We start from the raw sequence: 57,671 nt of genomic DNA on the forward strand, positions 1-57,671 counted from the left end.
GCCTTCCGCTGTCTGGACCACCCCGAGCATCACCTGGCGCACTGTCCCGCCCTCCTTGGCATGGCCAAAGTGCCGCAGATCTTCCGACTCGTCGGTGCTGCCTTCGGCACGGATCGTCGTCAGATCGTAGAAGACGATCGCCAACTCCTGATCGATCAACGGCCGCAGAAGACCTGTCAAGGCGTCGTCCACCCGGTCGGCACCCTCCGCCAGGGTATCCATCGTGCGGAGCAGGTGCTGGTGGTTCACCGAATCGGCGCTGACCTCGGGAACCCGGGTGCCCTCCAGCCAGCGCAGGATCCCCAGCTTGGATTCCGGATCACACAGCCGGTTGAACACCATCACCCGCAGGAGACGTTCGGCGTCGAACTGGTGGCGGTTGCGCAGCAACCGGCGAAAGGCGTCGGCAAAGCCCAGTTCCTTCCACAAGGCGGTCAGCAGCCAGGTGTCGCCGACCGACAGCGCTGGCGCAAAGGCGACCTCGCCGGTCCCTTCCTCCAGGGAGAGCTTGCCCGCCGCCCGCAGCAGACCGTTGAGCAGCGAGTCAGCCTCGCCAGATCGCACTGCTTCGATGCGCCCCAGGGTGGCGATGACCCGTTGGCGAGGCACCCCGGCGGTGTCCCGGTAGGACTCGACGAGCTTGACGTACTGGCGCGGGCCGGACGTGGTGATCTTCACGAACATGTCGCTACTGTATCCACATACTGCCATGATCGCAATAGATTTCCAGGCCAGGCGTGTCACTACAACGAATTTCTGGCTGCGCGCCAACTCCTTGTTTTCATTGCGGCTGATGCCTCGATTATGCGTCTGGCACGCGAAAAGTGTCGAACTCGGGGGGTCAGTGTTCCTTGCCGTCCACCCGTGCCTGCAGCAGGTAGGGGATGTAGCGCCAGCCAAGAATCGCAAAACAGGCGAACCAGCATGCCGCAGCGAGGCTGATCCAGCGCAGGTAGCCGGCCGGATCAATCTGCGGCACGACGATGCGCAGCACGAAGCCGGCGATCATGATCCACAGCACGCTCTTGTCGAGGCGGTCGAAGACGACCTTGCGGCCGGTATGGCCGTTGGCGATACGGATCAGCATCGCGGGGATGATCAGGCCCATGGCGCCGAAGGTGAACACGTGCATCGACAGCGAACCGAGCCAGGCCGGCTGCCCCGCCTGCTCGACGAACTGCAGCAGCAACTGCGCGACGATCGCCAGGTAGCCGAGGTACATGATGCCGATATCGAGCCGGCGCAGGGCCAGATGCGGCTGCCAGAAAGCGAAGCGGACGCCGAGCAGCAGCGCCAGCAGCAACGCGATCCAGGACGAGATCTGCGCCGGCAGCAGGCTGGCGGCGACGAGCAGCAGGGCGAGCAGCTTGATCGCCGTGTCGAGCACGCGGTTGCGCAGGATGTCGGCCTGCAGGGCGTTCTTCATGAACTGGGTGAGCGTCCGTTCGAGCATCACCAGGAAGGCGACGCGGAACAGCGCCAGGGTCATCGCGGCGCCGGTCTGGAAGTGGTCGGCACTGAGCAGCAGGTTTTTCGCGACCAGGAACAGCGGCAGGATGATCAGGAAGAAGTAGTTGTCGCGGAACGCGTCGTCGCGATGGTGGCGGATCAGCGTCCACAGCAGCATGGCGACAATGGTGGCGAGGAACAGGTTGCTGGCCAGGCGGAAGATCAATGGTGGCAATTCGCCGGCAAACCACATGCCGGCGCGTTCGAGCAGCCAGGCCGCGACGAGGACGATCAACGCCGTGCCGTGGTAGCCGCGAACCTTCACCCAGTTCTTGGTCGAGGTGAGCAGGAAGCCGCCGAGGACGGCCCAGCCGAAGCCGAAGAACATCTCGTGCGCGTGCCACTGGCTGGGTGAGAAGGGTGCCGGTGGCGGCGTCAGCGTGCCCGAGAAGATCAGCGCCCAGAGCACCGGCAGGCTGAGTCCCGACAGGCAGGCAAGGGCAAAGAAGGGTCGAAAGCCGACCAGCCACAGCGGGTGGGTTGCAAAGCGCATGCCGGCGGCGTCCTCGGTGGCTAGGGCGATTGGTGATGGGAGGCGGACAGTATAGCGGCGCGGCCGTGGCCTGTCGTCAGGCAAGCCTAGAACGGCGCCGGCGAGCTGAAGCACATCGCCCGCCCGCTGGCCGGGTGGACGAAAGCCAGATGATCGGCGTGCAGCAGCAGACGCTCAGCCTTGTCTGCCAGAGCAGCGCTGCCATAGAGTACGTCGCCGACGATCGGGTGGCCCAGCGCCTGCAGATGCACGCGCAACTGGTGCGTGCGACCGGTCTCGGGCCACAGCGCCAGGCGGGAGGTGTTGCCGGCTGGGTCATGGCTCAACACCCGGTAGCGGGTCAGCGAGGGTTTGCCGGCCTGCCGGTCTACCTTCTGGCGCGGGCGGTTCGGCCAGTCGGCAGCGACCGGCAGGTCGATTTCGCCGCAGGTCGATGGCGGTCGTCCGGCAACCACCGCCAGATAGCGTTTCTCGACCTGCCGTGTGGCGAAGGCGCTGCTCAGCCGTCGCTGCATTTCCTTGCCTCTGGCCAGCAGCAGCAGGCCGGAGGTGTGCATGTCCAGGCGATGGACGATCAGTGCTTCCGGATAGCTGGACTGGATGCGCCGGAAAAGGCAGTCCTGTTTCTCTTCGCCGCGACCGGGTACCGAGAGCAGACCGGTCGGCTTGTTCACCAGCAGCACGGCGGCGTCGAGGTAGACGATGTCCAGCCCGCCGTCGGGAGGGGCGGTATAGGCGAGGGCGGGAAGGAGTGAAGCGCTGCTTGGGCTCATGTGGCGGGGAGTCGGATCGGTCGCCGAATTGTCGCGCCTTTTGCCCGCCGGCGCAGCGCTCGGCAATTCAATTACACTTTGCAGGTATCCTGCGCCGCTGGCGCTGGCAGGAACCAATCCCTACAGGAGAAGCATCTGGCTATGGCCATTCCACAATTGACGACGATCGCCATCGAGTTGCGCGAGGGTATCGCCGAAATCCGGCTCAATCGTCCCGAACGTTCGAACGCGATGAACGAAGCGATGTGGCAGGAACTGCGTACTGCCTTCAGCTGGGCCGACGCGACGGCCGCGGTGCGCGTCGCCATGCTGAGCGGCGCCGGGCGCAATTTCTGCGCCGGCATCGATCTGGCGATGCTGGCCGGCGTCGGCCAGGCGGTCGCGCACGCCGACTCGGCGCGCAGCCGCGAGGCGCTGCGCCGGCTGATCCTCGACCTGCAGGATTGCCTGGCGAGTGTCGAGCGTTGCCGCAAGCCGGTGCTGGCGGCGATTCAGGGCGCCTGCATTGGCGGTGCGATCGACCTGGTGACCTGTTGCGACATGCGTTACGCGGCCTCCGATGCGCAGTTTTCGGTGCGCGAAATCGACGTCGGAATGACCGCCGATGTCGGCACATTGCAGCGTCTGCCGCGGCTGGTGCCCGATGGCATCGCGCGCGAGCTGGCCTATACCGGGCGCAGCGTTGATGCGGTGGAGGCAAAGCAGATCGGTCTTGCCAACCAGGTCTTCGAAACGCCTGCGGCGCTGCTCGTCGGTGTGCGCGCGATCGCGCAGAGCATCGCGGCCAAGTCGCCGCTGGCGATTCGCGGCACCAAGGAAATGCTCAACTACGGGCGCGACCACTCGGTCTCCGATGGCCTCAACTACATCGCGACCTGGAACGCGGCGATGCTGATGTCGGCCGATCTCGAGGAGTCGATGGCGGCGATGCGCGAACGGCGTCCGCCCCGCTTCCTTGACTGAGAAGGGTGCAGACGGGCGCCGGCTCGGGCAATGAACACCTTCGTTCATCACGTCGAACTGGCGGCGCCGCTGTTCGTCCTGGTCCTGGCCGGCTATCTGCTGATGCGCATCAGCGGCTGGCCGAAAGCGATGTCCGAGAACCTGTCGCGTTTCGTTTTCTCGGTCGCGCTGCCGGCGATGCTCTTTCGCCTGATGAGTGATCTTTCGCAGTTGCCGCCGGTGGACGCACGCCTGCTGCTGGCCTTCTTTGGTGGCTGCCTGATCGTTTTCGTCATTGGCCGTCTGGTTGCCTGGCGGCTGTTCGCGCTTGATGGCGTCGGCCAGTCGGTTTTTGCCCTGGGCGGGGTATTCTCGAACAACGTGCTGCTCGGCCTGCCGCTGGCCAAAGTCGCCCTGGGTGACGCGGCGCTGCCATCGGTGGCCCTGGTGCTGGTGTTCAACGCCTTGATTCTGTGGACGCTGCTGACAGTGTCGATCGAGTGGGCGCGGCACGGGAGTTTTTCACTGCGCGGCTATGCCAAGACGACGCGCGGGGTGTTGACCAATCCGATCGTCGCCGGCATTCTCGCGGGAACGCTTTTCGGCCTCACCGGGCTGCCGCTACCCGCTTTCGTGGCCTTGCCACTGGCGATGGTCGGACAGGCAGCGGCGCCGATGGCGCTGCTTGCGCTGGGCATGGGACTCGCCGAATACGGCATTCGTGCCGGCTGGCGGATCAGCCTGGCGATCAGTAGTCTGAAGCTGGTCGTTCAGCCGCTGGTGGTCTGGCTGCTGGCCCGTCTGATCGGTCTGCCGGCGATGGAGACGCAGGTGGTGGTCTTGCTCGCCTCGCTGGCCGTCGGCGCCAATGTGTATCTGATGTCGCGTCAGTTCAACACGCTCGAAGGGCCGGTGGCGAGCAGCCTGGTCCTGTCGACGGCGCTGGCGGCACTGACCACGCCTTTGGCCCTGACGCTGACCGGCCGCTGATTTGCCGGCGGCGTCTCAGTCGCCGCGGCGGCCACCGGTGGCGCGCAGGAACTCGTTGCGCAACTGCGCCGAGCGCTCGAATTCACCGCTGAAGGACTGGGTGATCACACGTTCGTCGCCGCGCCGGTCTTCACCGAGCAGCAGACACAACTGCTCGGCCTCGATGACGCAGGCGGCACCGCGTGCCTTGCCGTGCACCATCAGTGCGTCGGCGATGTCGCGCGTCATCCATTCCTGATAGGTGAAGCGATGGCCGATCGCATCGACCAGGCGTGCGATGCGGCCAAAGCCGTGCAGGCGGCCGCCGGGCAGATAGGCGACGTGGGCCAGGCCACGAAAGGGTACCAGGTGGTGCGGGCAGACGCCGTGCACGGCGATGCCGCGGACGACCACCAGGTCGCTGCGCTGATCGGCAAAGCCCTCGCCCAGCGCCGCCGCCGGGTCGAGGTCGTAGCCACCAAGCAGGCGGCGTTGCCAGAGTTCCCGCACGCGCTGCGGTGTGCGCGCCATGTGCGCGTCGTCCGGGGCAATCCCACAGGCGCTCAGCAGGTCGCCGACCGCGCGCTCGAAGGCGGCTCCGTCGAAACCGTTGTGGCGCGGGATGCCGATGTCGAAGGCGGGGTCGGTCGGTTGGTCGTGGCTGCTGCAGTCGGACATGGCGTGCTTCGATTTTCGGCGGTCGGGCTGGTCATCATACACGCGGTGGCGGGTCGCAGCAGTCGGCTGGTGGCTGCCGGTTGTGGATTCACCACGCTGTCGCCGCTGCTTGTGATTTCGCTTGACGCAGCCAGCCATGCAGGCTTGTGATGAGCGATAATGGCCCGCTTGAAAGATTTTCATGATCACCTGTCAGGCGGGCTGAGGATGCTGGCCTGGATTGGGAAGGACGTTGATGAAGAGCGTTGATGATTTCCGTCTGCGGTTTGGCAACAAGGAATTGGTGCCGATTGTGATCGGCGGCATGGGGGTCGATATTTCGACCGCCGAACTGGCACTCGAAGCGGCTCGACTGGGTGGCATCGGACACATCTCCGATGCCATGGTCAATACCGTGGCGGATCGCCGGTTCAACGCCAAGTTCGTCAAGGACAAGCTCAGACAGTACAAATTCAACGTTGCCAGTTCCGACAAGTCGATGGTTCGCTTTGATCTCGGGCAACTGACCGAGGCGACGCACATGCACGTCGGCCGGACCATGGAGGCGAAGCGTGGTGACGGTCTGATCTTCGTCAACTGCATGGAGAAGCTGACCATGAATGCGCCGCGCGAAACGCTGCGCGTGCGCATGGCGGCTGCGCTCGACGCCGGGGTCGACGGCATCACGCTGGCTGCCGGCCTACATCTTGGCTCCTTCGCCCTGATCGAGGATCATCCGCGCTTTCGTGATGCCAAGCTGGGGATCATCGTTTCCTCCTTGCGCGCCTTGCAGTTGTTCCTGCGCAAGACCGCCCGCTGCAACCGGTTGCCCGACTATGTCGTGGTCGAAGGGCCGCTGGCTGGTGGCCACCTGGGTTTCGGCATGGACTGGGCGCAATACGATCTGGCGACCATCTTTGCCGAGATTCATCGGTATCTGCAGGCCGAGCAACTGAACATCCCGCTGATTCCCGCCGGCGGCATCTTCACCGGCAGCGACGCCGTCTCCTTTCTCGATCAGGGCGCGGCTGCCGTGCAGGTGGCGACTCGCTTCACCGTGTCGAGGGAGTGCGGCCTGCCGGAAGATGTCAAACAGCGTTACTTCGAAGCCAGCGAAGAGCAGATCGAGGTCAACCAGATTTCCCCCACCGGCTACCCGATGCGCATGCTGAGCAACAGCCCGGCGATTGGCGACGGGATTCGGCCCAATTGCGAGGCGTATGGTTACCTGCTCGACAGCACTGGCAATTGCTCCTACATCAGCGCCTACAACCGCGAGGTGGAAGCGAATCCCGGCGTGAAGAGGATTTCGGTCAAGGACAAGACCTGTCTTTGCACGCAGATGCGCAACTTTGACTGCTGGACCTGCGGTCACTACGCCTACCGCCTGAAGGATACGACGACCCGCTTGCCGGACGGCAGCTACCGTTTGCTGAGCGCGGAGCATATCTTCCACGACTACCAGTTCAGTACTGACGGGAAGGTCCAGGTGCCGGAATAGTGCGCCTGCCGCGGGCTTACCCGGTAACTGCTGCCGCGAGCGCGAGGGGGCATTGACCGATGCTCAGCTATCGCCACGCTTTCCACGCCGGTAACCACGCCGATGTCCTCAAACATCTGGTACTGGTGCAGCTCACCCGCTACCTCGGCCAGAAGGACAAGGCTTTCTGGTACGTCGATACCCACGCCGGGGCAGGGTTGTATGCCCTTGATTCGGCTCAGACGGCCAAGCTTTCGGAGTACAGGGAGGGTGTCGGCCGCCTGTGGGGACGCAAGGATCTGCCATCGGCAGTGAGCGATTACCTGAATGCGGTGCGCGCGCTCAATGCCGATGGCAGCCTGAAGAAATACCCCGGTTCGCCTTCCCTTGCGCTATCGACGATGCGTGCGCAGGACCGTTTGTGGCTGTTCGAACTGCACAGCCGGGAGGTGATTCGTCTGCGGGAGAATTTCCAGGCTTTCGGCAAACGGGTGATGGTTGAGGAGGCCGACGGATTTGCCGCGCTAAAGGCGCTGTTACCGCCGCCACCGAGGCGGGCCCTGGTGCTGGTCGACCCGCCCTACGAAGAGCGGCGGGACTACGAACGGGTTGTCCATGCGCTCAAGGAGTGCCTGCCGCGTTTCCCGGGCGGCACCTACATGCTGTGGTATCCCCAGTTGACCCGGCTTGAGGCTCGCGACTTGCCGCCGCGCCTGAAGCGCCTGCCGGCCAGCAACTGGCTGCACGTCACGCTGCGCGTCCGGACACCGGCCGCCGATGGCTTCGGGATGTATGGCAGCGGGCTGTTCGTGGTCAATCCGCCATGGACGCTGCAGGCCACCCTGCAGGAGGTGATGCCCTATCTGGTCGAGGTGCTGGGACTGGATGCGGGCGCCGGGTTCACGCTCGACAGCCAGGAGGTGTAAGGCCGCGCGGGCGGCAAATCAGGGTTGTGGCGGGTCTTCCGCCACCGGTCCGTGTGAGTACTTCCGGCTTGATCCATAGCTCCGTTCGACCGGATACTTGGCAGCGTTCTTGCTCAGTTTGGCGCGTGCGGCCTGTTCAAGGTCAATGCCGGTGTGTTCGGCGATCAGAAGCAGGTAGATCAGGACGTCGGCACATTCGTCGCGCAGGGCTTCCTGCGCTGCGCTGCTGGCCGACATCGCAGCCATCTCAGCGTCACTTTTCCACTGCGTCAGCTCGAGCAGCTCGCTCGCTTCAAGGTTCAGCGAAACGATCAGGTTGCGCAGGCTGTGGAATTGCGCCCAGTTCCGATCATCGCGAAATGCGAGCACTTCCGTGGTCAGCGCTGGCAGGCTCACGGCTTCAGGCGAAGAAGCGTTGCCGGGTGGCTTCCGGCAGCTGCATGCCAGTTGCGTGTGCCCGTGCGAGCAGTTCCCAGTAGTAGCGGTAGGACGCCCGGTCGTGCAGCTGGCCGTGGTGCTGGATTGGTCCCCAGCCGCAATCCTGGGCGGCGATGAGGATGGCGGAGGCGTTTTCCACTTCCGAGAAATCAGGGCGCATGGCCTCGAAGATCGGCATGATCTGATTGGGATGAATGCTCCACATGCGCAGATAGCCGAATTCATTCCGCGCCCGCTGGGCATTGTGGCGGATCAGTGCGACATCCTTCAGTTCGGTGGTGACGTTGTGCGAAGGTACGACGCCGTTGGCCAGCGCGGCGGCCGCGATTTCGCATTTGGCGCGGACGATCAGCGGGTGCTCGAACTGTCCCGGGCTTTTCATCGCCGAGCCCGGGATGGCGCCGTGGTGGGCACTGACAAAATCCATCAGGCCGAAGTCGAGTGACTCGACTTCGGGGATTGCGGCAATCTGCCACACTTCACGCAGGGCGCCATGCGTCTCGATGAGTACGTGCACCGGGATCGGCCGCTCGAGGCCGGCGGCTGCGGCGGCGTCCTTCACGGCTCGCAGCTGGCTTCGGACGTCGTCGCTGTTGCCCGCCTTGGGCAATGTCAGGAAGGCCAGGCGACGCCCGGCACGTGCGACGATGGTCTCGATATCCTGTTGCCAGCCGGGGTGGGCGATGTCGTGGATGCGGGCGCCGACGCGGCCAAAGCGGTTGGCGCTGCTCATGATGATCTCGGCGACCATTTCGGCATGCTCGCGGTCGGCGCCGGCGCGTGCGCCATCCTCGCAATCACAGGTGACGTCGAAGATCGGTCCGAGTTCATTCTGCAACTGGAGTGCCTTGAGCAACAGCTTTTCCGACCCCGCGTAATGGTCGACGGCGGGCATCATGCGAAACGGCCTCTTGCCGGCGAAGAGAACCTGTGTGGGATGGCGCATGGGATTCTTGAAGGGGTGGTCTGCGTAGGCCGGTATTCTAGCGCGACTCGACGACGGCTGGCCGGCGAAAAAAAGCCGCGGACCTGCCGCGGCTTCCGTGTTGCCGGTCTGGAGAGGCTTACAGCATGTGCTGGACGGCGTCACGTTCGTCGGTCAGTTCCTTGAGGGTCTTGTTCAGCTTGTCGCGCGAGTAGTCGTCGATCTCGAGTCCCTGGATGATCTTGAACGAGCCGCCCTTGCATTCGCACGGGAAGCCGAAGACGATGCCGGTCGGAATGCCGTAGGACCCGTCGGAGGGGACGCCCATGGTCACCCATTCGTCGGAACCGAGGACCCAGTCACGCATGTGATCCATCGCGGCGTTGGCAGCCGACGCGGCGGACGAGAGGCCGCGGGCGTCGATGATCGCTGCGCCACGCTTGCCAACCATCGGCAGAAAGACGTCGTTGTTCCATACCGGATCATTGATCAGTGCCTTGACGTTGTCGCCACTGGAGGTGCAGTTGCGGTAATCGGCATACATCGTCGGCGAGTGATTTCCCCAGACGACGAGTTGCTTGAAGCTGGCGACCGGCCGGCCGGTCTTCGCGGCGAGTTGCGAGAGAGCGCGGTTGTGGTCGAGGCGCAACATGCCATGGTAGTTGGCCGGATTGGTTCGGCCAACCTTGCGGGCGGCGGCGCCGGCGATCAGGGCGTTGGTGTTGCAGGGGTTGCCGACAACCAGCACACGAACGTTCTCGCTGGCATTTTCGGCAATGGCCTTGCCCTGGACGGTGAAAATCGCGCCGTTGGCGGTCAGCAGGTCGGCCCTTTCCATGCCAGGGCCGCGCGGACGTGCGCCGACCAGCAGGCAGACGTCGGCGTCCTTGAAGGCAACATTCGGGTCGTCGGTGGCGAACATGCCGGCGAGCAGCGGGAAGGCGCAGTCTTCAAGCTCCATCATCACGCCTTGGCAAGCCTTTTGAGCTTGCGGCAGGTCGAGCAGTTGGAGGATGACCGGTTGATCCTTGCCGAGCATTTCGCCGGAGGCAATCCGGAAAAGCAGGCTGTAACCAATTTGACCGGCGGCGCCGGTGACCGCGACGCGCATGGGGGCTTTGGACATGATGCGGCTCCTGTCGTGAGTAATTAGCAAGAAGTGAGCAGAAATCGATCGGCGTCGCCCCCGGGAAACCCTCTTTGCGGGGGCAGCAAATCGGGGCAATCATAAGATCCAAGGCGACCGAGTGTCAAATATATCTTATGTCTTATATATGATATTAATAATAAGAACGGGATGGACGCGACGGTAAAATTATGCTGAAATTGCGCTCCATGAGCAGGTCTTTGTCATTGCATTCCCCTACCTTCAGTCCGTTGTATCGGCAGATCAAGGAATTGATCCTGCGTCACCTGGAGTCAGGCGAGTGGGGTCCTGGCGACCACATCCCGAGTGAGTCTGATCTCGCGGCGCGCTTCGGTGTCAGTCAGGGGACGGTGCGCAAGGCGATTGACGAAATGGCGGCCGAGAATCTCCTCGTGCGCCAGCAGGGGAAAGGCACTTTCGTTGCCACCCACAAGGATCCGGGATCCTATTTCCGCTTTCTCCGTCTGGTCCCCAACCAGGGCGATCTGCAGGTCTCCCAGAGCGTTCCGCTCGAATGCTGGCGGGCCAAGGCGGGTGCCGATGTCGCTCGTACCCTGGCGCTGGAAACCGGTGCGCCGATCACCATTCTTCGTCGCCTCTTGAAGCTGGGCGAGGAGCCGGTGGTCTTCGACGAAATCTACCTGCCGAGCGAGCTCTTCCCCGATCTGTCGCTGGAGGTCCTCAGGTCGGGAGAGTCGCTTTACAGCCTGTTCGAGACACGCTATGGCGTCCGCATGATTCGTGCCGACGAGCGGCTGCGCGCCGTATCGGCTGACCGGGTCAGCGCAGAACTGCTGCAGGTGGCCGAAGGGAGTCCGCTGCTGCTGGTCGAAAGGGTCACCTTCACCTATGGTCACAAGCCGGTCGAATGGCGGCGGGGTTTCTATTCAACTCGCAACTATCATTACCACAATGAGCTGGGGTGAGAGCTCCTGAGAGTCAGCGTGGGCAATTGGGGCACGCTTGGATGGTTTATAATCCAGCGTGGTATCGCAGGGGTCGGGTGGCGTCCATTCGGCCACATCACACATCAGGGATGACGTTCATGGCAGAGATGGCAATCAAGAAGAGGCGTCCAAAGAATCTGGATTTGCCTACCATCAGGCTACCCCTTCCGGGTATCCTTTCGATTATTCACCGGATCAGCGGGGCAGGGATGTTCCTGCTGCTGCCGTTCTTGTTGTGGCTGTTCCAGAGCAGTCTTGCCTCTCCGGAAACCTTCGCCAGCGCCAAGGAGGTGGTTGGCCATCCCCTGGCCCGGATCATCCTGCTCGGTTTGATCTGGTTCTACATGCACCACTTCTGTGCCGGCATCCGCTATCTCCTGCTCGATCTGCATAAGGGCGTGGAACTCGAGGCCGCTCGCCTGTCGAGCAAGATCGTTTTCGCGGTCAGCATTGCGCTGACCCTGATCATCGGAGCGAAAGTGCTATGGTAAATCGCATCCTCGTCGGGGCCCATTACGGCCTCAAGGACTGGGTCATCCAGCGTGCGACGGCCATCATCATGGCGGTTTACACGGTCATTTTCCTGGTCGTCGTCGGCGCCGTCGGACCCGACTCGTTCGAGGCCTGGCGCGGCATTTTTGCCAACGGCTTCATGAAGTTTGCCAGCTTCCTGTTCCTTGTCAGCGTCTTCTATCACGCCTGGATTGGTGTCCGGGATATCTGGATGGATTACGTCAAGCCCGATGGCTTGCGTCTGCTGATGATGATTGCAACAGCTGCGGTGCTCGTCGGCTACGCCGGCTGGGCGGTTCAGATTCTCTGGAGAATGTAAGTGAGCAAGCTAAGCATTCCGGTACGTAAATTCGATGCCGTGATCGTCGGCGCTGGTGGTTCGGGTCTGCGCGCAGCGATCCAGCTTTCCGAAGCCGGCCTTAAAACAGCCGTCCTGTCGAAGGTCTTTCCGACCCGTTCGCACACGGTCGCCGCACAGGGAGGGGTTTCCGCCTCACTCGGCAATTCCGAGGAAGATCACTGGCACTGGCACATGTACGACACGGTCAAGGGCTCCGACTGGCTCGGCGACCAGGACGCGATCGAGTACATGTGCCGCAAGGCGCCCGAGGTGGTCGTCGAACTCGAGCATTTCGGTATGCCTTTTGACCGCACCGACGAGGGAAAGATCTACCAGCGACCCTTTGGCGGGCACATGTCAAACTTCGGCGAGAAGCCGGTCCGGCGTGCCTGCGCGGCTGCCGACCGCACTGGCCACGCCATGCTGCACGCGCTCTATCAGCGCAACGTGCGCGCCAATACACAGTTCTTCGTCGAATGGATGGCGCTCGATCTGATTCGTGACGAGTCGGGTCAGGTGCTCGGGGTGATCGCCCTGGAAATGGAAACCGGCGAGGTCGTCGCGTTCCATGCCAAGGCCACCGTTTTTGCGACCGGCGGTGCCGGCCGAATCTTCTATTCGTCGACCAATGCCTTCATCAATACCGGTGACGGTCTGGGCATGGCGGCGCGCGCCGGCATTGCCCTCGAGGACATGGAGTTCTGGCAGTTCCACCCGACCGGCGTTGCCGGTGCCGGTGTGCTGATTACCGAGGGCGTGCGCGGTGAAGGCGGCATCCTGCGCAATTCGACCAACGAGCGCTTCATGGAGCGCTATGCGCCGAACGCCAAGGACCTGGCCTCGCGCGATGTCGTTTCCCGGGCGATGGTCACCGAAATCAACGAGGGCCGTGGTTGTGGGCCGAACAAGGATTTCGTCCTGCTCGACATCACTCACCTTGATCCGGCCACGATCATGAAACGCCTGCCGGGAATTCGCGAGATCTCGATCCAGTTCGCCGGGATCGACCCGATCAAGGCGCCGATACCGGTGGTGCCGACCTGCCACTACCAGATGGGCGGGGTGCCTACCAATTACAAGGGTCAGGTCGTTTCGGACAATGGCACCCCGGTTCGGGGCTTCTACGCTGCCGGCGAAGTCGCTTGCGCTTCGGTGCACGGCGCCAACCGGCTGGGAACCAATTCCCTGCTTGACCTGCTGGTGTTCGGCAAGGCTTCGGGTGATACGGTCATCGAAGATGTCCGGTCGGGTGAGTTGGGCCTCAAGGACCTGCCGGCAAACTTCGCCGATTTTACGATGACGCGCCTGAGCCGCCTCAATACACAGACCGGTGGTGCCAACGTCAATGAAACGCGCCTTGAGCTGCAGCGCACGATGCAGAAGCATTGTGGCGTGTTCCGCTTCAAGGACATGCTGGTTGAAGGGGTCGCGAAGATTCTCGATATCGAGAAGGCGGTGGCCAGGACCGAGATCAAGGACAAGTCGCAGGTCTGGAACACCGCGCGCGTCGAGGCGCTGGAACTGGACAACCTGATCGAAGTCGCCAAGGCGACGATGGTTTCGGCCGAGGCACGCAAAGAGTCGCGTGGTGCCCACGTCCGTGATGATGCGCCGGATACCGCGGCCAACCCTAACGGGCGCGACGATGTCGGTTGGCACAAGCATACCCTGTGGCACCGCGACGGCAACCAGCTCAAATACAAGCCGGTGATCATGAAGCCGCTGTCCGTCGAATCCATCGCGCTGAAGACGCGTTCCTACTGATCGAGCGCCAAGGAGTCAATGATTATGGCCACCAGTACCATGCAGTTCAAGATCTACCGCTACGATCCCGACAAGGATAACGCGCCCTACATGCAGGACATTTCAGTCGAGGTCGATTTTGCCCTCGATCGGAAGTTGCTCGATATTCTCACCCGGCTGAAGGCGAAGGACGACACCCTGTCGTATCGTCGCTCGTGTCGCGAAGGCATTTGCGGTTCGGACGCGATGAACATCAACGGCAAGAACGGTCTGGCCTGTCTGACCGAGATCAAGGATCTCAAGCAGCCCGTCGTGCTGCGACCGCTGCCGGGTCTGCCGGTGATCCGCGATCTGATCGTCGATATGAGCCAGTTTTTCAAGCAGTACCATTCGATCAAGCCCTACCTGATCAATGAAGGACCGCGGCCTGAACGTGAGCGTCTGCAGACGCCAGAGGAGCGAGAAGAGCTCAACGGTCTTTATGAGTGCATCCTGTGTGCCTGCTGTTCAACCTCGTGTCCGTCGTTCTGGTGGAATCCGGACAAGTTTGTCGGACCCGCCGGTCTGCTCAACGCTTACCGCTTCATCGCCGATACCCGCGACCTGGCAACCAATGAGCGCCTGGATGATCTAGAGGATCCCTATCGTCTGTTCCGTTGCCACAGCATCATGAACTGTGTCGATGTCTGCCCGAAGGGTCTGAACCCGACGCGGGCGATTGGCAAGATCAAGGAGATGATGGTGCGTCGCGCGATCTGATGGAGGACAGACAAAGACTCAACCGCCTGCGCTGGCGTTGCACCCGGCGTGCGATGCTGGAAATGGACCTGTTGCTCGGGGAGTTTCTCGACCGGGTCTTCCCGACGCTGACTCCGGCGCAGGCGGATTCGTTCGTCGCCTTGGCCGACATGGAGGATCTGGAGCTGTGGCCGCTGGTCAATGGTAGCCGCGAGTGCGCAGATCCGGTGCAGGCCGAAGTCCTTGCCTTGTTGCGCACCGTAAGAGTTAAGTAAGGAAGCTGCCCTAGTCTGGCGGTTTCCTGTTCGTAGCTGTGACCTCAACACCTGAACGGGGATAAAACAATGACGACCGAACGTAAAGCAACTCTGATCATCGAAGGGCGAGCTCCCGTCGAGTTCCCAATCATGACGCCAACCCACGGCAATGATTGCATCGACATTCGTACGCTGGGCGCCAAGACCGGTTTGTTCACTTACGACTCTGGCTACCTTTCGACAGCCAGCTGCCGGTCGACGGTTACGTTCATTGACGGTGACAAGGGCGAGTTGCTGTACCGCGGCTATCCGATAGAGCAACTGGCCGAGCAGTGCAACTTCCTTGAGGTGGCCTACCTGTTGTGGCATGGCGAACTGCCAAGTGCCGCACAGAAGGTCAAGTTCGAGAGGAACATCAAAGAACACACGATGGTTCACGAGCAACTGGTGAAGTTCTTCCAGGGCTTTCGGCGTGATGCGCATCCGATGGCCGTGCTGGTCGGTGTGGTCGGTGCCTTGTCGGCGTTTTACCATGAGGCGGAGGACTTCTCCGATCTCGAGCACCAGAACATCAGTTTCAACCGCATCGTGGCGAAGCTGCCGACGATCGTTGCCATGTCCTACAAGTACCATCGCGGCGAGCCGTTCATCTACCCGCGCAACGACCTCGATTACACCGCGAATTTCATGCACATGATGTTCGGCACGCCGTGCGAGGAGTACAAGCCGAATCCGGTGCTGGTGCATGCGCTCGACACGATTTTCACCCTGCATGCCGACCACGAACAGAACGCGTCGACCTCGACGGTCCGCCTGTCGGGTTCTTCCGGTGCCAATCCATACGCCTGTATCTCGGCTGGTATCGCGTGTTTGTGGGGGCCGGCGCACGGCGGCGCCAACGAGGCCTGTCTGCAGATGCTCGAAGAAATCCACGATGTGTCTCGTGTCGGCAAGTACATTGCCCGGGCCAAGGACAAGAGCGACGACTTCAAGCTGATGGGTTTCGGGCATCGCGTCTACAAGAACTTCGATCCGCGCGCGAAGCTGATGCGTACGGTTTGCAACGACGTTCTGAAGGAACTCGGTCTGGAGAACGATCGTTTGTTCAAGCTGGCGATGGAACTCGAAAAGATCGCCCTCGAAGATGATTACTTCATCGAGAAAAAGCTGTACCCGAACGTTGATTTCTACTCGGGTATCGTGCAGAAGGCGCTGGGCATTCCGACCACGATGTTCACCTGTATCTTTGCGCTGGCGCGCACCGTCGGCTGGATGACGCAATGGGAAGAGATGATCAACGATCCGGAATACAAGATCGGTCGCCCGCGTCAGCTCTATGTTGGTCCAGCCAGGCGCGATGTGATTCCGGTTGGCCAGCGTTAGGCCGACGGATTCGGAAGGGCGGCAGGCAGTAGCCGCCCTTTTTTCATGCTGTGGTCTTCCCGCCACAGGTTTTCTCAATTCGAACCAGAACGGTGACGACAGGTAACTGCCATGATGAATCAGCTTTTTGGTAACTCCCTCCTTTTTGGCGGCAACGCACCCTTTGTCGAGGAGTTGTACGAGAACTATCTCGATAATCCTGGCTCGGTGTCCGAGCAATGGCGCGAGTATTTCGACAAGCTGGCGCAACTCCCCGGTTACGTCGCCCGTGATGTGCCGCACCTGCCGGTGATCAATGCCTTTGCCGAGCAGGCAAGGAAGGGTGGGTATCGCGCTGCCGCCGTGGCACCGGTAGACGACAGGAAACAGGTTGGCATTCTGCAGATGATCACCTCGTATCGTTTCATTGGCGATCGCTGGGCCAACCTGGACCCTCTGAAGCGCACCCCCCGTCCCGAAGTGCCGCAGCTTGATCCGGCTTATTACGGTTTTTCCGATGCCGATTTGAACACGGTGTTCAACGCCGGCTCGTTCAAGGGAACGCCGGACCACGCCACTTTCGGTCAGATCTACGACGCCTTGAAGGCGACCTATTGCGGATCGATCGGCGTCGAGTACATGTACATCAGCACGACCGCCGAGAAGCGCTGGATTCAGGATCGCCTCGAGCGCATCCATTCCAAGCCGAACTACACGGCTGACGAGAAAAAGCGGATGCTTGAACGCCTGACCGCCGCCGAAACGCTCGAGCGCTACCTGCACACCCGTTATGTCGGCCAGAAGCGCTTCTCGCTTGAAGGGGGTGAGTGCACGATCGTCGCCATGGACGAACTGATTCGTGTCGCCGGCGCGGGAGGTGTCGACGAGATCGTCGTCGGTATGGCCCACCGCGGCCGACTCAACGTGCTGGTGAATACCCTGGGCAAGGCGCCAGCGATGCTCTTCGAAGAGTTCGAGGGCAAGAAAGCGCAGGACCTCACTGCAGGGGACGTCAAGTATCATATGGGCTACTCGTCCGATGTCTCCACGCCGGGCGGCCCCTGCCATTTGACTTTGTCTTTCAACCCGTCGCATCTCGAAATCGTCAACCCGGTGGTGGTCGGCTCGGTCTACTCGCGCCAGCGTCGTCGCGGCGCGGACGGCAAGGAAAAGGTTCTGGCGGTGTTGATTCACGGTGATGCTGCTGTGGCGGGCCAGGGCGTCAACCAGGAAATGCTCAACTTCGCGCAGACACGTGGCTACGGGGTTGGCGGCACGGTGCATATCGTGGTCAACAACCAGATCGGTTTCACGACCTCTGACCCGCGCGACTATCGTTCGTCGTTGTACTGTACCGACATCTTCAAGATGGCAGAGGCGCCGATCTTCCATGTCAATGGTGATGACCCGGAAGCGGTTGCACTGGTCACTGGCATTGCCGTTGAATACCGGAAGACCTTCAAGAAGGATGTGGTGGTGGACATCGTCTGCTACCGCAAGCTCGGCCACAACGAGCAGGATGAGCCGATGGTCACGCAGCCGCTGATGTACAAGAAGATCCAGGCGCATCCCGGCACGCGCAAACTCTACGCCGACAAGCTGGTTGCAGAAGGGGTTCTTCATCCCGATGGTCCGGACGAGATCATCGCCGATTACCGTGCTCATCTTGATCGTGGCGAGTTGCTGTACAACCCGGTACTGGCCGGCTACAAGCACCCGATGACCATTGACTGGACTCCCTTCCTGTCGCCGAGATACATCGAGAACTGCGATACCAAGGTCCCGCTCGGCGAGCTGCAACGCCTCGCCGAACGACTGACGACGATCCCCCAGAATTTTACGCTGCACAGCCGGGTGAAGAAGATCATCGAGGACCGTCGCCTGATGGGCGAAGGCAAGCTCCCGGTCGACTGGGGGATGGCCGAGAACTTGGCTTACGCGTCGTTGCTGGTTTCCGGTTACGGTGTCCGTATTTCCGGCGAAGATGTCGGTCGCAGCACCTTCTTCCACCGGCACGCGGCCCTGCACGACCAGAATCGTGAGCATTGGGATCATGGCACGTACTACCCGCTGTCGAGCCTGCAGGACAGGCAGGGTCGCTTTCAGTGCTTCGACTCGGTTCTTTCGGAGGAAGCGGTGCTCGCCTTCGAATATGGTTACTCGACGGCCAATCCCCATGAGCTGGTGGTTTGGGAGGCCCAGTTCGGCGACTTCGCCAATGGCGCGCAGGTGGTCATCGACCAGTTCATTGCCTCTGGCGAGGCCAAGTGGGGGCGTGCCAGCGGTCTCGTTCTGCTTTTGCCGCATGGCTACGAGGGGCAGGGTCCGGAGCACTCATCGGCGCGGATCGAGCGTTACATGCAGCTTTGTGCCGAGATGAACATGGAGGTGTGCCAGCCGTCGACCCCTGCGCAGGTTTTCCACATGCTGCGCCGGCAGGCTCTGCGTAGCCAGCGCAAGCCCTTGGTGGTCTTCTCGCCGAAATCGCTGCTGCGTCACAAGGACGCGACTTCGAGTCTGGAAGAGTTGAGCGACGGTGAATTCCAGGGCGTGATCGGCGAAGTCGAGCCGATCAACGCCAAGAAAGTGACCCGCGTGGTCTTCTGCTCCGGCAAGATCTATTACGAACTGGTTGCTGCACGGCATGAGCGGAAGATCTCGCACGTCGCGATCGCCCGTCTCGAGCAGCTCTACCCCTTCCCGCAAGAGTCCTTCCAGGAAGAACTGGCGAAGTATCCGAAGGCCACTGAGGTCGTCTGGTGCCAGGATGAGCCGCGCAACCAGGGCGCTTGGTACTGGATCGCGTCACGTCAGCATTTATCGCGTTCGCTCAGCGACAAGCAGCATCTCTTGCTGGTTTCCCGTCCAGCTTCCGCTTCCCCGGCGGTTGGCTACTCCAGCAAGCACAACGCCCAACAAAAGGCTCTGATCGACTCCGTGTTTGGTGAGATCGAGTACTACAAACTGCCCTAGAACGGAGAGAACATGATCATCGACGTCAAAGTTCCACAGCTTTCCGAGTCGGTCGCGGAAGCGACGCTGGTTTCGTGGCACAAGAAAGCCGGCGAAGCCGTAGCGCGGGATGAAAACCTGATCGACATCGAGACCGACAAGGTCGTCCTTGAACTGCCCGCGCCGGATAGCGGCGTATTGGTTGAAATTGTCAAGGGTGATGGGGATACGGTGGTCGCGGGTGAGGTGATTGCGCGCATCGACACCGCTGCACAGGCAGGTGCCATCGCCGCACCCGCAGTCAAGGTCGCCGCCGGGAAGCCTGAAGCAGCGGCAGTATCCACATCAGCCGCGGCCTCAGGCGTCGCACTGCCGGCGGCGCGCAAGATCCTTGAGGAAAAGGGGGTGGCTGCGGCTGAGGTGGCGGGTACGGGTCGTGGTGGTCGGGTTACCAAGTCCGATGCACTGGCGACGCAGGCGCCGGCGCCGAAAGCGCCCTCGATTCCAATCGCTGCGCCAACCACCAGTGCTGCTCCGGCATTGGTGCCGGCCCCAAGCGTCATGGTTCCTCTGGGCGACCGGCCTGAGCAGCGTGTACCGATGTCGCGCCTGCGCGCCCGCGTCGCCGAGCGCCTGCTGCAGTCGCAGGCCAGCAATGCCATCCTGACCACGTTCAACGAAGTCAACATGGGTCCGGTCATGGCGCTGCGCAAGCAATATGGCGACCGATTCGAGAAGGCACATGGCGTTCGCCTGGGCTTCATGGGCTTCTTCGTCAAGGCCGCCGTTGCCGCGCTGCAGAAGTTCCCGGTGATCAACGCCTCGGTCGATGGCAACGACATCGTCTACCATGGCTATATCGACATCGGCATTGCCGTTGGCAGCCCGCGCGGTCTGGTTGTGCCGATTCTGCGCGATGCTGACCAGATGACCATCGCCGACATCGAGAAAAAGATTGGCGAGTTCGGTAACAAGGCCAAGGACGGCAAGTTGTCGATGGAAGATCTGACCGGCGGCACCTTCTCGATCTCCAACGGCGGTGTCTTTGGTTCGATGTTGTCGACGCCGATCATCAACCCGCCGCAATCGGCGATCCTCGGCATTCACGCCACCAAGGACCGTCCGGTCGTCGAGAATGGCCAGGTGGTGATTCGACCGATCAACTATCTGGCGATGTCCTACGACCACCGGATCATCGACGGTCGCGAGGCGGTGCTCGGTCTGGTGACCATGAAGGAGGCGCTGGAAGATCCGGCTCGCCTGCTGCTCGGCGTTTAACCACTCACCACCAAGGCACGGAGACCAGAGGAGTCCCTCTGTGACGATTCCGTGCCTTGGTGTCTCTGCGGTTGGAAGGGGAATCTATCATGTCCAAGCAATTTGACGTTCTTGTTGTCGGTGGCGGTCCCGGTGGCTACGTGGCCGCCATCCGCGCCGCGCAGCTCGGCTTTAGTGTCGCCTGCTGTGAATCGAATGCCTATGCTGATCCAAAGGGTGAGCCGCGCCTAGGCGGCACCTGCCTGAACGTTGGTTGCATTCCTTCCAAGGCGCTGCTGCACACCTCACACCTTTTCGAGGAAGCGAGCCACAGTTTTGCCGATCAGGGCATCTGCGTCGGCGACCCGGCGATCGACGTGGCCAGGATGCTCGCGCGCAAGAACGGCATCGTCAAGCAACTGACCAGCGGCATCAAGGGGCTGTTCAAGAAGAACAAGGTCACCCTGCTCAGTGGGCATGGCGCGTTCGTTGGCCGCAAGGGGTCGGCGGGCAGCGAGGTCTGGCAGCTCAAGGTGGATGACGATCTGGTCGAGGCCAAACAGGTGATTGTCGCCACGGGGTCCAAGGCGCGTCACCTGGCGGGAGTTCCGGTCGATAACGAGATCGTTTGCGACAACGTCGGTGCGCTGGACATCGATGCCGTCCCTAAGAAGCTCGCAGTCATCGGCGCCGGCGTGATTGGCCTCGAAATGGGCAGCGTCTGGCGTCGCCTGGGGTCCGAAGTAACCATCCTTGAGGCCCTGCCGGACTTTCTTTCGGTCACCGATGTCGATGTCGCCAAGGAAGCTGCCAAGATTTTCGAGAAGCAGGGTCTTAAGATCATCACCGGTATCGACATCGGCGACGTCAAGGTCTCCCAGAAAGGCGTCTCGATCGACTATACCGACAAGGAGGGCAACGAGCAAAAACTCGACGCTGATCGCCTCATCGTCTCCATTGGCCGCATTCCGAACACCGATGGCCTGGCTGCCGACAAGGTTGGCTTGAAACTCACCGATCGTGGCCAGATCGAAGTCGATTCGCATTGTCGGACCAATCTCCCCGGCGTCTGGGCGGTCGGCGACGTTGTTGCTGGTCCGATGCTGGCGCACAAGGCGATGGAAGAGGGCGTGATGGTTGCCGAGATCATGGCCGGTCAGGCCGGGCACTGCAATTTCGAGACGATTCCCTGGGTCATCTACACCAGTCCAGAGATCGCCTGGGTCGGCAAGACCGAGCAGCAGTTGAAGGCTGAAGGCGTTGCTTACAGGGCCGGAAAGATTCCCTTCGCTGCCAATGGTCGGGCGCTCGGCATGGGTGATCCCAGCGGCTTTGTCAAGATGCTTGCCTGCGCCACCACCGACCGCATTCTCGGCGTCCATATCATCGGCGCGAATGCGTCCGAGCTGATCGCCGAGGGGGTTGTGGCGATGGAGTTCGGCGCTGCGTCGGAAGACCTGGCGCGTATCTGCCACGCGCATCCGACGCTGTCCGAAGTGGTCCACGAAGCGGCGCTGGCCTGCGACAAGCGGCCGCTGCACTTCTAACCGAGGTCAAGGAAAAAAAGCGAGGTGCCAGGGCACCTCGCTTATTGTGACGTCTAGTTATCGGTCGCCGGGTCACTTGGTGACAACGGTTCGAACCTGGGTGAGGCCAGCTAATCGCCGCAAAAGGGGTTGCTGCGGCGTTCGGCACCGAAAGTCGACATGGGACCGTGGCCGGGAATGAATGCCACGTCGTTGCCGAGCGGCCACAGCCGGTTGCGAATCGACGAAATCAAGGTATCGAAATCCCCTTTCGGGAAGTCGGTGCGGCCGATCGAGCCCTGGAAGATCACGTCGCCAACGATTGCCAGGCGGCCAGACCGGTCAAAGAAGACGATGTGCCCGGGCGTATGTCCAGGGCAATGGGAAACCTCCAGCTCGACATTGCCGAACCGCACCGTGTCGCCCTGCTCGAGCCAGCGGTCTGGGGTAAAGGCTTGCACATTGGCGAAACCGAACATCTTGCTCTGCGCCGGCATGCCGTCAATCCAGAACTGATCGTCGCGCTGCGGTCCTTCGATCGGCAGGGACAGGCGGGTTGCCAACTCGGCCACGGCACCGGCGTGATCGATATGCCCGTGCGTGACCAGAATTTTCTCCAGCGCGACTCCATTGGCGTCGACTGCGCGCAGGATGCGCGAGACATCGCCGCCCGGATCGACCACGGCGCCGCGCCGGGTTTGTTCGCACCACAGGAGGCTGCAGTTCTGCTGAAAAGGGGTTACCGGGATGATCTGGTACTTCATGGTTGACGGTCGTTCGGCTGACGGTGGCGGAGAGCAAGAAGTATAGCAGAGCAGTCGGCGGCCACCATCGTGCCCGATCAGTCGGTGTTATGGGTGCTGGTCGTTCAGGCGAAAGTCACTGGCCGCTGGGTGCTGCAAGTGATATACACTCTATATCTTTTGGCTCGCCTGCCTCGGGCAGATGCTGCGATGGGGGCGGCGGAAAGCGACGGCTTTCTCCGGACGAAACCATTTCGACGACCCGACGCTGGTCAGTCGCACCTTCGGGCAACTGCCGTGAACGACGTTCAGGCCGGCTCCAGCAAAGGATCAGTCATTAAGCTCAGAGTTGCCACCTACAATATCCACAAGGGGGTCACCGGCATTCGTGGGCGGCCGCGCATCCATGATGTACGGATGGCGCTCGACGCCATTGATGCGGATATTGTCTTCCTGCAGGAAGTGCAGGACCGCAACGAACGCCTGGCCAGCCATCCCGGCTATCCAACCTCGGGCACACAGCTCGACTTTCTTGCCACAGGCGCCTATGAGCACCGCGCCTATGGCATGAACGCTGCCTATCCCCACGGGCATCACGGCAACGCGATCCTCTCGCGCCACCGGATTGTGACCCACACCAACCACGACATTTCTGATCATGTACTGGAAAAGCGTGGCCTGCTCCACGCGGTTACCCGGTTTGGTCGGGGCAAGGGTAGGGAGGTGCATCTGATCTGTGTGCACTTCGGGCTGATCAAGCGCAGCCGTCTCCGCCAGGCGACCTTCCTGGCCGATTTTGTCCAACGCGAAGTGCCTGTCAGGGCGCCGCTGATCATCGCCGGGGACTTCAACGATTGGCAACAGCGTGTTGACAGGGTGCTGCGCGACCGTCTTGGCGTCGAGGAAGTGGCGGTGGCATCGACCTCGGAAACTCCCGACCGCGGCGTCCTTGACTGGCTGCTCCCCTGGCGTACCGCCAGCGATACGCAGGCCGGTGTGGCGCGCACCTTCCCGAGTTTTGCCCCGTGGCTGACGCTCGACCGAATCTACGTTCGCGGCTTCCAGGTGCTCGACATGCACGTCCCGAAGGGCATGGCCTGGGCCCGCTGTTCGGACCATGCACCGCTGATCGCCGAACTCGAGCTGCGGCCGGCGCGTGCCTGATGGATGAGAGCCGAGGTGGTGGGCGCCGAGACAGCTCCTGCGCGGTGACACTGGATTTTGCGCAGCCTCTGTGAGTCAAGAGAGCGCGAAATTTCTCCGCTGCCGATTGCTTCGCGTGCTTGCGTGGACTAGCCTTTCAAACGTGCTGTGGGCTCACGACACGTCAACAGGGGAGGGCAATATGAGACTCGATTGGACGAAGCTGGCGGCGGCGGCGCTGTTGGCAGGGTTTGGTAGTGCTGGTGCTGCCGAGCGGATCGATTTGGGGAAGTCCGAGTATGAGGCGAACTGCATTCTCTGCCACGGGAAGGACTTGCGCGGCGGTGCCTATGTCGATTTTCTCAAAGTGACTCCGACGGATCTCACGCAGTTGTCCCGGAAGAACGGCGGCGTGTTTCCGGTTGCGCGCGTGTTTAATGTCATCGACGGTCGCCAGGAAGTGAAGTCACACGGAACCCGCGACATGCCGATCTGGGGCAGGGACTATCAGATCAAGGCCGCCGAATACTATGTTGACATGCCTTACGATGGCGAAGCCTACGTGCGTGGCCGCATTCTGGCTTTGATCGAATATCTCAACCGCATGCAAGCCAAGTAGGCCGGTGGTAGGAGTGGGCACCCATGGTGTCAGTCTTTTAGGGGGCTGACATTTTGGCGACTTAGCCCGGCATGCTGCAGCCACAGGGAGGCTGAAGATGCTGCACGCATGGCGAATAGTGCATCCCGCTTGACGGCAGGAACGTTGGGGCGGCTGCCAATCCGGAGGGGCCGCGAGAAAAAGGCGCTGGCCTGACGATGGTCGTCAGCGATGTCAATCCGATCCTTCGTGGCTGGCTGGACAGCGGGCCTGATCCCGAATACAGTCTGGCCATTGTTACGGATGGCGCAGCCTAAGATGATCAATGCCGACCACAGCGAACTCGAGAAATTCAGCCAGCTTGCGCATCGCTGGTGGGATCCGGGCAGCGATTTCAAGCCGCTGCACGACATCAATCCCTTGCGCCTGGACTGGATCGACGGCCAGTGCCAGTTGGCCGGCAAGAGCGTGCTTGATATCGGCTGCGGCGGCGGCCTGCTTTCCGAAGGGATGTGCGATCGAGGTGCGACGGTCACCGGTATCGATCTTTCCGACAAGGCGCTGAGTGTTGCCCGTCTGCACCTCCTGGAAAGCGGGCGAACGGTCGATTACCGCAAGGTCGCGGCTGAAGAGCTGGCTGCTCAGCAGGGTGGCAGCTACGATGTGGTGACCTGTATGGAAATGCTCGAACACGTTCCCGATCCGGCCAGTACGGTTGCTGCCTGCGCTGCGCTGGTCAAGCCCGGCGGGCATGTTTTCTTCTCAACCATCAACCGCAACCCGAAAGCCTACCTGTTGGCGGTCATCGGCGCCGAATACGTGTTGCAGATGTTGCCTCGAGGTACGCACGACTACGCCAGGTTCATCAAGCCTTCGGAACTCCTGCGTTGGGCCAGGGGGGCCGGCCTTGATCCGGCTGACCTGCGGGGGATGAGCTACAATCCCTTGAGCGGACGGTACGCGCTCGGGCGTGACACCGACGTGAATTACCTCCTGCACACGGTGAAGAATGTTTGAAGCGGTTCTCTTCGACCTCGATGGGACCTTTGCCGATACCGCCCCGGATCTTGCCGCCGCGCTCAACCGCCTGCGTGCCGATCTCGACCTGGCGCCGGTTTCGGCTCGGCGGTTGCGTCCCTATACCTCGCAGGGCGTGCGTGGCATGCTCAAGGCCGGGCTCGACATGCTCCCGGCGGATTCGCGCTATCCGGAGTTCTACGACCGCTTCCTGCATTATTACAGCCAGGACATCTGTGTCGAGACAACGGTCTTTCCCGGCATTGACGAACTCCTTGGCCGTTGCGAGCGTCGCGGTTCGCCATGGGGAATCATCACCAACAAGGCGCAACGCTTCACCCTGCCCCTGCTCAACCATCTCGGGTATGCCAAGCGCGCCGCCTGCGTCGTCAGTGGCGACTCGGCGCGGCGCGCCAAGCCGGCGCCGCAGCCGATGCATCTGGCCTGCAAGCTGATTGCCCGGGACCCCGCGCGTTGTCTTTACGTGGGAGATGACCTGCGCGACATCCAGGCCGGGCGTGCGGTTGGCATGGTCACCGTGGCGGTACGCTACGGCTATCTTGGCGATGGCGATCCGATCGAGGCCTGGGGCGCCGACCACATCGTCGACCATGCCCGAGAAATCGCCGGTGTGGCCGGTCTTCACTGAACGTCAGCGAGTCGGTCCTTGACCGCGGAAGTGGCTGCTGTCACCGCCGCTTTCTCGGCAATCGCAGCCCATTCCGGGGGCGGCAGGTTTTCGCATCCTCCGGGCGGTGTCGGCGGGCGCATCATGCGGTAGAGTGAACGGATGTCAACAGAAGCCCTGATCCTTTTTGCCCATGGCGCGCGTGACCCGGAATGGGCCGAGCCGATGCGCCGCGTCTGCGCGGCGGTGTGCGAACAGGCGCCCCAGATGCGCGTCGAACTTGCCTTTCTCGAGTTCATGCAGCCGGATTTGCGCGCCTGTGCCGAATCACTCGTCGCCGATGGTGTCGAGCGCATCCTCGTGCTGCCGATGTTCATCGCGCGCGGCGGACATCTGAAGCGCGATGTGCCGCTTCTGCTCGAAGAACTGCAGCAACGCAACCCGCATGCCCGTTTTGAGCTGGCCGCTGCTGTCGGTGAGGCGGAGTCGGTTGTGCAGGCGATGGCCAGGCATGCGCTGGCGCTCGCCGGCAGGTAGGTTTCCGGGTGCGGTATGCCGTCATCGCCAACCGGGCGCCCCCTGCTGCCGGTCCCGCGCGAACGTCAGGGCTTGCGGACGAGGCTCGTGCCTGACGTCACCTTCTCCCCGATCGGCTATCTGGCAACGCCTTTTCGCGACAGGTTCGGCATTCCTCGGCAGCCGCGGCTGGCTCCGCACGCACGCGGCCAGCTACGACTGCTGCGACCCTATGATCGGGCGGAGGCGGTGCGTGGGCTCGAAGCGTTTTCGCATGTCTGGCTCAGTTTTGTCTTTCATCGGACCACGGGCGAATGGAGCCCCACGGTCCGCCCGCCGCGTCTGGGAGGCAATGAAAGAGTCGGCGTATTCGCCAGTCGCAGCCCTTTTCGCCCGAACTCGCTGGGGCTCTCGCTGGTTGAACTGCTGGCCGTGGATACCTGTGGCGGCGTTCTGCTGACGTTTGGCGGCGTCGATCTGCTTGACGGCACGCCGGTTCTCGACATCAAGCCGTACCTGCCCTTTGTCGAGAGCGAGCCTGCAGCGCGCGCCGGTTTCGTTGCCGGACCGCCGCCGCAACTGTCGGTCGATTTCAGTTCCTCAGCCGGGCTGCAGCTGTCCCGGCATGAGTGCCGCTGGCCAGGCCTGGAGGCGCTTATTCGCGAGGTGCTGGGACAGGACCCGCGTCCGGCCTATGCCAATGATCCGTTGCGGCGCTATGGTTTTCGTCTCCATGATCTGGAAATCAAGTGGCGCTGTGTCGGCGCGAGAGCCATCGTCGACGAAATCGCGACCGCGGCTGCCGACTGACGACCGTCACGCCAGTGCCCGAGCTCATGGCAGCCGACGGTATTCGGATAGCGCCGGGCCGCCCGGCAGCGGGACCGCTGCTTGCGTTGTCGAAAGGCATCTTGAATCACCGGCGTTGTCGGCGTAGCGGCCGGTGCTGCGTTAATTGAGGATTGACCACGAGATTTGAACAGACGCGGTCGACCAGGGTGGCGTGGCAATCAGGCTGGCAGGCAAGCGAGCGCGACTGTTGGTCATCCCTCTGGCGAGTCATCAACCTGGAGAAAATTCCATGAAGTCGCCCCTCGCGGTTCTGTTTCTGTTGGCCTTGGTCCATCCGAACATTGGTCTGGCTGACGGACGACGATCGGGTGCGAATGTCGCTTCCGGCACAGTGGTCGTCGGCGGCGCCTACGGCCACGGGCCACGAGGCGCCTACTATGGCCCCCGTTATGGCTACTACGGCCCCGGATGGCGGCCCTATGGGCCAAGGGTGGGCGTTTATTTCGGAGCCCCCCTGGGTTGGGGCTGGCCGTGGGGGCCGCCCGTCTACTACCCGCCGCCAGTGCTCTATCCGCCGGTGGTCGGTGTGCCGCCGCCCGTGGTCTATGTCGAGAAAGGGGAAGTCAGCGATTCAGCTATCTCTGGCAGCGGCGAGTCGCTTGAGGCGGGCTACTGGTACTACTGCCGTGAACAGGGGGCCTACTACCCGGCAGTGACGCAGTGTCCCGGTGCCTGGGAGAAGGTGGCGCCAGCCGGTAACCAATAGACCGGCTGGGCAACCATCGACGGTTCGCGTTGAGTGGCCCGTTACGGCGCCAGTCGCTCGCGAATCCAGCGTTGATCGCTGTCCAGCCGGTAACGCAGGCGGTCGTGCAAGCGACTCTTCCTGCCCTGCCAGAACTCCCAGCTATCAGGCTGCAGGCGATAGCCGCCCCAGTGCAGGGGACGTGGCGGATGCAGCAGGAACCTGGCACCGTAGAGGGCGGCGTTGCTGACCAGCACACTGCGGCTGGCAATGACCTGACTCTGCGGGCTGGCCCAGGCACCGATCCTCGAATCGAGCGGGCGGCTGGCAAAGTAGGCGTCGCTTTCGGCTGCGCTGACTTTTTCAACCCGGCCTTCGATGCGTACCACCCGTTCCAGTTCGACCCAGTGGAACTGCAGCGCTGCCCAGGGGTTGGTCGCCAGTTCCTGGCCCTTGCGACTGTTGTAGTTGCTGAACCAGGTGATCCCGTTTTCATCATAGCCCTTGATCAGCACCACCCGGGTAGACGGGCGCAGGCTGCAGTCCACCGTGGCGAGCGTCATCGCATTCGGCTCGGGGATTTTCGCGCGGATCGCTTCGGTGAGCCATTGGGCAAACTGCCTGAGCGGGTCGGCGTGTGACGCGTCCTCGCTGAGTTCGGCGCGTTCATAGCTTTTTCGGAGGGCGGCGAGATCGGTCATCGTGAGCGTTTTTCTGAAGATGCTGCAGATGGACTGCAAGGGCCGGGCTGAACGGTGGCTTGCGGCTGTCCGTGCAGCCATTGCCGTCGCAGGGGAGTGGCTTTCCCTGTCAACAGCAGCTTGTGGCGGTTGCGGGCTGGTGCGCCGAGTTTGACCGAGAATTCCATCAGCTCGTCGCGGCGGAAGGCGTGGACCCTGACTGTATCGCCGGCCTGGCGGCGAGCCAGCAAACGTTCGAGGGTGGCTGGTGTGACGCGCAAGCCGTCGATTGCCAGCAGCAGGTCTCCGGCTGACAGACCGGCGGATTGGACGGGGCCGCCGTCATAGGCCGTGGTCAGCCGGACTTCGTTGCCCTCGTTGCCGGTTGTCGCACCGAGCGATGGGGTGCCCGAAGCTGCTACACACTTGAGGCGAATGCCGAAGGGCTTCAGCAGTCGAGCAAGGTCCAGGTCCGTCGTGCCATGTACTGCTTCGGCAAAGAAGCGATCCAGGTCGAGGCCAGACAGTTCCTCGGCGATCAGCCGGATGTCCTCGTCTTCGACACCGATGCCGCCGCGCGGGTCATGCTCTCCGTGCCGTTGCCACAGCGCACGCATCACCTCGTCGAGTGAAATCCGGCTTTCGCTCCTGGCGCGCAAGGTCAGGTCGAGCGCCAGTGCCACCAGCGCCCCTTTCGCGTAGTAGCTGACCACCGCGTTCGGGGTGTTTTCGTCCGGTCGGTAGTACTTCGTCCAGGCGTCGAAGCTTGATTCGGCAAGCGTCTGTCGCCGGCGGCCGGGGTCGCGCTGGACCTTGTCGATCGTCCTGGCGACCAGTTCCAGCCAGTCCTTTGTCTTGATCACCCCGCAGCGCAGGAGCGTCAGGTCGTCGTAGTACGAGGTGAAACCCTCGAAAGCCCAGAGCAGGGTGGTGTAGTTCTCGACATCCAGATCGCAGGCGGTGAACGCCGCCGGTTTGATGCGTTTGACGTTCCAGGTGTGGAAGTACTCGTGGCTGCACAGGCCGAGCAGGGTCCGATAGCGTGCCGGCATGCCGCGCATGCCGGCGTAGGGCAGGTCGTCACGCGCGCAAAGCAGCGCCGTTGACGCGCGGTGCTCAAGTCCGCCGTAAGCATCGCCGACGGCGGTGATCAGAAAAACATAGTGCGGCATTGGCGCCGGCTCGCCAAAGAAGCGAATCTGCCATTCGCAGATGCGCTTGAGGTCGGCGGTGAGGCGTGCCAGATCGCAATCGTGGCGCCCGCTGACCGCGACCTCGTGCGGCACGCCACAGGCGGTGAAACGGCCCAGCGCGAAGGTACCCATTTCGACCGGGTGGTCGATCAGTTCGTCGTAGTTGGCGGCGCGGTAGACGCCAAAGGCATGCCGCCTGGCGGCCCCTTTTTCGCCCCGTGCGGGCGCGAGCGCCGTCGCCACTCGCCACGCTTCGAACGGCTTGCCGAGTGGCCGCTGGATATCGACCAGGCAGGGCGACTGCTCGTAACCGAGCGGACGCAGGAAGACGCTGCTGCCGTTGAAGAAGGCGTGCGTCTGATCGACGTGCGCGCCGCGTACCGACAGGTCCCAGGCATGGATCTCGCAATACACACTCAAGGACTCACCTTTGGTCAGCGGCGCTGCCTGCCAGGTGTGCTTGTCGAGCTTGCTCAGCCGTACCGGCCGGCCAGCGGCCTCGGCGTGGATTGCTACGATGTGACGCGAAAAGTCACGGATCAGGTAGCTGCCGGGGATCCAGGCCGGCAGCGCGAAACGCTGCCCGGCCGGATCGGGCTCGGCCAGCGTGCAGCAAACTTCCAGGAGGTGCGCTTCCGGCCTGGTCGAGCGGATGCTGTAGCGGATGGTGGCTGGTTTCATCTGGCGTCTTGTTGCATGGTGTCCGGGAGTTGGCGGAATTGTACGGCCTGTACGCGGTCGGATAGAAAAACCCAGGCAAAATGAGCTGCGAAGTAGCCCTTGTCTGTGACCTTGTCTGACCACAACCGGGGCTGCAGGGCAGAAGGCCGGCTTCAGTGACGATTAATGCCCTGATCATTGCTTGGCTCGCGGCGCCAGTCGTGCAACAATCCAACAATCCATTGATCCGGGTAAGCTCGACAACACATTTTTTGACTCGAAAGGAAGGAGAAGCCATGAAGAATATTGCCTCGCGCCTTGCGTTGGCAGCAACGCTCGCCACCACCCTGCTGTCTGCGCCCGTAATGGCACAGGAGCTGAACGGTACCCTGAAGAAGATCAAGGATACCGGGGTCATCGCGCTCGGCCATCGCGAGTCGTCGATCCCGTTTTCGTACTACGATGACAAACAGCAGGTGATCGGCTATTCGCACGAGTTGATGCTCAAGGTGGTTGATGCGGTCAAGGCTGATCTTAAACTGGCCAAGCTGGACATCAAGCTGATGCCGGTCACCTCGTCCAATCGCATCACGCTGGTCCAGAACGGGTCGGTCGACCTGGAGTGTGGTTCGACGACCAACAACACCGAACGCCAGAAGCAGGTCAGCTTCTCGAACAGCATCTTCGTCATCGGCACGCGTCTGATGACCAAGAAAGACTCCGGGATCAACGACTTCCCCGATCTGGCAGGCAAGAATGTCGTCACCACCGCCGGCACCACTTCTGAACGCCTGCTGCGCAAGATGAACGAAGACAAGCAGATGAAGATGAATATCATCAGCGCCAAGGACCATGGTGAAGCCTTCCTGACGCTGGAAACCGGCCGCGCGGTTGCCTTCATGATGGATGACGCCCTGCTTTACGGCGAAATGGCCAAGGCCAAACGCGCCAGCGACTGGGTGGTGGTCGGCACGCCACAGTCGTATGAAGCCTATGGCTGCATGTTGCGCAAGGACGATCCGGCGTTCAAGAAGGCGGTCGATGGTGCGCTGGCGAAGGTGATGACGTCAGGGGAAGCCGAGAAAATCTACGCCAAATGGTTCCTGCAGCCTATTCCGCCGAAGGGACTCAACCTCAACTTCCCACTTTCGGAGCCTGTCAAGAAACTCTACAAGGCGCCCAACGACAAAGCGTTCGAGTAAGTTCAGCAAGTTGCATGCCGGGGCCGGTTGGTCCCTGGCATGTTTCCGGGAGAAGCATGGATGGCCTACAACTGGAACTGGGGTGTATTTCTGCAGCCGACGGCAACCGGCGGCGACGAGACCTATCTCGGCTGGATGTTCTACGGCTTCAAGATGACCATCGCCCTGTCGCTGTCGGCCTGGCTGATCGCGCTGGCTGTCGGCGCCGTCGTCGGCGTCCTGCGGACGGTCCCGAACAAGTGGTTGTCGGGGTTTGCAACCGCCTACGTCGAGGTCTTTCGGAACATCCCACTGCTGGTGCGACTCTTCCTCTGGTACTTCGTGATTCCCGAGTTGCTTCCCGAGAAAGTGGGTAACGCCTTCAAACAGACCAACCCGATCCTGCAGCAGTTTCTCGCTTCGATGGTCTGTCTGGCGCTCTTTACCAGTGCGCGCGTCGCTGAACAGGTTCGCTCGGGGATCAACTCGCTGCCGCCGGGTCAGAAGAACGCCGGGCTGGCGATGGGCTTTACTCTGCCGCAAACCTACCGCTACGTCATGCTGCCGATGGCTGTGCGTCTGATCGTGCCGCCGCTGACCTCCGAGTTTCTCAACATCTTCAAGAACTCGGCTGTCTGTTCGACGATCGGTCTGCTTGAACTGGCCGCCCAGGGTCGGCAACTGGTCGATTACACGGCGCAACCCTATGAGTCGTTCATCGCGGTCACCATCGCCTACCTCCTGATCAACGTCGTGGTGATGTTCGGCATGCGCTGGGTTGAAGGGCACGTACGCGTGCCAGGCTATATCGGAGGCAAGTGAGATGCACGAATTCGACTGGTCTTCGATCCCCAATGCGCTGCCATTTCTCTGGGATGGCATGAAGATTTCCCTCGAGATCACGGTCACCGCGGTGATTTTCGGGATCGTCTGGGGTACGCTTCTGGCGCTGATGCGCCTGTCGTCGATCAAACCCCTGTCCTGGTTTGCGGCCGGTTATGTGAACCTTTTCCGGGCCATTCCGCTGGTCATGGTCCTGTTGTGGTTCTTCCTGATCGTGCCGCATTTGCTGGAAAGCCTGTTCGGCCTGCCGCGTGGTTCGGATATGCGCCTGTCGTCGGCAATCGCCGGTTTTGCCCTCTTCGAGGCGGCCTACTACTCGGAGATCATCCGTGCCGGCATCCAGTCGGTGCCGAAGGGGCAGATGGCCGCGGCCAGCGCGCTCGGCATGACCTACGGTCAGTCAATGCGCCTGGTGGTTCTGCCGCAGGCTTTCCGCAACATGGTCCCCCTGTTGCTGACGCAGGGCATCATCCTGTTTCAGGACACCTCGCTGGTCTATGTATCCGCACTGGCCGATTTCTTCGGCGCCGCCTACAAGGTGGGCGACCGCGACGGCCGGCTGGTCGAGTTGCTGCTGTTTGCCGGTGCCGTCTATTTCGTGATCTGCTTTACCGCGTCGCGCATCGTTCGCTACTACCAGAACAAGCTCAAGACGGCCTGAGTCCGCTTGAGGTCATCAATCGAGGAGATTTTCGATGATTTCGATGAACAAGGTGAGCAAGCAGTATGGTTCATTCCACGTTCTCACCGATTGCACGACGCAGGTCCAGAAGGGCGAAGTGATCGTCGTCTGTGGTCCGTCGGGTTCAGGCAAGTCGACGCTGATCAAGTGTGTCAATGGTCTCGAGCCTTTTCAGAGTGGCGAGATCATCGTCAATGGGGTGTCCGTTGGCGATCCGCGGACCAATCTGTCCAAGCTGCGCTCGACGGTGGGCATGGTCTTCCAGAACTTCGAACTCTTTCCGCACATGAGCATCATCGACAACCTTGGCATAGGCCAGACCAAGGTGCTGGGGCGTAGCCAGGAGCAGGCGCGGGAGAAGGGCTTCAAGCTGCTCGATCGCGTGGGTCTGCGCGAGCAGGCAGAAAAATATCCGGGACAGCTTTCCGGGGGCCAGCAGCAGCGTGTGGCGATCGCCAGGGCCCTTGCCATGGACCCGATCTGCATGCTGTTCGATGAACCCACGTCGGCGCTGGACCCGGAGATGGTCAACGAAGTCCTTGACGTGATGACCGAACTGGCGCAGGAAGGGATGACCATGATGTGCGTGACGCACGAGATGGGTTTCGCGAAGCGGGTCGCCAGCCGCGTGATCTTCATGGACCAGGGCCGGATCGTCGAAGACGACAGCAAGGAGGCCTTCTTCGAACATGCGCGCTCTGAACGGGCGCAGCAGTTCCTGGCCAAGATCCTGCACCATTGATTGCAGCTGGGTGATACGCTGGTGATCTGACCCATGCGTTGCCGTTGCCGGTCGCAGTCGCCAAGCGATCGGGCGCTGTCACTCCAGCCAGCCCGGCGGTTCGGCTGCCCGCGGCCATGTTGGGCAGGGCGGTACTCGATCGATAGAGAGAGAGGAGAGCGGCATGGCAACGTTGGCAGAGTCCACCCACAACCTGCGCCGTAACCTGCACGAAATCGCCGACCAGCAGAATCTGTCTGCGCGGGTCGGCGAGTATCTCGACTTCTATTTCGTCGATGTCGAGCTGACTGGCGTCAGCGACGCCAGTCCCGAAGAGCTTCTGGGGGCGGCGCTCCAGCATTTTCGTCTGGGCCAGGTGCGAGCGGAAAAACAGGCCGCCACTGCCCTCTACACCCCGGATTTCGATCGTCACGGCTGGCATTCGCCCCATACCGTGATCGATATCGTCACCGACGACATGCCCTTTCTGGTCGATTCGATCACCATGGTGGTGTACCGTCATGGCCTGGTGATCCATCGTCTGCTGCATCCGCTCCTGGGAGTCGAGCGTGCAGTCGACGGGGCGCTGCAAGGCACACGGCCACGCGGCGCTGCCGGTAGCCGGCCGGAATCCTGGATTCACCTCGAGATCGATCGTATCGGCGATGCCGCGCTTGTCGATCAACTGCAAAGGGAGATTGTCGACGTACTCGCCGATGTGCGGGCGGCCGTCGAAGATGGCGCGGCCATGCAGCAGCGTATGCGTGAAGCAGACGAGGAGATGGCTGGCGAAACCGTTGCCGATGGCGGCGAAGTGGCCGCCTACCTGCGCTGGATCGCCGCCAACAACTTCGTTTTCCTTGGTTACGCCGACTACCGCGCTGCCGCCGGTGACAACGTACTTGTCCGAGTCTCCGACAGTGGGCTGGGGATTCTTCGGCAGACCGACCATCCCCGTTTTGGCAGTTGTCTCGCCGGAATTCCAGGTGTCGTCACGGAATTGGCCAGAGACCCCTTGCCGGTGATTCTGGTCAAGGCGGACGCACGGTCGACAGTCCATCGCTCGGCCTACCTCGACTTCATCGGCGTCAAGTGTTACGACGCCAGGGGCGGGATTGTCGGTGTGCGGGTCTTTGTGGGTCTGTACACGGCACACGTGTATCACGTTTCAGCGACCGAGGTGCCGTTGTTGCGGCGCAAGATTGCTGCGGTGCGCGAAGCGATTGGTTTCCTGCCGCGCAGCCATCGCGACAAAGTCCTGCTCAACGTGCTCGAAACCTATCCGCGGGACGAGTTGATCGAAATTGCTCACGAAGATCTGATGCGAATCGCTCGCGGCATCGTGTCCTTGCACGAACGCGAGCAGGTCCGCGTTTTCCTGCGCGACGATGCCTGGGGGCGCTACGTCTCTGCCATGGTCTATATGCCGCGCGACCGTTTCGACACCACCACCCGCAAGCGGATATCGGCCTTGCTCTACGAAACCCTCGCCGCCGAGCGCGTCGATTTCTTTGTCATGCTTGGCGAGTCGCGGCTGGCGCGCCTGCATTTCATCGCCCGCACACCGGTGGGCACCCGCTATCGCTACGATGCCGACGCGATCGAAGGTCAGGTCGCGCGCATCGTGCGTGGCTGGAGCGACGAACTCAAGCAGAACCTCGTTGGGCACTACGGTGAGGAACGGGGGAATGGCCTCCTGCGTCGCTATTCGCCGGAACTTCCCCAATCCTATCAGGAGCGCGTCACGCCGGCGTCCGCGGTATCTGATCTCGAGCGTCTGGAGGCTGCCGAGCTGAGCGGCCGCGTTGAAGTGAAGCTGAGTGCAGGGCAAGGCGACGATGGCGCTCACCAACACCTGAAGCTGTTCCGCCGGGGACGCCCGCGGCCCTTGTCGGCGATCCTGCCGGTGTTGGAGAACATGGGACTGACGGTCCTTGCCGAGGAGCCATTCAGCCTGCCAAGAAGTGACCTTCACATCGCCGACTTTGCGGTGCAGTTGCCGCAGGCGGCCGCACTGGATAGTGACGCGACACGGCGCGCCTTTATCGATCTGCTCGAAGACCTGTTGCGCGACCACGCCGAGAACGATGGCTTCAATCGCCTGGTCCTGCTGGCTGGCCTCGATGGGCGTCAGATCAGCATCCTGCGCGCCTACAGCCGCTATCTGCGTCAGGCCGGTCTGCCGTTCAGCCAGGCCTATATTCAGCGATGTCTGGCGACCCATTTCCAGATTACACGTGCGCTGGTCGAACTCTTCGAGGCGTTCTTCGCGCCGACAGCCGACGACGCTCGTGCGAAAGTCCTTGCCGGTGAAGTGGCGACAGCCTTGTTGCAGGTCAGCAATCCCGATGATGACCGTATCCTTTCGGCGCTGCAGACGGTTATCGAAGCAACGCTGCGGACGAACGCCTATCAGGCCGGCCGTGACGGCAGGGTCAAGGGCTACCTGTCGTTCAAGTTGTCGTCGCGGGACATCCCCTTTCTGCCCGCGCCGGTACCACTCTATGAAGTCTTTGTTTACAACGAGCGTATCGAGGGAGTGCACTTACGCGGTGCCAAGGTCGCGCGTGGTGGCCTGCGCTGGTCAGACCGGATGGAAGACTTCCGCACCGAGGTGCTTGGTCTGGTCAAGGCTCAGATGGTGAAAAATGCGGTGATCGTTCCGCTGGGATCGAAAGGCGGCTTCGTTTGCAAGCAACTGCCCCCGGCCGCCGAGCGGGAAGCCTTTCAGGCCGAGGGGATCGCCTGTTACTCGACCTTCATTTGCGGCTTGCTCGATCTGACCGACAACCTGGTCGATGGCCAGATCGTACCCCCTGCTGGCGTGCGTCGTCGCGATGGCGACGACCCTTATCTGGTCGTTGCTGCCGACAAGGGAACCGCCACCTTCTCGGACATCGCCAATGGCATCGCGATCGAGTACGGCTTCTGGCTGGGTGACGCCTTTGCTTCGGGCGGTTCTGTTGGCTACGACCACAAGAAGATGGGCATTACTGCCAGAGGGGCCTGGGAGGCCGTCAAGCGGCATTTCCGGGAGTTGGGCCTCGACACGCAGAGGCAACCGCTCAGCGTCGTCGGGATTGGCGACATGTCCGGAGACGTCTTCGGCAACGGCATGTTGCTCTCGCCAACCATCCGCCTGTTGGCCGCCTTTGATCATCGGCATATCTTTGTCGACCCGGAGCCGGACCCGGCGCGCAGCTTTGCCGAGCGGCAACGGCTCTTTGCCCTGCCACGTTCTTCCTGGGCCGATTACGATCCGGCGCTGATCTCAGCCGGCGGCGGGGTGTGGTCGCGCAGTGCCAAGTCGATCCCCCTGTCCTCCGAACTGCGCGGCTGGTTGGGGACCGAGGCAAGCCATATGCCTCCGCCCGAGTTGATCAGGACGCTTCTGCTGGCGCCGGTGGATCTGCTCTACAACGGCGGCATCGGTACCTACGTGAAGGCCAGTGCTCAGAGTCACCAGGAGGCCAACGACCGCGGCAACGACATTCTGCGGGTCGACGCCAACCAACTCAGGGCGAGGGTGGTCGGCGAAGGCGGCAACCTTGGCCTGACCCAGAAGGGTCGGATCGAATTTGCCCTCAATGGTGGTCGCATTTTCACCGACGCAATCGACAACTCGGCCGGTGTCGACTGCTCCGATCACGAAGTCAACATCAAGATCCTGCTCGCCGGGCTGGTCGGTCGCGGTGATATGACCGGCAAGCAGCGTGATGCGCTGCTTGCCTCGATGACCGACGAAGTCGGGCGCCTGGTCCTCGCCGACAACTACCAGCAAACACAGGCGATTGCGCTTGAAGCGGCCGCGGCTGCGGAACTGATCGAGGCCCATGGGCGCTTGATACGCAGTCTGGAGGCCAGAGGCGCCCTGCATCGTGGCATCGAATTCCTGCCTGACGACAAGGGCCTCGGCGAGCGTCAGCAGCAGAAACGTGGCCTGACCGCACCCGAGATCGCGGTTCTTCTGGCTTACGCCAAGATCACGCTCAAGGAAGCCTTGCTGGCTTCAAACCTGCCCGACAGCGAAGACGTGCGCGAACTGCTGGAGACCTACTTTCCGGCGGCCTTGCTCGAACCTTGCCGCGACGTCTTGTCGGCGCATCCCCTGAAGCGGGACATCATCGCCACCCAACTCGTCAATCGCCTGGTCAACCGCATGGGAACCACCTTCGTCATGCAACTGGGTGACGAAACCGGGGCATCTCCGGCGCAGGTGGCTGGCGCGTGGTACGCCGCGAGCAGCGTCCTCGACGCGGAAGCACTGTGGCGTGAGATCGAGTCACTCGACCTGGTCCTTGACGCGGCCCGGCAGATGGCGTTGATGGCGGGCTTGCGCGCGATGACGTCGGCGGCGACCGCGCTGGTCCTGAGACAGTATCTGGGCGGCGCGACGATCGGCCAGTTGCTGGCCGACTACCACCCGGCGGTCGTCGAAGCCATGGGCCGCATCGGTGGCGGCAAGAGCGGTGCGCAGCAGGTCACGGCGCTCATCGGAGAGCGCACGGCGATCGTGGCGGCGTTCGAGCTGGTCAATCTTGCCCGCGCCTGTGATTACCCTTTGAACCAGGTGGCACTTGCACTCGTCGACCTCGAAGCGCAGATCGACCTCGACTGGCTCGGTACGGCGGTCAACCACTTGCCGAGTGGCAACCGTTGGCAGGCGCGGGCACGTGCGCAGCTTGCCACGGAACTGGTCGCTTTGCGACAGAGCCTTGTGCGGCAGATTCTCCAGGGCAGCTTGCCGACGACTGCCGCGGCACGGGCTGTGCTCGATGAGCTGAAGAGCAATGAGCCACAGGATCTGGCCATGCTATCGGCCGGTCTGGCCGAGATCAAGCGTCTCGTCGTCTCCTGAAGCTGGCTGGCAGCGGGCAGCGGGTCTTGCCGCCTGAACCGGCGATGGCCTGTGCCCGGCCTGATCTCCCGGCAGGCGTTCAGGCATGCCTAATGGCATCCATAATTATGAATTTCGCCAAGAAAGCCGGGGCGTCTTGGTGTAGAATTCCATGTCAGCCGCGAAGCTTTGACAAGCTCGCAAATCCCCTCAGGATCACCGATGCCGCTGCCCCCACCTACCGCCCGACGCACTCGCATGCACGTCCGCAGCGTTGAACTTGGCGGTTACAAGCGCGGCGATGGTTGCTGGGACATCGAGGCACGGCTGACCGACGTCAAGGATCACGATTATCCCTTGTCGTCCGGCATGCGGCAGCGTGGTGAGCCGGTGCACGACATGTGGGTCAGGGTGACCATCGACCATCAGATGAATGTCCTCGACGCCGTCGCCTGCACCGATGCCATGCCCTATGTTGGCTATTGTGACCGGATCACCCCGGATTACTCCCGGCTGGTGGGGCTCAACCTTTTCCATGGTTTCCGGACGGCGGTCAAGAATCTTTTCCGCAGTACGCACGGCTGCTCGCATCTTAGCGAGTTGGTGATGTTCCTGCCGACGGCCGCGCTGCAAACTTTTGCCAGTGACGTACCCGACAACGACGATAGCGGGCACAAGCCCTATCAGCTCGACCGTTGTCACGCGCTGGAGTCGCATTCGGACGCGGTCCAGCGCTATTACCCGCGCTGGTATCGCGGCCAGAAGCTCGGGTAGGACGGTCTGCCCTGGTTCATTACGTTTTGCAACCCTAACTCAAGCAAGGAAAGCGCATGAAAATTCACGAATATCAGGGCAAGGAACTCCTGAAGAAATTCGGCGTTGTCGTTCCGCGCGGGGTGTTCTGTCAGTCCGTCGATGACGCGGTCAAGGCAGCCGAATCCCTGGGTGGCAAGGTCTGGGTGGTCAAGGCCCAGATTCACGCGGGCGGTCGTGGCAAGGGCGGCGGCGTCAAGGTGGCCAAGTCGCTTGACGAGGTTCGCCAGTATGCCGGTCAGATCCTCGGCATGCAGCTGGTCACTCACCAGACCGGCCCGGTGGGCCAGAAGGTCCGCCGGTTGCTGATCGAGGAGGGTGCAGACATCCGCAAGGAGTATTACGTCGCTGCGCTGACCGACCGGACGACGCAGAAGGTGGCCATGATGGCTTCTTCCGAAGGCGGCATGGATATCGAGGAGGTTGCCCACAAGACTCCCGAGAAGATCCTCAAGGTCTTCATTGACCCTGAGGACGGCCTGACCGACGAGCAGGCGGCCACTCTCGCCAAAGGCATTGGTGTTCCGGCCGAGTCGGTTGACCGCGCCGTCGCGGCGCTGAAAGGCCTCTACAAGTGCTACATGGAAACCGACGCCTCGCTGGCGGAAATCAATCCGCTGATCCTTGAGGGCAACGGCAACATCAAGGCCATCGACGCCAAATTCAACTTCGATTCCAACTCGCTCTATCGGCAACCGGAGATCGTCGCCTACCGCGACCTCGACGAGGAGGATCCGGACGAACTGGAAGCCTCGAAGTTTGACCTCTCCTACATCTCGCTCGACGGTAACATCGGCTGCCTGGTGAACGGCGCCGGACTGGCCATGGCGACGATGGATACGATCAAGCTGTTTGGCGCCGAGCCGGCCAACTTCCTCGACGTCGGCGGTGGTGCAACAACCGAAAAAGTCACCGAAGCCTTCCAGATCATGCTCAGAAATCCCAAGGTCAAGGGCATTCTGGTCAATATCTTCGGCGGCATCATGCGCTGCGACACGATCGCCACCGGCGTCGTCGAAGCTGCCCGCACAACCCATCTCGCCGTGCCGCTGGTCGTCCGCATGAAGGGAACCAACGAGGATATCGGCAAGAAGATCCTCAGCGATTCCGGTTTGCCGATCATCACTGCCGATTCAATGGCTGAAGCCGCCACCAAGATCGTTGCTGCGGTCAGTTAAGGAGCCACCATGTCGATTCTGATTAACAAAGATACCAAGATCATCACCCAGGGCATCACCGGCAAGACCGGTCAGTTCCATACCGAGAAGTGCCAGGAATACGCCAACGGCAAGAACTGCTTTGTCGCCGGCGTAAACCCCAAGAAGGCCGGCGAGAGCATTTTCGGCATTCCGATCTATGGTTCGGTCAAGGAAGCTGCCGCACAGACCGGCGCCACCGTCTCGGTGATCTACGTGCCGCCGCCGGGTGCTGCCGCTGCGATCTGGGAAGCGGTCGAAGCCGACCTCGACTTGGTCGTCTGCATTACCGAAGGCATTCCGGTGCGCGACATGCTGATCGTGCGCAACAAGATGCTGCGGAAAGAAGCCGCAGGCGGCAAGAAGACCTTGCTGCTCGGCCCGAACTGTCCCGGCTTGATCACCCCGGAAGAAGTGAAGATCGGCATCATGCCCGGTCACATTCACCGCAAGGGACGCATCGGCGTCGTCTCGCGTTCGGGCACGCTGACCTACGAAGCGGTCGGTCAGTTGACCGAAATCGGTCTCGGCCAATCGTCGGCGGTTGGTACCGGCGGTGACCCGATCAACGGCTTGAAGCACATCGATATCATGCGCCTGTTCAACGACGACCCGGAGACCGATGCGGTCATCATGATCGGCGAGATCGGCGGTCCTGACGAGGCCGACGCTGCTGTCTGGTGCAAGGCCAACATGAAGAAGCCGATCGTTGGTTTCATCGCCGGCGTCACCGCTCCGGCAGGCAAGCGCATGGGTCACGCCGGTGCGCTAATCTCGGGGGGGGCCGACACGGCCGATGCCAAACTCGCGATCATGGAGGAGTGTGGCTTCACGGTGACGCGCGATCCTTCGGAAATGGGCAAGCTGATCAAGGCGCTGATCTAGCGCCAGTGTTACTGGCTTGAACCCCGGAAAAAAGGCAGACTGCGGTCTGCCTTTTTTTTTGTCTGTGATGCGGCGTTCTTGCGTCTGGAATTGCCCGTGCTCGATGGTCGGCATATGCCGGGTGAGGCAGCGACGGATTACGACGTCAGCTCTGCGTCCAGCGCCGCGATACCGGTTGCACCGGCGGCCAGCACCATCACCGACGCCACCTGTCAAGAGCTTGTCCGGGCCAGCGTGCCTCCTCGGAACGCCTGTTCCACCTCTTCCTATTCCCTGCCCACCGACAGCACCGGATGCGTTTCGCTCTCCGAGACGAGTACGGTCATCAGGTTGGTCACCAGCTTGACGCGGGCTTCTGAGGACAGCTCGACGACACCCTCTGCTTCCAGTTGCTCGATGGCCAGCTTGACCATGCCGACCGCTCCGTCGACGATTCTGGCGCGGGCGGCGACCACCGCTTCCGCCTGCTGCCGACGCAGCATGGCACTGGCGATTTCCGGCGCGTAGGCGAGGTGGGAGATGCGCGCTTCGACGACCTCGAGTCCGGCAAGTACGACGTGTTCCTGGATCCGCGTCGCGAGCAGTTCGGCTACCGCTTCCATATCACCCCGCAGCGAGTTCCTGCCATTCGCATCGCCGTCGTACCAGCGTGCGCTGACCACTGAACGGACCGCCGACTCGCTCTGGATGACGATATAGCTGCCGTAATCCTCGACATCGAAGGCAGCGCGGGCCGTGTCGTCGACGCGCCAGACGACGACGGCCGCCACTTCCACCGGGTTTCCGGCACGGTCATTGACCTTTAGCGTGGGGGTGTTCAGGTTGTTGGCGCGCAGCGACATTTTCTGCCGCAGGAAGAAGGGATTGACCCAGTAAAAGCCATCCTTGCGCAGCGTGCCAGCATAGCGGCCGAAGAAGGTGAAGATGGCGGCGATGTTCGGCTGCAGGATGCCGAAGCCCTTGGCGAGAAAGATCAGCAGCGGAACGGCGAGGAGGTGGAGCAGCGAAGGCTGCGTCGGAAACGGCAGTGCAATGCCGAGTACGTTCCATGCCGCAAGACCGATGAACGGCCAAGCTGTCCACACCAGCAGGGCGAACCACAGGGGCAAGGCAAGCCAGCCGGAAACGCTGAGTGCCTGCTTTTCTTCGGCGATTTCACGCATTGGAAACTCCTCGTTGGGGTTGCATGCCGAGTAATTGTAGCCGCTAGCGGATGCCCGTAGGCGCGTTCCCGATGACAAACCCGCCCGGGGCCTGGAATGCTCGCCAGAAGACGGCGTGATGGCGTCTGGCCAACGGTGGTCGCGCCAGACGCTTATTCAGTCTGTTCGCCTGGCGCGGCGCACTCACCCGGACTTGGCAGCCCGCCACGTGCCCGGCATGGATCGTCACTGGATGGCGCCCACGAAGGCCTCGATGGTTGTCCGGGCCTCCTGCAGATGACACAGGCAGTGGTCCCAGTGCCCTGGACCCAGGTCGAGGGCGGCGAGCAGGGCGATCCGCTCGGCGTGATGTTCCACCGGCGTGTAGGGGCTGAGCGCTACATACGCCGCCTGATCGGCAAGACCGATCAGTGTGCAGAACAAGCGCTCGTCACCCGCGTCAGCCGGGTTGTGATGGTGGGCGATGGCCGCCACGTGCCTTGCCGGCAGATCCCAGCGCTCGGCCACCATCTGGCCCACTTCAGGATGGGTGAACTCGAAAAGCGTACGCTCGGCTTGGAGGCTGGTCATCGCCGATCCTCGTTTCAGTTCGAGGACGTGCTGGTAACTGGCTTCTGCCTGGACGGCAAATATGAGCTTGCCGATATCGTGCAGGAGGCCAGCCATGAAGGCCTCGTCTGCCGAACAGTTGACGCGTGTGGACAGGAAGCGTGCCGCGGTTGCGACGGCGATCGAGTGCTGCCAGAACTCGACCAGGCTGAGCCGCTTGGTGCGGAAGGCGTCGAAGGCGCCGACCGAGATCAGCATCCCCTGCACGTTGGTGAAGCCGAGGACGCGAACGGCTTCGGCAATCGTGCCGACGCGGCGGGAAAAGCCGAAGAATGCCGAGTTGGCGACGCGCAGTATCTTGGCCGAGATTGCCGGATCGTGGACAATCACCCGCTCCACTGCCCTGGCGTCGCTGTTGGGATCCTGCATCACCTTGAGTGCCTGCATGACGATCGTCGGCAAGGTCGGCACTTCGTAGACGTCGATCGGCCTCAAGCGGGCCACCGGTTCTGCCGTCAGCTTGTTCCCGGCCGAGCTGTCCGTGACGTCGAGCAGGCTCGACGAAAGTCCCGGATGGACCAGCTGGAAGACATGGACCGGCTGCGGCAGGTCGCGCAGGCGCAGCATGCCGGTATCGCGCAGGCTGGTGCCGTCGGGCAGGGACTCGCGGACCAGCGCTTCGGTCGTTGAAGTGAGCAGTGTCTGCCCGCCATGCGTCACCGCCAGCAGACGGGCAACGCGGTTGACCGTTGTGCCGAAGTAGTCGCCGCCACTCAGATACGCCGGGCCGGTGTGCAGCGCGACGCGCACCCGCAGCTGGGTGCGCGTCGGCCATTTCTCGGTGCCAAGGCGGGTCTGAATCTGGCAGGCTGCCTGCAGCGCGCAGGCAGCGTCCTCGAAGGTGACGCAGAAAGCGTCGCCGACGGTCTTGAAGACGCAGCCACCGTGGCGCTCGATCGCCGAGGAGAGCAGGACGTTGTGGCGCTGCAGGGCAACACGCATGGCCTGAGACTCGCTCTCCCACAGGCTGGTCGAGCCTTCGATGTCGGTGAACAGGAAGGTGGCGGTGATCAGCGATGCATCGCCCAAACTCAGTTCTGCCAGTCCCATTCGTCTCGCGCGCTCGTCACCGTGGAATCATGATTATCTTCCGCCACTGCTCGATCCCGGGGCGGCGGGGAAGGGGGAGTGAGATCATACCCACGGGAGTATCGAGGCTTCTGGCGGTTGTAGTCAATCTCTGCGAAGTGAGCCCTGGTTCGGGAACGAGCGTCGCCGTCCGCTGTCATCTGATTACCCGCGCGAGTCATGCGCATCTGTCTGGAGGTCCGGCATGCCCGCTTCACCGTTCAACACCCTCGCACGCCTGACGCCGCCAGGTCAGCCTGAGGCACTCTTCTATTCCTTGCCGGCCCTGGCGGCCGCCGACATAGGCAATATCGCTCGCTTGCCGGTGTCCCTGCGCATCGTTCTCGAAGCCCTGCTGCGTCACTGTGATGGACAGCGGGTCAGCGAGCGGCACATCCGCGAGCTTGCCGCGTGGCGGCCGCAGGCGTCGCGCAGCGCCGAGATTCCCATGGTCGTCGCGCGCGTCGTGCTACAGGATTTCACCGGTGTGCCACTGCTTTGCGATCTGGCGGCAATGCGTCATGTGGCGCAGGCACGCGGGTTCGATCCGCGGCGCATCGAGCCGCTGGTGCCCGTGGACCTGGTCGTTGACCACTCGGTACAGGTCGACTTTTACGGTACACCACAGGCCTTGCAGCAGAACATGAGCCGCGAGTTCGAACGTAACCGCGAGCGCTACCAGTTCATGAAATGGGGCATGCAGGCGTTTGACACCTTCCGCGTCGTGCCGCCGGGTGTCGGCATCGTCCATCAGGTCAATCTCGAGCATCTGTTCCACGGCGTGCGTCAGCAGGAGACTCCGGCTGGGCGCTTGTGTTTCCCGGACACGCTGGTTGGTACCGACTCGCACACCACGATGATCAACGCCCTTGGCGTGGTCGGCTGGGGGGTGGGCGGCATCGAAGCGGAAGCGGCGATGCTCGGTCAGCCGGTCTATTTCCTGACGCCCGACGTGGTCGGCGTCGAACTCAGTGGCCGTTTGTGCGAGGGCGTCACCGCCACCGACCTGGTGCTGACGGTGACCGAGTTGTTGCGGCGCGAAAAGGTGGTGGGCACCTTTGTCGAGTATTTTGGCGAAGGTGCGACCACGCTGTCGGTGACTGACCGCGCGACACTGGCCAACATGGCACCGGAATACGGTGCGACGATGGGCTTTTTCCCGGTCGATGAGAAAACGGTCAGCTACATGCGAAGCACGGGCCGCAGTGAAGCGGACTGCGGGCTGTTCGAAGCCTATTTCAGCGCCCAGGGGTTGTTCGGCATTCCACGGGCGGGCGAGATCGACTACTCGCGCATCGTACGCCTCGATTTGTCGACCATCGTTCCCTCGCTGGCCGGTCCCAAACGACCACAGGATCGCATTGCCTTGCCCGAGATGGCGAGTCGCTTCAATGGCCTGCTCAGCGCGCCCGAATCGGCCGATGGCTTCGGCCGTCCGCCCGAGACCCTGGGGCAACGTTATCCGACCGACCGGCCGGGGATCGACCTCGGCCACGGCGACGTGCTGATCGCGGCTATCACTTCATGCACCAATACCAGCAATCCGGCGGTGATGATCGCGGCCGGATTGCTGGCGAAGAAGGCGGTAGCCAGGGGACTGCACGTGCGGCCGCACATCAAGACCTCGCTCGCTCCCGGCTCGCGGGTGGTGACCGATTATCTGGACAAGGCGGGGCTGCTGGCGCCGCTCGCCGAACTCGGCTTCGCGCTGGCCGGCTATGGCTGCGCGACCTGCATTGGCAATGCCGGCGACCTTGATCCGGCGTTCAACCAGGCGATCGCCGAGCAGCAGTTGATCGCCGCTGCCGTGCTCTCGGGTAACCGTAATTTCGAAGCGCGCATCCATCCCAGCCTGCGGGCGAATTACCTCGCTTCCCCGCCACTGGTGGTCGCCTTTGCGATTGCCGGCAGGGTCAATATCGACCTCGACAGCGAGCCGCTGGGTCGTGGTGGCGACGGTCAGCCGGTCTATCTGCGCGACGTCTGGCCGACCTCGGACGAAATCGACGCGGTCCTGCCGTTCGCGCTCGACCCGGAGACGTTCCGCCGGCGCTACGCGGACGTGACCGTCGACCAGGATCTCTGGAAAGCCATTCCTGCTCCCGCCGGAGAGGTCTACGACTGGCCACTCTCGACCTACATCGCCCGGCCGCCGTTCTTCGAACTGGCGGAACAGGCGGCCGGCGACATCCGCGGCGCCCGCGCCCTGCTGATCCTCGGCGACTCGGTGACGACCGATCACATCTCGCCGGCCGGATCCTTCGGCGAGTCGACGCCGGCCGGCTGTTGGCTCAGGGAGCAGGGCGTTGCCCGTGCCGATTTCAACTCCTACGGCGCGCGCCGCGGCCATCACGAGGTGATGATGCGCGGTACCTTTGCCAACGTGCGCATTCGCAACCTGATGCTGGCGGTCGATGCGGCAGGGCGTCGGCCGGAAGGCGGCTATACGCTTCTCGATGGCCAACCGACGACCGTCTTCGCGGCCGCGATGACCTACGTCGAGCGCGGCACGCCGACCATCGTCATTGCCGGCGAGGAATACGGCACCGGATCCTCGCGTGACTGGGCGGCGAAGGGAACGCGTCTGCTTGGCGTTCGGGCGGTCGTCGCGCGCAGTTACGAAAGGATCCACCGTGCCAATCTGGTCGGCATGGGGGTGCTGCCGCTGCAGTTCATGGATGACGACTCTGCGACTTCGCTTGGCCTGCGTGGTGACGAGTGCTTCGACATCCTCGGCCTCGGTAGCGGCCTGTCGCCGATGCAGACCCTGACGCTGGTGATCAAGCGGAGCGATGGACAGCGACTCGAGCGTAAGGTGTTGTGCCGCATCGATACGCCGATCGAGGTTCAGTACTACCGGTCAGGGGGTATACTGCCCTACGTGCTGGGCGAACTGCTTGGCGAGCAGCGGCAGCAGTGACCGAAGGCAACTGCGACAAGGCGAAACGTGGGCGCACGGCCTCTGCAGCGAAGCAGGCGGTCGATCAGGAGTGTGCGAACTCGCTTCGGGTCTGAGGGGCCGTTGCATCGTGGGCGGACCGTACCTTTGTCAGGCCATCGCGGGAGGGCATCGTCGCAGGTTCCGACACCTGGCCTTCGCGCGCATGGTGGACGCGCAAGCGGTCCTTGTATGTGGTCAGCAGCGCGAGACTTTTCTCGAGATATTCCTGCGACGAAAGCTGGTCGCCGGCATAGCGATGGAGGAGCGTCAGCCAACGCCTGTGGATGGCACAAGGTGTGTGCCGGTCGCCGCCTGACAGAGGGCAGTCCGGGCAGCGCGAACTCGCCAGGACGTCAATCGCCGCCTGTTTCTGCCACTGCCGGCGATACTGTCTGGCGTTGGCCTCGATCCACACCAGTGCCTGCGCTTCCCGCTCGGCCACCGGGAAGCGATCGATGTACGCTTCGATTGCCGCCAGTTGCTGGCGAAAGAACAGCTCATCCGACAGCTCCGAAGCTGCCGCGCCACCCACAAAACGGGCGATCAGCGCAAGAGTCGGGTCATCAACGATGTACATCTGGTTCCAGCGAGGGCGCGGGTAGGCACGTATTACCAGTGACCACTATAGCAGAATTTGCTGCGCTGCAACACAACTTGTTGGCGCGCGATGCGAACTCGGGCAGTCGTCCTGTCTCACCGGCGGGAAGCTGTCTGCGATCGCCCGGGATAGCCACCGGCAGGAGCGGCAACGAAGGGCTGTAATCTGCCCTGGCGGCTGCTCGGCACGGGTCCGGGCCGATGGCGACCCCTTGGCGACTGCCGCCGGCCGTATTACTATCGCTGACGATGTCGCCGTCCCTTGTTGCCTGACCGAGTCCCTGTGCTTGCGCTTGCCCGCGGACAGGGGCGCTATGGCGGGATACCCCCAGTCGGGCGTCAGTATCTGCCCTGTCTGGCGGGCTGGCCGGCGAACAGGCTCGGGCGTGCTGGTGCTCGGAGCAGTCCTGCGCCAGTTTCTGGCGCAGAACGGTCGAGATTGATTATCTGGAGGAAGTTCTCATGTTGATGCGTGCTGATCGTTCGGTATTGTTGCTGGTGGACCTGCAGGAGCGTCTTCAGCCAGCAATCCATGACGCGCCGCTGGTGCTTGAAGCCAGCATCTGGCTGACCAGGGTTGCGCAGCGGCTGGAGATTCCGGTGATCTGCACGGAGCAGTATCCGAAAGGCCTGGGGTTGACGATGTCTCCCTTGCGGGACTTGCTGCCGGATGAGTGCATCGTTGAGAAAATCTGTTTTTCGGCGGTTCCCGAGGAAGTGCTGTTTCAGGCGCCCGGAGGCGACCGCGCGCAGTTCATCGTCGCTGGTACCGAAGCCCATGTCTGCGTTCAGCAGACGGTACTGGACCTGCTTGCCGCAGGCCGCCGCGTTTTTGTCGTTGAGGAGGCTGTCGGCTCACGGCGAAGTGGCGACAAGGCGCTGGCTCTGGAGCGCATGCGGGGCCACGGTGCCGATATCGTTTCGCGCGAGATGGTGGTTTTCGAGTGGTTGCGACAGGCCGGCAGCGACCTGTTTCGCGAGATCAGTCGCGACTTCATCCGCTGAGTAGAGCCGCTGCAATGGGTCGAGGCGCGATGAGCCCGTTCAAGAAGCATCAGGACTGACTTCCGCCCCGCTGATCCCGAACACCTGTTGGCGGATGCGGAACAACTCGTCGCGCGCCGCGGCCGCCTTCTCGAATTCGAGGTTCCGGGCGTACTCGAGCATTTCTTTCTCCAGTCGTCGCAGTTCTCGCGCCAGCTGTTTTTCGCTCATTGCTTCGTAGTGGGCCTGCTGTTGCGCGGCCTTGAGTTCGCGCTGGGCAGTTTCCGAATCGTACACCCCGTCAATGATGTCGGTGATACGCTTGCTGACGCCCTTGGGGACTATGCCATTCGCCTCGTTGAAAGCGAGTTGCTTGAGCCGTCTTCGCTCGGTTTCGGCGATCGCGCGCTGCATCGAACCGGTCACCCGGTCGGCGTAGAGGATGGCGGTGCCGTGGAGATGGCGGGCAGCGCGACCAATGGTCTGGATCAGCGAGCGCTCGGAACGGAGGAAACCCTCCTTGTCGGCGTCGAGAATTGCCACCAGCGAGACTTCCGGAATGTCGAGGCCTTCACGCAGCAGGTTGATGCCGACCAGCACGTCGAACTTGCCAAGGCGCAGATCGCGAATGATCTCGACGCGCTCGACCGTGTCGATGTCGGAATGCAGGTAGCGCACCCGGATCTCGTGTTCGCCGAGGTAGTCGGTGAGATCCTCGGCCATTCGCTTGGTCAGCGTGGTCACCAGGATCCGCTCCGCAACCGCGGTGCGCAGCCGGATTTCCGACAGCAGGTCGTCGACCTGTGTCGCGGCGGGACGGACGATGAGGACCGGGTCTACCAGACCGGTCGGACGCACGAGCTGCTCGACCACCTGTCCCTGGTGCGCCGCTTCGTAGTCGGCCGGGGTGGCCGAAACGAAAATGGTTTGCCGCATCAGCGCCTCGAACTCCTCGAATTTCAGCGGTCGGTTATCGAGTGCCGAGGGTAGACGGAAGCCGTAGTCGACCAGGTTCTCCTTGCGTGAGCGATCGCCCTTGTACATGCCGCCGACCTGCGAAACCGAGACGTGCGACTCGTCGATGAACATCAGGGCATCCGCCGCCAGGTAGTCGATCAGGGTCGGCGGTGGTTCACCCATCTGGCGCCCGGAGAGGTGCCGGGAGTAGTTCTCGATGCCCTTGCAGAAACCGAGTTGGTCGAGCATTTCGAGATCGAAGCGGGTGCGCTGCTCGATGCGCTGCGCCTCGACCAGGCGGTTCTCGCGATGGAAGAAAGCGATACGCTCGGTGAGTTCGAGCTTGATCGCCTCGATCGCTCGCAGGACCGTCGCCCGCGGGGTGACGTAGTGCGATGACGGGAAAACGGTGAAACGCAGCAGGCGGCCCTGCAGGTGACCAGTCAGCGGGTCGAAAAGCTGCAGGCCTTCGATCTCGTCGTCGAACAGCGAGATCCGGATGGCCTGTTCGGCATGCTCGGCGGGAAAGACATCGATCACGTCGCCGCGAACGCGAAAGGTACCGCGCTGGAAGTCGGTCTCATTGCGTTCGTACTGCATGTCAGTCAGCCGCTTGATGACCTCGCGCTGACCGATGCGGTCGCCAACGCGCATGGTGAGGATCATCTTTTGATACTCGTCGCGGTCACCAAGCCCGTAGATGCACGAGACGGTGGCGACGATCACGCAATCCCGACGTTCGAGCAGGCTCTTGGTGGCCGAGAGCCGCATCTGCTCGATATGTTCGTTGATCGACGAGTCTTTTTCGATGAACAGGTCGCGCGCCGGTACATAGGCCTCCGGTTGGTAATAGTCATAATAGGAGACAAAATACTCGACGGCGTTGTCAGGGAAGAACTCCCGGAACTCGGCGTAGAGCTGCGCCGCCAGCGTCTTGTTGGGGGCCAGGACCAGCGCTGGACGGCCGGTGCGTGCGATGACGTTGGCCATGGTATAGGTCTTTCCCGAGCCGGTGACACCGAGCAGCGTCTGGAACGAAAGTCCATCCTGCAGCCCCTCAACCAGCTGGGCAATCGCGGCTGGCTGATCACCGGCCGGCAGGAAGGGCTGGTAGAGGCGAAACGGGCTGCCTTCAAAGGTCACGAAGGGCGGCTTGTGGGGGGAATGCGGGCGATCGACCATGCTAGAATTCTACGTTGTTTTGCCACCGGCAGCCGTCGGCAGCGGCAGCGGACCGTTTTCCCCGGCAAGCTCGAGCCGATGCCGGGGGAGGCCGCTTCAGACCCGGGCTGCCTCGCCGGTCTGGCCAAACGCATCCTGTCCACTATCCACTTAGGAAACACCCATGACCGCTTCGATCTTTGCTGCCGTGGAAATGGCTCCACGCGATCCAATCCTTGGCCTGACGGAGTCATTCAACGCCGACGCACGTTCCAGCAAGGTCAACCTCGGGGTTGGCGTTTACTTTGATGACCACGGCAAGCTTCCCTTGCTGGCCGCAGTCAAGCTGGCCGAGAAGGCTCGCCTGGAAGCCATGCCGCCGCGGGGGTATCAGCCGATCGACGGCCTGCCCGCCTACAACCAGGCGGTACAGAAGCTGCTCTTTGGTGAGCAGTCGGAGTTGCTCGAAGAAGGTCGCGTGCTCACCGTCGAGGCGCTGGGGGGAACCGGCGCGCTCAAGGTTGGCGCCGATTACCTCAGGCGGCTGCTGCCCGGCGCGACGGTTTTCATCAGTGATCCGAGCTGGGAGAACCACCGCGCGCTGTTCGAGAACGCAGGCTTCTGCGTCGACACCTATTCCTACTACGATGCGACGACGCGCGGGGTCAATTTCGAAGGCATGAAGCGCGGTCTCAATGCCCTGCCGGCGGGTTCCATCGTCGTTCTCCATGCCTGCTGCCACAATCCGACCGGCGCCGATCTGGATGCGGCCCAGTGGCGCGAGGTGATTGACACGATCAGCGCGCGTGGGCTCGTGGCCTTCATCGACATCGCCTATCAGGGTTTTGCCGATGGCATCGGCGAGGATGCGCTGGCGGTCAAGCTGTTTGCCGCTTCCGGTCTGCAGTTCCTGGTGGCCAGCTCGTTTTCAAAGTCGTTCTCGCTTTACGGCGAGCGGGTTGGCGCGCTGTCGGTGGTCACCGCCAGTCGGGAGGAATCGGCACGCGTCCTGTCGCAGATCAAGCGCCTAGTCCGGACCAACTACTCGAATCCGCCGACGCACGGCGGAGCCGTGGTGGCGGCGGTCCTCTCCAGCCCGGAGCTGCGCCAGATGTGGGAAGACGAGCTGGGCGAAATGCGCCAGCGGATCCGCGCCGTGCGCGTCAGCCTGGTCGACAAGCTGAAGGGCAGGGGCGTCCGCCAGGACTTTTCCTTCGTCACCAGGCAGCGGGGCATGTTCTCGTACACTGGACTGAACGTCGAGCAGGTCGACCGTCTGCGTGACGAGTTCGGCATCTACGCCGTTAACACCGGTCGCATCTGTCTGGCGGCACTGAATACGCGCAATATCGACTACGTGGCAGATGCCATCGTGGCGGTTCTCTAGCAGCAAATGGCGCTTGGGGAAGCCCTGCCCGGGGCGGCCCCGGGCTTGGGTGTGCCCCCTTGCTGGCCAGCGCGGCCCGTGGCAGCTGGTGGCTGCGGGCCGTGACGGCAGCTATGTCGCGGGCGCGCTGCGGCTGGCGCTGATCAGTGGCCTGCCGTTTGCGTCAGCGGAGACTTGAGCGGTCCGCTGATCAGGATCGGCATCGCCGTGTGGTCCGCCCGTCCGCGCATCTGGACGTCCATTCTGCCTCGCAACTGCAGGTCGCGGCTGACCTCGATCTGCCCGGATGAGTGCATCAAGCCGGCATTCAAGACCAGTCGGGAAAACCGCCAGGCGCCTGGTGTCAGGCTGATCACGCCAGACAACTCTTCGAAGCGGGTCCGGCCACCGAGCGTCAAGGGTGCAGCCGAAACCCGCCGCACCGCCTCAGGAAGGTCGATACCGCCCAGGCTGCCACGCTGTATCGTGAAGTCCCCCGTGGCCTGGAGAGCAGGGAGCATGACTGACCAACTGTCGGCACTGGCGGAGAATTTCAGCTTGCCCCGGGCCTCGCCTTCGAACTGGCGACCAATTCCCAAGGCTTCCCCGAATCTGGTGACGTTGATCCGCTCGAAGGAAATCTCTCCCGCCATTGTCGGGCGTTCGCTGCCGCGCAAGACGGTCGTACCGCGCACCAACCCATCAAATATTCGTGACTCCACGGAGTTGATCACGAAATCAGGGCCGGATATCTCCCCCTTCAGATCCAGGGAGTCGAAGACATAGGGTGACTCCTGGGCCGGTCGCCAGCCGAGACCCTCCAGCTGGACCGCGACCCCGCTCGTCGTCGGTCTGAGCTGCACGCTCAGCTTCCCATCTGCCGAGCGCAGGGATGCCGCCTCCAGCCGCCGTTCGCCAGAGAGTTCAAGGTCACCGCTCATACCAGCGATTCGCAGCCCAGCGAACGACAACTCCGCATTGACCACCGAGACGTGCAGGACGCCAGCAGTAGCGGACGGGCGGGCGGCGGACTGAAGCATGCGCGATAGACTCGCCATGGTTTCTGCCGACAGGCTGATTTCGCTCAACTCGGCCTCGCGGAAGATCACTTTCGGCGACAGCAGCGTCCCGATTACCGGCTGCAGGCGGAGCGCCGGGATCTCCATCGCATCGCTGTCAGCCTCATCCCCGAAGCGAACACTGTCGAGCAGCAAGCCTGGCCTGGGGTAGACACTGACGCGCATTGCGCCCACTTTGGCGGTTCGCCCTGTGCTTTGCGCCAAGACCGCTTCCACTTCGGGCAGGTAGCGGGTATAGGGAAACAATAGCACCGCGAGCGCCAGGATCGCCGCGAAGAGCAACAGGCCCAGCAGCAGGCCCATCGGCCAAGTCAGGTCAAGGCGCTGTCCGCCACGTCTTCTGAACTTCGGTTTCGCCAGCTCTTCAGCAGGGCTGCGCCTGGCGAGTGCTTTCAGGCGCTCAAGAAGGGACGGCTTCCGATGTGGCGTGTCGGCTGGCAGTGGTGTCGATGATTCGGAGGCAGCTTTTGGCAGAAAGACCGTACCGTAGTCCGAAGCCGTTGCCGTAGGCGCAGGTGTCAGTGTTGTCGGCGCGAGCGTGCTCGGCGTCAAGGTGCTTGGCGTGAGCGAGGGCCTGCTTTGGCGACTTTCCGGGAAAGGAATGATCCGCGTGACCTGGCTGCGAGAAAACGCCGATTCGGCTGGTAGCGATTCGGCCTTGTGGCCAAACGTGGAGAATTCGGAGGCCGGCTCCAGAGTGGCGGTCTTCGTGCCATTGGCGGCATTCCTCGCGTGACGCCAGACAGAGTCCTTTTCCACTCGTCGCTCGATGAAGCCATCACTTTCCAGCTCGAGCAACGCATTCTGGGTAATCTGTGCATTACCGGTCTTGTCGCACAATTCGGTTACGGTGGCGTTCCCGTCGACAAGAATGAGGACCATCCGGATGTTTCTCTGGACGACCCGCGTTCGCTGCAACATGGCTTCCTCGCCGGAAGCAGTCCTTGCGAAAACCAGATGCGGGTCTATCAGATCAGGGTCCATTTTTTTTCGCGGGGCCGTGGCGTCAAGGAATGGTGGTCTTCAGTGTTGGGCAAGATCGAATTGTGCTCCTTGTTGAGATCAGGGGAAAGTCAGTGAGGTCAACCGATCGCTGTGACATCCCTATTATGCACTCCAAAATGCATTGCGCGCTGCGTGGGTGAAAGGCTGCCGTTGGTGCGGCAAACGCTGCCGGCAGCTCTGAGCAGGAAGGACGAGGCTGAGCGTAGAATAGGGTTGCCAGGCGAGTCACTGGTGCGACTCTCAAGGAGACCCTGCATGCGCATCAAGAAGGCATCACTATTGCTGTGGATTGCCCTCCTGAGCGGCTGTGCCGCGCTTACCCGCCATACGCTTGACGAGCAGTTCGGCCGTCCGGACCCCGCGCGCTTCGATACCCCGCGTGCTCCCGGTTCCGGGATCTCCTACCGCGCCGACGTGCAGCCAATTCTTGAGCGGCGATGCGTGGTTTGCCATGCCTGCTATGATGCCCCTTGCCAACTGAAGCTGGGTGCCTGGGAGGGAATCGCCCGTGGTGCCAGCAGGGAGCTGGTTTACGACGGAGAACGGATCGGCGAAGCGCCGCCCTCCCGTCTGTTCACGGATGCGCAGAAGGCGTCGGAATGGCGCAGCAAGGGTTTCTTCCCGGTCCTCAACGAACGCGAGCAGGCGCCGGCGGCGAATCTTGCCGCGAGCGTCATGTACCGTGCGCTGCAACTCAAGCAGAGCCATCCTTTGCCCGAGACAGCCATTCTTCCCGGGACTTTCGATTTCTCGCTCGACCGCGAGCAACAGTGTCCGCGCATCGAGGAGTATGACACGTTCGAACGTAAGAACCCCCTGTGGGGAATGCCCTTCGGTTTACCCGGACTGAGCTCTGCCGAGTTCGGTATGCTGAGTCGCTGGCTCGAAAGTGGCGCGCCGTTCGCAGGACTGCCGCCCTTGCCGGTGCAGGTCGACAAGCAGGTGGGCGAGTGGGAAGCTTTTCTCAACGGCAACTCGCTGAAGCAACGCCTGGTCAGCCGCTATATCTTCGAGCACCTGTTCCTCGCGCACCTTTATTTCGATAGCGACCCGCAGCATCATTTCTTTCGTCTGGTCAGGTCGAGTACGCCGCCGGGTCAGCCGATCGACTTGGTTGTCAGCAGGCGACCCTATGACGACCCAGGTGTCGAGCGCGTCTACTATCGCTTGCAGCGTGAACAGGAGGTGGTCGTTGACAAGACGCACATGCCTTATGCGCTTGGACAGAAACGCATGGCGCGCTGGCGCGACCTGTTCCTGAAGCAGGATTACGTGGTTGACCAGTTGCCATCGTACGCGCTGGAAATTTCCTCGAATCCCTTCATTGCCTTTCGCGCCCTGCCGGTCGAGGCACGCTACCAGTTCATGCTCGACGAAGCCGAGTTCACCATCATGGGCTTCATCAAGGGGCCGGTCTGTCGCGGTCAGGTGGCGCTGAACGTGATCGAGGATCAGTTCTGGGTTTTTTTCCAGGCCAACACCGACCATGAGGAGGAGCAGATCGGCAGGTTTCTTGAACGTGAAGCCAGCCTCCTGCAACTCCCGGCAGAACTGGGAAGTGACGCCGGCATCATCGGGCCATGGCGCGAGTACGCGAAACGCGAAGCGAGGTATCTGCAGGACAAGTCCGATTTTCTGACGCGACTGGCTCTCACCAGGAACCCACCCCAGCTGGCGTCGATCTGGAACGGCGAGGGTCATAACCCGAACGCAGCGCTGACGGTATTCCGGCACTTCGACAGCGCGTCGGTGGTGAAGGGACTGGTCGGTGATCCGCCGAAGACCGCCTGGGTGATCGGCTACGCGTTGCTTGAGCGGATCCACTACCTGCTGGTTGCCGGCTTCGATGTCTATGGAAACGTCGGTCATCAGTTGCTGACGCGCCTTTACATGGACTTCATGCGCATGGAGAGCGAGTTCAATTTCCTCGCGTATCTGCCCCTCGACCGGCGCCTGGCGCTGCGTGACCACTGGTATCGGGGTGCAAGTCAGGAGGTCAAGGATCATGTCTACGGAAAGCTGGCGAGATTTGATGTCGAAACGGGAATCCACTTTCGCACCGAGGAGCCGCAGCAGGAGCTTTACGCCCTGCTCAAGCAACACCTGGCGCCCGTTCTGAACCGCCGTTACGAACTCGCTACCGTGGCCGATGCCGCTTTGCAGGCTGATCTGGCGCTGCTCGCCAGGCTGCGGGGCGAGGCGCTGTCCTGGCTGCCGGAACTGGTTTATCTGCGAGTCGATAACCCGCCACTCCTGCCACGCTACTTCACCCTGTTACGCAACACCGGTCACAGCAATGTCTCCAGCCTGCTGCAGGAGGGGCGAGAGCTGTTACCGGCAGAGAATACCCTGACCGTTGCGCCCGGTTTTATCGGCGCTTATCCAAACGCACTCTACCGGTTGCAGCGCGAGGAGATCCGGTCGCTGGCCAAAGCCATTGGCGAATTGTCCTCGGAAGGCGACTACCGTGTCCTGGCAGACCGCTTCAGCGTTCGCCGCACCGATCCACGGTTCTGGCAGTACAGCGACGAGCTCCAGGATGCTCACCTCAAGCTGGCGCCCGTCACTGCCGGGCTGCTCGACTACAACCGCCTCGAGAACCGTTGATCGCCGATTGCGCCGCGCTGTGGTGAAGCCATCGGCGCGGCGCTATTTTCGGAAGTGAGTACATGGTTGCTGGCCCGCAACCAGTTTTTCGGCCAGGTTTGACCCGCTTTCTGGTTTTCTCGCGTTTACCCGTCATGAACTCCACCTTGAAGGACTGCCATGCACCGTGCTCTCGTCACCAGCCTCGCCAATGCCACGCTGGCCGTTCTCATCTTTTCGTCGGCATTCGCCGATGCTCCGGCGGAGCGTGCGGCAGGGCAGCGGACGCTCCGCGCATTCGCCAGCGAGCAGGAACTCGACGCTCTCTTCAAGCGCTGGGCTAGCGAGGCGCAGCGTCGTCGCGACGAGCAAGGGGCGCGTCGCGCCC

At 62.2% G+C, this 57,671-nt stretch carries 49 protein-coding genes (2 of these 49 only partly in view); 34 read left to right on the plus strand and 15 right to left on the minus strand.

Annotation, left to right across the window (positions count from 1 at the left end):
- The 3 genes from V5B44_RS03150 to V5B44_RS03160 form a co-directional block, all read right to left on the minus strand.
- Positions 1-684, minus strand: partial view of an IS1634 family transposase gene (locus tag V5B44_RS03150; RefSeq protein ID WP_332357653.1) — the 5' end (the start) only. The gene continues 996 nt to the left of window position 1, outside the view; only the first 684 of its 1,680 coding nucleotides appear in the window; it begins with the start codon at positions 682-684; its stop codon lies off the left edge, out of view.
- 157 nt (positions 685-841) lie between these two features.
- The gene (locus tag V5B44_RS03155; protein WP_332357655.1) at positions 842-2,002 is read right to left on the minus strand and encodes an NnrS family protein; all 1,161 of its coding nucleotides are present in this window, start codon (positions 2,000-2,002) and stop codon (positions 842-844) included.
- Positions 2,003-2,088: 86 nt separating this feature from the next.
- Positions 2,089-2,775 carry an RluA family pseudouridine synthase gene (locus tag V5B44_RS03160; protein WP_332357657.1) on the minus strand — a complete coding sequence of 229 codons (687 nt, stop codon included), beginning with the start codon at positions 2,773-2,775 and terminating at the stop codon, positions 2,089-2,091.
- Positions 2,776-2,916: 141 nt separating this feature from the next.
- Between V5B44_RS03160 and V5B44_RS03165 the strand changes: the two genes are divergently transcribed.
- A complete protein-coding gene (locus V5B44_RS03165; RefSeq protein WP_332357659.1) occupies positions 2,917-3,738 on the plus strand; it encodes a crotonase/enoyl-CoA hydratase family protein in 822 nt (273 codons plus the stop codon).
- 30 nt (positions 3,739-3,768) lie between these two features.
- On the plus strand, positions 3,769-4,707 hold the full coding sequence (locus V5B44_RS03170) for an AEC family transporter (protein WP_332357661.1): 939 nt from the start codon (positions 3,769-3,771) through the stop codon (positions 4,705-4,707).
- Positions 4,708-4,722: 15 nt separating this feature from the next.
- Here the strand turns inward: V5B44_RS03170 and folE are convergent, their stop codons facing one another.
- Positions 4,723-5,364: a GTP cyclohydrolase I FolE gene (folE, locus tag V5B44_RS03175; protein ID WP_332357663.1), complete on the minus strand. Its 642-nt coding sequence runs from the start codon at positions 5,362-5,364 to the stop codon at positions 4,723-4,725.
- Positions 5,365-5,599: 235 nt separating this feature from the next.
- Between folE and V5B44_RS03180 the strand changes: the two genes are divergently transcribed.
- Entirely contained in the window at positions 5,600-6,844 is a 1,245-nt protein-coding gene (locus V5B44_RS03180) for a nitronate monooxygenase (RefSeq protein WP_332357665.1), read from the plus strand.
- A 59-nt stretch (positions 6,845-6,903) separates the two neighbouring features.
- Positions 6,904-7,749 carry a 23S rRNA (adenine(2030)-N(6))-methyltransferase RlmJ gene (locus V5B44_RS03185; RefSeq protein WP_332357667.1) on the plus strand — a complete coding sequence of 282 codons (846 nt, stop codon included), beginning with the start codon at positions 6,904-6,906 and terminating at the stop codon, positions 7,747-7,749.
- 18 nt (positions 7,750-7,767) lie between these two features.
- Here the strand turns inward: V5B44_RS03185 and V5B44_RS03190 are convergent, their stop codons facing one another.
- From V5B44_RS03190 to V5B44_RS03200, 3 genes are all read right to left on the minus strand, one after another.
- A complete protein-coding gene (locus V5B44_RS03190; RefSeq protein ID WP_332357670.1) occupies positions 7,768-8,145 on the minus strand; it encodes a nucleotide pyrophosphohydrolase in 378 nt (125 codons plus the stop codon).
- A gap of 4 nt (positions 8,146-8,149) precedes the next feature.
- On the minus strand, positions 8,150-9,133 hold the full coding sequence (locus V5B44_RS03195) for an HpcH/HpaI aldolase/citrate lyase family protein (RefSeq protein WP_332357672.1): 984 nt from the start codon (positions 9,131-9,133) through the stop codon (positions 8,150-8,152).
- Positions 9,134-9,251: 118 nt separating this feature from the next.
- Entirely contained in the window at positions 9,252-10,238 is a 987-nt protein-coding gene (locus V5B44_RS03200; protein WP_332357673.1) for a malate dehydrogenase, read from the minus strand.
- A gap of 221 nt (positions 10,239-10,459) precedes the next feature.
- On the opposite strand from V5B44_RS03200, the gene V5B44_RS03205 reads away from it, so the two are divergent.
- The 10 genes from V5B44_RS03205 to lpdA all read left to right on the plus strand — a co-directional run bounded on the left by V5B44_RS03205 (position 10,460) and on the right by lpdA (position 21,915).
- Complete coding sequence (locus tag V5B44_RS03205; RefSeq protein WP_332357883.1) at positions 10,460-11,185, plus strand: GntR family transcriptional regulator; 726 nt, start codon at positions 10,460-10,462, stop codon at positions 11,183-11,185.
- A 119-nt stretch (positions 11,186-11,304) separates the two neighbouring features.
- Complete coding sequence (gene sdhC, locus V5B44_RS03210) at positions 11,305-11,697, plus strand: succinate dehydrogenase, cytochrome b556 subunit (RefSeq protein WP_332357674.1); 393 nt, start codon at positions 11,305-11,307, stop codon at positions 11,695-11,697.
- Positions 11,691-12,038: a succinate dehydrogenase, hydrophobic membrane anchor protein gene (gene sdhD / locus V5B44_RS03215; protein ID WP_287693909.1), complete on the plus strand. Its 348-nt coding sequence runs from the start codon at positions 11,691-11,693 to the stop codon at positions 12,036-12,038. The genes sdhC and sdhD overlap by 7 nt, the downstream gene beginning before the upstream one ends.
- On the plus strand, positions 12,039-13,823 hold the full coding sequence (gene sdhA, locus V5B44_RS03220) for a succinate dehydrogenase flavoprotein subunit (protein ID WP_332357677.1): 1,785 nt from the start codon (positions 12,039-12,041) through the stop codon (positions 13,821-13,823).
- A 24-nt stretch (positions 13,824-13,847) separates the two neighbouring features.
- Positions 13,848-14,561, plus strand: coding sequence for a succinate dehydrogenase iron-sulfur subunit (locus tag V5B44_RS03225; protein ID WP_287693912.1), 714 nt, complete (start codon positions 13,848-13,850; stop codon positions 14,559-14,561).
- Positions 14,561-14,815, plus strand: a complete 255-nt coding sequence (locus tag V5B44_RS03230; protein ID WP_287693913.1) for a succinate dehydrogenase assembly factor 2 — start codon at positions 14,561-14,563, stop codon at positions 14,813-14,815. The genes V5B44_RS03225 and V5B44_RS03230 overlap by 1 nt, the downstream gene beginning before the upstream one ends.
- A 69-nt stretch (positions 14,816-14,884) precedes the next feature.
- Positions 14,885-16,180 carry a citrate synthase gene (gltA, locus tag V5B44_RS03235; RefSeq protein WP_332357680.1) on the plus strand — a complete coding sequence of 432 codons (1,296 nt, stop codon included), beginning with the start codon at positions 14,885-14,887 and terminating at the stop codon, positions 16,178-16,180.
- 111 nt (positions 16,181-16,291) lie between these two features.
- Positions 16,292-19,132, plus strand: coding sequence for a 2-oxoglutarate dehydrogenase E1 component (locus tag V5B44_RS03240; protein WP_287693915.1), 2,841 nt, complete (start codon positions 16,292-16,294; stop codon positions 19,130-19,132).
- A gap of 12 nt (positions 19,133-19,144) precedes the next feature.
- Positions 19,145-20,389, plus strand: a complete 1,245-nt coding sequence (gene odhB / locus V5B44_RS03245; RefSeq protein ID WP_332357682.1) for a 2-oxoglutarate dehydrogenase complex dihydrolipoyllysine-residue succinyltransferase — start codon at positions 19,145-19,147, stop codon at positions 20,387-20,389.
- Positions 20,390-20,478: 89 nt separating this feature from the next.
- Positions 20,479-21,915 (plus strand): dihydrolipoyl dehydrogenase, encoded by a 1,437-nt coding sequence (gene lpdA, locus V5B44_RS03250; protein ID WP_332357684.1) that lies wholly within the window; start codon positions 20,479-20,481, stop codon positions 21,913-21,915.
- Between the two features lie 110 nt (positions 21,916-22,025).
- Here lpdA and V5B44_RS03255 read toward each other — a convergent pair whose 3' ends face one another.
- Complete coding sequence (locus V5B44_RS03255) at positions 22,026-22,658, minus strand: MBL fold metallo-hydrolase (RefSeq protein WP_332357686.1); 633 nt, start codon at positions 22,656-22,658, stop codon at positions 22,026-22,028.
- A gap of 315 nt (positions 22,659-22,973) precedes the next feature.
- Here V5B44_RS03255 and V5B44_RS03260 point away from each other — a divergent pair, with 315 nt between their 5' ends.
- The 7 genes from V5B44_RS03260 to V5B44_RS03290 all read left to right on the plus strand — a co-directional run bounded on the left by V5B44_RS03260 (position 22,974) and on the right by V5B44_RS03290 (position 28,097).
- Entirely contained in the window at positions 22,974-23,801 is an 828-nt protein-coding gene (locus V5B44_RS03260) for an endonuclease/exonuclease/phosphatase family protein (protein WP_332357884.1), read from the plus strand.
- 70 nt (positions 23,802-23,871) lie between these two features.
- Positions 23,872-24,399: a c-type cytochrome gene (locus V5B44_RS03265; protein ID WP_332357688.1), complete on the plus strand. Its 528-nt coding sequence runs from the start codon at positions 23,872-23,874 to the stop codon at positions 24,397-24,399.
- Between the two features lie 297 nt (positions 24,400-24,696).
- The gene (ubiG, locus tag V5B44_RS03270) at positions 24,697-25,395 is read left to right on the plus strand and encodes a bifunctional 2-polyprenyl-6-hydroxyphenol methylase/3-demethylubiquinol 3-O-methyltransferase UbiG (RefSeq protein WP_332357690.1); all 699 of its coding nucleotides are present in this window, start codon (positions 24,697-24,699) and stop codon (positions 25,393-25,395) included.
- A complete protein-coding gene (locus V5B44_RS03275; RefSeq protein WP_332357693.1) occupies positions 25,388-26,044 on the plus strand; it encodes an HAD-IA family hydrolase in 657 nt (218 codons plus the stop codon). The genes ubiG and V5B44_RS03275 overlap by 8 nt, the downstream gene beginning before the upstream one ends.
- Before the next feature lie 141 nt (positions 26,045-26,185).
- Positions 26,186-26,560, plus strand: a complete 375-nt coding sequence (locus tag V5B44_RS03280) for a sirohydrochlorin chelatase (RefSeq protein WP_332357694.1) — start codon at positions 26,186-26,188, stop codon at positions 26,558-26,560.
- Positions 26,561-26,647: 87 nt separating this feature from the next.
- A complete protein-coding gene (gene tsaA / locus V5B44_RS03285; protein WP_332357695.1) occupies positions 26,648-27,349 on the plus strand; it encodes a tRNA (N6-threonylcarbamoyladenosine(37)-N6)-methyltransferase TrmO in 702 nt (233 codons plus the stop codon).
- Positions 27,350-27,620: 271 nt separating this feature from the next.
- Positions 27,621-28,097: a hypothetical protein gene (locus tag V5B44_RS03290; protein WP_332357696.1), complete on the plus strand. Its 477-nt coding sequence runs from the start codon at positions 27,621-27,623 to the stop codon at positions 28,095-28,097.
- Positions 28,098-28,138: 41 nt separating this feature from the next.
- On the opposite strand, the gene pdxH is transcribed toward V5B44_RS03290, so the two are convergent.
- Both pdxH and V5B44_RS03300 read right to left on the minus strand, forming a co-directional pair.
- Positions 28,139-28,777: a pyridoxamine 5'-phosphate oxidase gene (pdxH, locus tag V5B44_RS03295; RefSeq protein ID WP_332357697.1), complete on the minus strand. Its 639-nt coding sequence runs from the start codon at positions 28,775-28,777 to the stop codon at positions 28,139-28,141.
- The gene (locus V5B44_RS03300) at positions 28,774-30,630 is read right to left on the minus strand and encodes a M61 family metallopeptidase (protein WP_332357698.1); all 1,857 of its coding nucleotides are present in this window, start codon (positions 30,628-30,630) and stop codon (positions 28,774-28,776) included. The genes pdxH and V5B44_RS03300 overlap by 4 nt, the downstream gene beginning before the upstream one ends.
- A gap of 275 nt (positions 30,631-30,905) precedes the next feature.
- On the opposite strand from V5B44_RS03300, the gene V5B44_RS03305 reads away from it, so the two are divergent.
- The 8 genes from V5B44_RS03305 (at position 30,906) to sucD (ending at position 41,767) form a co-directional block, all read left to right on the plus strand.
- A complete protein-coding gene (locus tag V5B44_RS03305) occupies positions 30,906-31,811 on the plus strand; it encodes a glutamate/aspartate ABC transporter substrate-binding protein (RefSeq protein ID WP_332357699.1) in 906 nt (301 codons plus the stop codon).
- A 60-nt stretch (positions 31,812-31,871) separates the two neighbouring features.
- Positions 31,872-32,612 carry an amino acid ABC transporter permease gene (locus V5B44_RS03310; RefSeq protein ID WP_332357700.1) on the plus strand — a complete coding sequence of 247 codons (741 nt, stop codon included), beginning with the start codon at positions 31,872-31,874 and terminating at the stop codon, positions 32,610-32,612.
- Between the two features lies 1 nt (position 32,613).
- On the plus strand, positions 32,614-33,294 hold the full coding sequence (gene gltK, locus V5B44_RS03315; RefSeq protein WP_332357701.1) for a glutamate/aspartate ABC transporter permease GltK: 681 nt from the start codon (positions 32,614-32,616) through the stop codon (positions 33,292-33,294).
- A 34-nt stretch (positions 33,295-33,328) separates the two neighbouring features.
- Positions 33,329-34,057 (plus strand): amino acid ABC transporter ATP-binding protein, encoded by a 729-nt coding sequence (locus V5B44_RS03320; protein WP_332357702.1) that lies wholly within the window; start codon positions 33,329-33,331, stop codon positions 34,055-34,057.
- Positions 34,058-34,220: 163 nt separating this feature from the next.
- A complete protein-coding gene (locus V5B44_RS03325; protein ID WP_332357703.1) occupies positions 34,221-38,894 on the plus strand; it encodes an NAD-glutamate dehydrogenase in 4,674 nt (1,557 codons plus the stop codon).
- A 201-nt stretch (positions 38,895-39,095) separates the two neighbouring features.
- Positions 39,096-39,647 carry a DUF2889 domain-containing protein gene (locus V5B44_RS03330; protein WP_332357704.1) on the plus strand — a complete coding sequence of 184 codons (552 nt, stop codon included), beginning with the start codon at positions 39,096-39,098 and terminating at the stop codon, positions 39,645-39,647.
- Positions 39,648-39,703: 56 nt separating this feature from the next.
- Positions 39,704-40,864 carry an ADP-forming succinate--CoA ligase subunit beta gene (sucC, locus tag V5B44_RS03335; RefSeq protein WP_332357705.1) on the plus strand — a complete coding sequence of 387 codons (1,161 nt, stop codon included), beginning with the start codon at positions 39,704-39,706 and terminating at the stop codon, positions 40,862-40,864.
- A 9-nt stretch (positions 40,865-40,873) separates the two neighbouring features.
- A complete protein-coding gene (sucD, locus tag V5B44_RS03340) occupies positions 40,874-41,767 on the plus strand; it encodes a succinate--CoA ligase subunit alpha (protein ID WP_332357706.1) in 894 nt (297 codons plus the stop codon).
- A 266-nt stretch (positions 41,768-42,033) separates the two neighbouring features.
- On the opposite strand, the gene V5B44_RS03345 is transcribed toward sucD, so the two are convergent.
- Both V5B44_RS03345 and V5B44_RS03350 read right to left on the minus strand, forming a co-directional pair.
- Positions 42,034-42,930 (minus strand): SPFH domain-containing protein, encoded by an 897-nt coding sequence (locus tag V5B44_RS03345; RefSeq protein WP_332357707.1) that lies wholly within the window; start codon positions 42,928-42,930, stop codon positions 42,034-42,036.
- A 225-nt stretch (positions 42,931-43,155) separates the two neighbouring features.
- Positions 43,156-44,589 (minus strand): HDOD domain-containing protein, encoded by a 1,434-nt coding sequence (locus tag V5B44_RS03350; protein WP_332357708.1) that lies wholly within the window; start codon positions 44,587-44,589, stop codon positions 43,156-43,158.
- Positions 44,590-44,812: 223 nt separating this feature from the next.
- On the opposite strand from V5B44_RS03350, the gene acnA reads away from it, so the two are divergent.
- Positions 44,813-47,527 carry an aconitate hydratase AcnA gene (gene acnA, locus V5B44_RS03355; RefSeq protein WP_332357709.1) on the plus strand — a complete coding sequence of 905 codons (2,715 nt, stop codon included), beginning with the start codon at positions 44,813-44,815 and terminating at the stop codon, positions 47,525-47,527.
- A gap of 64 nt (positions 47,528-47,591) precedes the next feature.
- On the opposite strand, the gene V5B44_RS03360 is transcribed toward acnA, so the two are convergent.
- Positions 47,592-48,125, minus strand: coding sequence for a hypothetical protein (locus V5B44_RS03360; RefSeq protein ID WP_332357710.1), 534 nt, complete (start codon positions 48,123-48,125; stop codon positions 47,592-47,594).
- A gap of 482 nt (positions 48,126-48,607) precedes the next feature.
- Between V5B44_RS03360 and V5B44_RS03365 the strand changes: the two genes are divergently transcribed.
- A complete protein-coding gene (locus V5B44_RS03365; protein ID WP_332357711.1) occupies positions 48,608-49,150 on the plus strand; it encodes a hydrolase in 543 nt (180 codons plus the stop codon).
- 39 nt (positions 49,151-49,189) lie between these two features.
- Here V5B44_RS03365 and uvrB read toward each other — a convergent pair whose 3' ends face one another.
- Positions 49,190-51,268 (minus strand): excinuclease ABC subunit UvrB, encoded by a 2,079-nt coding sequence (gene uvrB / locus V5B44_RS03370; RefSeq protein WP_332357712.1) that lies wholly within the window; start codon positions 51,266-51,268, stop codon positions 49,190-49,192.
- 163 nt (positions 51,269-51,431) lie between these two features.
- Here uvrB and V5B44_RS03375 point away from each other — a divergent pair, with 163 nt between their 5' ends.
- A complete protein-coding gene (locus tag V5B44_RS03375) occupies positions 51,432-52,634 on the plus strand; it encodes an amino acid aminotransferase (protein WP_332357713.1) in 1,203 nt (400 codons plus the stop codon).
- A gap of 143 nt (positions 52,635-52,777) precedes the next feature.
- On the opposite strand, the gene V5B44_RS03380 is transcribed toward V5B44_RS03375, so the two are convergent.
- Positions 52,778-54,676 (minus strand): AsmA-like C-terminal region-containing protein, encoded by a 1,899-nt coding sequence (locus V5B44_RS03380; protein WP_332357714.1) that lies wholly within the window; start codon positions 54,674-54,676, stop codon positions 52,778-52,780.
- Positions 54,677-54,952: 276 nt separating this feature from the next.
- Here V5B44_RS03380 and V5B44_RS03385 point away from each other — a divergent pair, with 276 nt between their 5' ends.
- Positions 54,953-57,304 (plus strand): fatty acid cis/trans isomerase, encoded by a 2,352-nt coding sequence (locus V5B44_RS03385; RefSeq protein ID WP_332357715.1) that lies wholly within the window; start codon positions 54,953-54,955, stop codon positions 57,302-57,304.
- A 159-nt stretch (positions 57,305-57,463) separates the two neighbouring features.
- Positions 57,464-57,671 carry the 5' end (the start) of a beta-propeller domain-containing protein gene (locus tag V5B44_RS03390; protein ID WP_332357716.1) on the plus strand. Its footprint extends 1,733 nt past the window's final position, so only the first 208 of its 1,941 coding nucleotides appear in the window; it begins with the start codon at positions 57,464-57,466; the stop codon falls past the right edge of the window.

This window comes from Candidatus Accumulibacter necessarius (assembly GCF_036625085.1).

What these genes read in the sequence shown, in the direction of transcription:
- V5B44_RS03155 (WP_332357655.1), bottom strand. Translation starts at nt 2,002, where the DNA reads ATGCGCTTTGCAACCCACCCGCTGTGGCTGGTCGGCTTTCGACCCTTC.
- V5B44_RS03160 (WP_332357657.1), bottom strand. Translation starts at nt 2,775, where the DNA reads ATGAGCCCAAGCAGCGCTTCACTCCTTCCCGCCCTCGCCTATACCGCC.
- V5B44_RS03165 (WP_332357659.1), top strand. Translation starts at nt 2,917, where the DNA reads ATGGCCATTCCACAATTGACGACGATCGCCATCGAGTTGCGCGAGGGT.
- V5B44_RS03170 (WP_332357661.1), top strand. Translation starts at nt 3,769, where the DNA reads ATGAACACCTTCGTTCATCACGTCGAACTGGCGGCGCCGCTGTTCGTC.
- folE (WP_332357663.1), bottom strand. Translation starts at nt 5,364, where the DNA reads ATGTCCGACTGCAGCAGCCACGACCAACCGACCGACCCCGCCTTCGAC.
- V5B44_RS03180 (WP_332357665.1), top strand. Translation starts at nt 5,600, where the DNA reads ATGAAGAGCGTTGATGATTTCCGTCTGCGGTTTGGCAACAAGGAATTG.
- V5B44_RS03185 (WP_332357667.1), top strand. Translation starts at nt 6,904, where the DNA reads ATGCTCAGCTATCGCCACGCTTTCCACGCCGGTAACCACGCCGATGTC.
- V5B44_RS03195 (WP_332357672.1), bottom strand. Translation starts at nt 9,133, where the DNA reads ATGCGCCATCCCACACAGGTTCTCTTCGCCGGCAAGAGGCCGTTTCGC.
- V5B44_RS03200 (WP_332357673.1), bottom strand. Translation starts at nt 10,238, where the DNA reads ATGTCCAAAGCCCCCATGCGCGTCGCGGTCACCGGCGCCGCCGGTCAA.
- sdhC (WP_332357674.1), top strand. Translation starts at nt 11,305, where the DNA reads ATGGCAGAGATGGCAATCAAGAAGAGGCGTCCAAAGAATCTGGATTTG.
- sdhD (WP_287693909.1), top strand. Translation starts at nt 11,691, where the DNA reads ATGGTAAATCGCATCCTCGTCGGGGCCCATTACGGCCTCAAGGACTGG.
- V5B44_RS03225 (WP_287693912.1), top strand. Translation starts at nt 13,848, where the DNA reads ATGGCCACCAGTACCATGCAGTTCAAGATCTACCGCTACGATCCCGAC.
- V5B44_RS03230 (WP_287693913.1), top strand. Translation starts at nt 14,561, where the DNA reads ATGGAGGACAGACAAAGACTCAACCGCCTGCGCTGGCGTTGCACCCGG.
- gltA (WP_332357680.1), top strand. Translation starts at nt 14,885, where the DNA reads ATGACGACCGAACGTAAAGCAACTCTGATCATCGAAGGGCGAGCTCCC.
- V5B44_RS03240 (WP_287693915.1), top strand. Translation starts at nt 16,292, where the DNA reads ATGATGAATCAGCTTTTTGGTAACTCCCTCCTTTTTGGCGGCAACGCA.
- odhB (WP_332357682.1), top strand. Translation starts at nt 19,145, where the DNA reads ATGATCATCGACGTCAAAGTTCCACAGCTTTCCGAGTCGGTCGCGGAA.
- lpdA (WP_332357684.1), top strand. Translation starts at nt 20,479, where the DNA reads ATGTCCAAGCAATTTGACGTTCTTGTTGTCGGTGGCGGTCCCGGTGGC.
- V5B44_RS03255 (WP_332357686.1), bottom strand. Translation starts at nt 22,658, where the DNA reads ATGAAGTACCAGATCATCCCGGTAACCCCTTTTCAGCAGAACTGCAGC.
- ubiG (WP_332357690.1), top strand. Translation starts at nt 24,697, where the DNA reads ATGATCAATGCCGACCACAGCGAACTCGAGAAATTCAGCCAGCTTGCG.
- V5B44_RS03275 (WP_332357693.1), top strand. Translation starts at nt 25,388, where the DNA reads ATGTTTGAAGCGGTTCTCTTCGACCTCGATGGGACCTTTGCCGATACC.
- V5B44_RS03280 (WP_332357694.1), top strand. Translation starts at nt 26,186, where the DNA reads ATGTCAACAGAAGCCCTGATCCTTTTTGCCCATGGCGCGCGTGACCCG.
- V5B44_RS03290 (WP_332357696.1), top strand. Translation starts at nt 27,621, where the DNA reads ATGAAGTCGCCCCTCGCGGTTCTGTTTCTGTTGGCCTTGGTCCATCCG.
- pdxH (WP_332357697.1), bottom strand. Translation starts at nt 28,777, where the DNA reads ATGACCGATCTCGCCGCCCTCCGAAAAAGCTATGAACGCGCCGAACTC.
- V5B44_RS03300 (WP_332357698.1), bottom strand. Translation starts at nt 30,630, where the DNA reads ATGAAACCAGCCACCATCCGCTACAGCATCCGCTCGACCAGGCCGGAA.
- V5B44_RS03305 (WP_332357699.1), top strand. Translation starts at nt 30,906, where the DNA reads ATGAAGAATATTGCCTCGCGCCTTGCGTTGGCAGCAACGCTCGCCACC.
- V5B44_RS03310 (WP_332357700.1), top strand. Translation starts at nt 31,872, where the DNA reads ATGGCCTACAACTGGAACTGGGGTGTATTTCTGCAGCCGACGGCAACC.
- gltK (WP_332357701.1), top strand. Translation starts at nt 32,614, where the DNA reads ATGCACGAATTCGACTGGTCTTCGATCCCCAATGCGCTGCCATTTCTC.
- V5B44_RS03320 (WP_332357702.1), top strand. Translation starts at nt 33,329, where the DNA reads ATGATTTCGATGAACAAGGTGAGCAAGCAGTATGGTTCATTCCACGTT.
- V5B44_RS03325 (WP_332357703.1), top strand. Translation starts at nt 34,221, where the DNA reads ATGGCAACGTTGGCAGAGTCCACCCACAACCTGCGCCGTAACCTGCAC.
- V5B44_RS03330 (WP_332357704.1), top strand. Translation starts at nt 39,096, where the DNA reads ATGCCGCTGCCCCCACCTACCGCCCGACGCACTCGCATGCACGTCCGC.
- sucC (WP_332357705.1), top strand. Translation starts at nt 39,704, where the DNA reads ATGAAAATTCACGAATATCAGGGCAAGGAACTCCTGAAGAAATTCGGC.
- sucD (WP_332357706.1), top strand. Translation starts at nt 40,874, where the DNA reads ATGTCGATTCTGATTAACAAAGATACCAAGATCATCACCCAGGGCATC.
- V5B44_RS03345 (WP_332357707.1), bottom strand. Translation starts at nt 42,930, where the DNA reads ATGCGTGAAATCGCCGAAGAAAAGCAGGCACTCAGCGTTTCCGGCTGG.
- V5B44_RS03350 (WP_332357708.1), bottom strand. Translation starts at nt 44,589, where the DNA reads ATGGGACTGGCAGAACTGAGTTTGGGCGATGCATCGCTGATCACCGCC.
- acnA (WP_332357709.1), top strand. Translation starts at nt 44,813, where the DNA reads ATGCCCGCTTCACCGTTCAACACCCTCGCACGCCTGACGCCGCCAGGT.
- V5B44_RS03360 (WP_332357710.1), bottom strand. Translation starts at nt 48,125, where the DNA reads ATGTACATCGTTGATGACCCGACTCTTGCGCTGATCGCCCGTTTTGTG.
- V5B44_RS03365 (WP_332357711.1), top strand. Translation starts at nt 48,608, where the DNA reads ATGTTGATGCGTGCTGATCGTTCGGTATTGTTGCTGGTGGACCTGCAG.
- uvrB (WP_332357712.1), bottom strand. Translation starts at nt 51,268, where the DNA reads ATGGTCGATCGCCCGCATTCCCCCCACAAGCCGCCCTTCGTGACCTTT.
- V5B44_RS03375 (WP_332357713.1), top strand. Translation starts at nt 51,432, where the DNA reads ATGACCGCTTCGATCTTTGCTGCCGTGGAAATGGCTCCACGCGATCCA.
- V5B44_RS03380 (WP_332357714.1), bottom strand. Translation starts at nt 54,676, where the DNA reads ATGGACCCTGATCTGATAGACCCGCATCTGGTTTTCGCAAGGACTGCT.
- V5B44_RS03385 (WP_332357715.1), top strand. Translation starts at nt 54,953, where the DNA reads ATGCGCATCAAGAAGGCATCACTATTGCTGTGGATTGCCCTCCTGAGC.